This is a genomic window from Thiomonas intermedia, from assembly GCF_002028405.1.
GTDB lineage: Bacteria > Pseudomonadota > Gammaproteobacteria > Burkholderiales > Burkholderiaceae_C > Thiomonas > Thiomonas intermedia.
Genome location: NZ_CP020046.1, coordinates 854,835 through 909,438, shown reverse-complemented (window position 1 = coordinate 909,438; position 54,604 = coordinate 854,835). Strand labels below are relative to the sequence as shown.

The 54,604-nt window shown below is 66.5% G+C and carries 58 protein-coding genes (2 of these 58 only partly in view); 33 read left to right on the top strand and 25 right to left on the bottom strand.

Annotated features, from left to right (window positions below):
• The 7 genes from BVH73_RS04255 to BVH73_RS04225 form a co-directional block, all read left to right on the top strand.
• Positions 1–951 carry the 3' portion of an AAA family ATPase gene (locus BVH73_RS04255; RefSeq protein WP_079416388.1) on the top strand. 27 nt of this gene lie to the left of the window's left edge, so the window shows 951 of its 978 coding nt (coding positions 28–978); its start codon lies off the left edge, out of view; it ends in the stop codon at positions 949–951.
• Between the two features lie 16 nt (positions 952–967).
• Complete coding sequence (locus BVH73_RS04250) at positions 968–1,966, top strand: DUF58 domain-containing protein (RefSeq protein ID WP_245800407.1); 999 nt, start codon at positions 968–970, stop codon at positions 1,964–1,966.
• Complete coding sequence (locus BVH73_RS04245) at positions 1,966–2,448, top strand: hypothetical protein (RefSeq protein WP_079416386.1); 483 nt, start codon at positions 1,966–1,968, stop codon at positions 2,446–2,448. Before BVH73_RS04250 ends, BVH73_RS04245 begins: the two co-directional genes overlap by 1 nt.
• Positions 2,445–3,578, top strand: a complete 1,134-nt coding sequence (locus BVH73_RS04240; RefSeq protein WP_079416384.1) for a VWA domain-containing protein — start codon at positions 2,445–2,447, stop codon at positions 3,576–3,578. The genes BVH73_RS04245 and BVH73_RS04240 overlap by 4 nt, the downstream gene beginning before the upstream one ends.
• On the top strand, positions 3,575–5,359 hold the full coding sequence (locus BVH73_RS04235) for a vWA domain-containing protein (RefSeq protein WP_079416382.1): 1,785 nt from the start codon (positions 3,575–3,577) through the stop codon (positions 5,357–5,359). Before BVH73_RS04240 ends, BVH73_RS04235 begins: the two co-directional genes overlap by 4 nt.
• Positions 5,356–6,819, top strand: coding sequence for a BatD family protein (locus BVH73_RS04230; RefSeq protein ID WP_079416380.1), 1,464 nt, complete (start codon positions 5,356–5,358; stop codon positions 6,817–6,819). Before BVH73_RS04235 ends, BVH73_RS04230 begins: the two co-directional genes overlap by 4 nt.
• A 102-nt stretch (positions 6,820–6,921) precedes the next feature.
• Positions 6,922–7,224, top strand: a complete 303-nt coding sequence (locus BVH73_RS04225; RefSeq protein WP_079416378.1) for a hypothetical protein — start codon at positions 6,922–6,924, stop codon at positions 7,222–7,224.
• Between the two features lie 53 nt (positions 7,225–7,277).
• Here the strand turns inward: BVH73_RS04225 and BVH73_RS04220 are convergent, their stop codons facing one another.
• A complete protein-coding gene (locus BVH73_RS04220; RefSeq protein WP_079416376.1) occupies positions 7,278–8,954 on the bottom strand; it encodes a multicopper oxidase family protein in 1,677 nt (558 codons plus the stop codon).
• Positions 8,955–9,006: 52 nt separating this feature from the next.
• A complete protein-coding gene (locus tag BVH73_RS04215) occupies positions 9,007–9,291 on the bottom strand; it encodes a YbeD family protein (protein WP_079416374.1) in 285 nt (94 codons plus the stop codon).
• Here BVH73_RS04215 and BVH73_RS15695 point away from each other — a divergent pair.
• Positions 9,290–9,433: a hypothetical protein gene (locus tag BVH73_RS15695; protein ID WP_154048419.1), complete on the top strand. Its 144-nt coding sequence runs from the start codon at positions 9,290–9,292 to the stop codon at positions 9,431–9,433. The two genes, BVH73_RS04215 and BVH73_RS15695, sit on opposite strands and share 2 nt — an antisense overlap.
• Positions 9,434–9,455: 22 nt before the next feature.
• Here the strand turns inward: BVH73_RS15695 and BVH73_RS04210 are convergent, their stop codons facing one another.
• Complete coding sequence (locus BVH73_RS04210) at positions 9,456–9,683, bottom strand: SlyX family protein (protein WP_079416372.1); 228 nt, start codon at positions 9,681–9,683, stop codon at positions 9,456–9,458.
• A 394-nt stretch (positions 9,684–10,077) separates the two neighbouring features.
• On the opposite strand from BVH73_RS04210, the gene BVH73_RS04205 reads away from it, so the two are divergent.
• On the top strand, positions 10,078–10,500 hold the full coding sequence (locus tag BVH73_RS04205; RefSeq protein ID WP_169836747.1) for a GNAT family N-acetyltransferase: 423 nt from the start codon (positions 10,078–10,080) through the stop codon (positions 10,498–10,500).
• A gap of 76 nt (positions 10,501–10,576) precedes the next feature.
• Positions 10,577–11,035, top strand: a complete 459-nt coding sequence (locus BVH73_RS04200; RefSeq protein WP_079416368.1) for a tetratricopeptide repeat protein — start codon at positions 10,577–10,579, stop codon at positions 11,033–11,035.
• Positions 11,036–11,541: 506 nt separating this feature from the next.
• Here BVH73_RS04200 and BVH73_RS04195 read toward each other — a convergent pair.
• A complete protein-coding gene (locus BVH73_RS04195) occupies positions 11,542–11,937 on the bottom strand; it encodes a DUF1398 domain-containing protein (protein ID WP_079416366.1) in 396 nt (131 codons plus the stop codon).
• Between the two features lie 33 nt (positions 11,938–11,970).
• Positions 11,971–12,435 carry a MarR family winged helix-turn-helix transcriptional regulator gene (locus tag BVH73_RS04190; protein WP_079416364.1) on the bottom strand — a complete coding sequence of 155 codons (465 nt, stop codon included), beginning with the start codon at positions 12,433–12,435 and terminating at the stop codon, positions 11,971–11,973.
• Positions 12,436–12,584: 149 nt separating this feature from the next.
• Between BVH73_RS04190 and rpoH the strand changes: the two genes are divergently transcribed.
• Positions 12,585–13,493: an RNA polymerase sigma factor RpoH gene (gene rpoH, locus BVH73_RS04185; protein ID WP_079416362.1), complete on the top strand. Its 909-nt coding sequence runs from the start codon at positions 12,585–12,587 to the stop codon at positions 13,491–13,493.
• 96 nt (positions 13,494–13,589) lie between these two features.
• Here the strand turns inward: rpoH and BVH73_RS04180 are convergent, their stop codons facing one another.
• The 4 genes from BVH73_RS04180 to BVH73_RS04165 all read right to left on the bottom strand — a co-directional run bounded on the left by BVH73_RS04180 (position 13,590) and on the right by BVH73_RS04165 (position 18,277).
• The gene (locus BVH73_RS04180; RefSeq protein WP_079416360.1) at positions 13,590–13,805 is read right to left on the bottom strand and encodes a hypothetical protein; all 216 of its coding nucleotides are present in this window, start codon (positions 13,803–13,805) and stop codon (positions 13,590–13,592) included.
• Between the two features lie 339 nt (positions 13,806–14,144).
• Positions 14,145–16,223: a transglutaminase TgpA family protein gene (locus BVH73_RS04175; protein WP_079416358.1), complete on the bottom strand. Its 2,079-nt coding sequence runs from the start codon at positions 16,221–16,223 to the stop codon at positions 14,145–14,147.
• Entirely contained in the window at positions 16,220–17,317 is a 1,098-nt protein-coding gene (locus BVH73_RS04170; RefSeq protein ID WP_079416356.1) for a DUF58 domain-containing protein, read from the bottom strand. The genes BVH73_RS04175 and BVH73_RS04170 overlap by 4 nt, the downstream gene beginning before the upstream one ends.
• A 36-nt stretch (positions 17,318–17,353) precedes the next feature.
• Positions 17,354–18,277 carry an AAA family ATPase gene (locus tag BVH73_RS04165; RefSeq protein ID WP_079416354.1) on the bottom strand — a complete coding sequence of 308 codons (924 nt, stop codon included), beginning with the start codon at positions 18,275–18,277 and terminating at the stop codon, positions 17,354–17,356.
• A gap of 91 nt (positions 18,278–18,368) precedes the next feature.
• On the opposite strand from BVH73_RS04165, the gene BVH73_RS04160 reads away from it, so the two are divergent.
• Complete coding sequence (locus tag BVH73_RS04160) at positions 18,369–19,304, top strand: histone deacetylase family protein (protein ID WP_079416352.1); 936 nt, start codon at positions 18,369–18,371, stop codon at positions 19,302–19,304.
• Between the two features lie 24 nt (positions 19,305–19,328).
• Here BVH73_RS04160 and BVH73_RS04155 read toward each other — a convergent pair whose 3' ends face one another.
• The 7 genes from BVH73_RS04155 to BVH73_RS04125 form a co-directional block, all read right to left on the bottom strand.
• Entirely contained in the window at positions 19,329–19,886 is a 558-nt protein-coding gene (locus tag BVH73_RS04155) for a DUF3455 domain-containing protein (RefSeq protein ID WP_079416350.1), read from the bottom strand.
• 189 nt (positions 19,887–20,075) lie between these two features.
• Complete coding sequence (locus BVH73_RS04150) at positions 20,076–21,083, bottom strand: branched-chain amino acid ABC transporter permease (protein WP_079416348.1); 1,008 nt, start codon at positions 21,081–21,083, stop codon at positions 20,076–20,078.
• Positions 21,080–21,967: a branched-chain amino acid ABC transporter permease gene (locus BVH73_RS04145; RefSeq protein WP_079416346.1), complete on the bottom strand. Its 888-nt coding sequence runs from the start codon at positions 21,965–21,967 to the stop codon at positions 21,080–21,082. The genes BVH73_RS04150 and BVH73_RS04145 overlap by 4 nt, the downstream gene beginning before the upstream one ends.
• 75 nt (positions 21,968–22,042) lie before the next feature.
• Complete coding sequence (locus tag BVH73_RS04140) at positions 22,043–23,239, bottom strand: ABC transporter substrate-binding protein (protein WP_079416344.1); 1,197 nt, start codon at positions 23,237–23,239, stop codon at positions 22,043–22,045.
• 36 nt (positions 23,240–23,275) lie between these two features.
• The gene (locus BVH73_RS04135; protein ID WP_169836791.1) at positions 23,276–24,037 is read right to left on the bottom strand and encodes an ABC transporter ATP-binding protein; all 762 of its coding nucleotides are present in this window, start codon (positions 24,035–24,037) and stop codon (positions 23,276–23,278) included.
• A gap of 14 nt (positions 24,038–24,051) precedes the next feature.
• The gene (locus BVH73_RS04130; RefSeq protein ID WP_079420318.1) at positions 24,052–24,819 is read right to left on the bottom strand and encodes an ABC transporter ATP-binding protein; all 768 of its coding nucleotides are present in this window, start codon (positions 24,817–24,819) and stop codon (positions 24,052–24,054) included.
• Between the two features lie 356 nt (positions 24,820–25,175).
• A complete protein-coding gene (locus tag BVH73_RS04125) occupies positions 25,176–26,669 on the bottom strand; it encodes an NAD-dependent succinate-semialdehyde dehydrogenase (protein WP_079416340.1) in 1,494 nt (497 codons plus the stop codon).
• Between the two features lie 157 nt (positions 26,670–26,826).
• Here BVH73_RS04125 and alaS point away from each other — a divergent pair, with 157 nt between their 5' ends.
• The 4 genes from alaS (at position 26,827) to BVH73_RS04105 (ending at position 31,916) form a co-directional block, all read left to right on the top strand.
• Positions 26,827–29,580: an alanine--tRNA ligase gene (alaS, locus tag BVH73_RS04120; protein WP_079416338.1), complete on the top strand. Its 2,754-nt coding sequence runs from the start codon at positions 26,827–26,829 to the stop codon at positions 29,578–29,580.
• Positions 29,581–29,595: 15 nt separating this feature from the next.
• Positions 29,596–30,795 (top strand): bifunctional phosphopantothenoylcysteine decarboxylase/phosphopantothenate--cysteine ligase CoaBC, encoded by a 1,200-nt coding sequence (gene coaBC / locus BVH73_RS04115; RefSeq protein WP_079416336.1) that lies wholly within the window; start codon positions 29,596–29,598, stop codon positions 30,793–30,795.
• Between the two features lie 68 nt (positions 30,796–30,863).
• Positions 30,864–31,319, top strand: coding sequence for a dUTP diphosphatase (gene dut / locus BVH73_RS04110; protein WP_079416334.1), 456 nt, complete (start codon positions 30,864–30,866; stop codon positions 31,317–31,319).
• 12 nt (positions 31,320–31,331) lie between these two features.
• Positions 31,332–31,916, top strand: a complete 585-nt coding sequence (locus BVH73_RS04105; RefSeq protein WP_079416332.1) for a DUF2062 domain-containing protein — start codon at positions 31,332–31,334, stop codon at positions 31,914–31,916.
• Positions 31,917–31,922: 6 nt separating this feature from the next.
• Here the strand turns inward: BVH73_RS04105 and BVH73_RS04100 are convergent, their stop codons facing one another.
• Positions 31,923–32,429: an FKBP-type peptidyl-prolyl cis-trans isomerase gene (locus BVH73_RS04100; RefSeq protein ID WP_079416330.1), complete on the bottom strand. Its 507-nt coding sequence runs from the start codon at positions 32,427–32,429 to the stop codon at positions 31,923–31,925.
• Positions 32,430–32,494: 65 nt separating this feature from the next.
• Between BVH73_RS04100 and BVH73_RS04095 the strand changes: the two genes are divergently transcribed.
• From BVH73_RS04095 to BVH73_RS16035, 3 genes are all read left to right on the top strand, one after another.
• Complete coding sequence (locus tag BVH73_RS04095; RefSeq protein ID WP_245800406.1) at positions 32,495–33,673, top strand: JmjC domain-containing protein; 1,179 nt, start codon at positions 32,495–32,497, stop codon at positions 33,671–33,673.
• 1 nt (position 33,674) lies between these two features.
• Positions 33,675–34,163 (top strand): DUF7931 domain-containing protein, encoded by a 489-nt coding sequence (locus BVH73_RS04090; RefSeq protein ID WP_079416328.1) that lies wholly within the window; start codon positions 33,675–33,677, stop codon positions 34,161–34,163.
• Positions 34,164–34,345: 182 nt separating this feature from the next.
• Entirely contained in the window at positions 34,346–34,573 is a 228-nt protein-coding gene (locus BVH73_RS16035; protein WP_079416326.1) for a hypothetical protein, read from the top strand.
• Between the two features lie 121 nt (positions 34,574–34,694).
• Here the strand turns inward: BVH73_RS16035 and bamC are convergent, their stop codons facing one another.
• Genes bamC through BVH73_RS04070 form a run of 3 tightly spaced genes read right to left on the bottom strand, consistent with a single transcriptional unit; the run spans position 34,695 to position 37,374 of the window.
• Positions 34,695–35,843 carry an outer membrane protein assembly factor BamC gene (gene bamC, locus BVH73_RS04080; protein ID WP_079416324.1) on the bottom strand — a complete coding sequence of 383 codons (1,149 nt, stop codon included), beginning with the start codon at positions 35,841–35,843 and terminating at the stop codon, positions 34,695–34,697.
• A 30-nt stretch (positions 35,844–35,873) separates the two neighbouring features.
• Entirely contained in the window at positions 35,874–36,776 is a 903-nt protein-coding gene (gene dapA, locus BVH73_RS04075) for a 4-hydroxy-tetrahydrodipicolinate synthase (RefSeq protein ID WP_079416322.1), read from the bottom strand.
• 31 nt (positions 36,777–36,807) lie between these two features.
• Positions 36,808–37,374, bottom strand: a complete 567-nt coding sequence (locus BVH73_RS04070) for a class I SAM-dependent methyltransferase (protein ID WP_079416320.1) — start codon at positions 37,372–37,374, stop codon at positions 36,808–36,810.
• Between the two features lie 106 nt (positions 37,375–37,480).
• On the opposite strand from BVH73_RS04070, the gene galE reads away from it, so the two are divergent.
• The 3 genes from galE (at position 37,481) to ubiA (ending at position 40,071) form a co-directional block, all read left to right on the top strand.
• Positions 37,481–38,503, top strand: coding sequence for a UDP-glucose 4-epimerase GalE (galE, locus tag BVH73_RS04065; RefSeq protein ID WP_079416318.1), 1,023 nt, complete (start codon positions 37,481–37,483; stop codon positions 38,501–38,503).
• 110 nt (positions 38,504–38,613) lie between these two features.
• Positions 38,614–39,117, top strand: coding sequence for a Dps family protein (locus BVH73_RS04060; RefSeq protein ID WP_079416316.1), 504 nt, complete (start codon positions 38,614–38,616; stop codon positions 39,115–39,117).
• Positions 39,118–39,219: 102 nt separating this feature from the next.
• A complete protein-coding gene (ubiA, locus tag BVH73_RS04055) occupies positions 39,220–40,071 on the top strand; it encodes a 4-hydroxybenzoate octaprenyltransferase (RefSeq protein ID WP_079416314.1) in 852 nt (283 codons plus the stop codon).
• A 164-nt stretch (positions 40,072–40,235) separates the two neighbouring features.
• Here the strand turns inward: ubiA and BVH73_RS04050 are convergent, their stop codons facing one another.
• From BVH73_RS04050 to trxA, 5 genes are all read right to left on the bottom strand, one after another.
• Positions 40,236–40,850 carry a LysE family translocator gene (locus BVH73_RS04050; protein WP_245800405.1) on the bottom strand — a complete coding sequence of 205 codons (615 nt, stop codon included), beginning with the start codon at positions 40,848–40,850 and terminating at the stop codon, positions 40,236–40,238.
• Positions 40,847–41,515, bottom strand: a complete 669-nt coding sequence (locus tag BVH73_RS04045) for a B3/B4 domain-containing protein (protein ID WP_079416312.1) — start codon at positions 41,513–41,515, stop codon at positions 40,847–40,849. The genes BVH73_RS04050 and BVH73_RS04045 overlap by 4 nt, the downstream gene beginning before the upstream one ends.
• Before the next feature lie 80 nt (positions 41,516–41,595).
• Positions 41,596–42,399 (bottom strand): helix-turn-helix transcriptional regulator, encoded by an 804-nt coding sequence (locus BVH73_RS04040; protein ID WP_079416310.1) that lies wholly within the window; start codon positions 42,397–42,399, stop codon positions 41,596–41,598.
• Positions 42,400–42,427: 28 nt separating this feature from the next.
• On the bottom strand, positions 42,428–43,312 hold the full coding sequence (locus BVH73_RS04035; protein WP_079416308.1) for a phosphoribosylaminoimidazolesuccinocarboxamide synthase: 885 nt from the start codon (positions 43,310–43,312) through the stop codon (positions 42,428–42,430).
• A 53-nt stretch (positions 43,313–43,365) separates the two neighbouring features.
• Positions 43,366–44,262: a thioredoxin gene (gene trxA / locus BVH73_RS04030; RefSeq protein ID WP_079416306.1), complete on the bottom strand. Its 897-nt coding sequence runs from the start codon at positions 44,260–44,262 to the stop codon at positions 43,366–43,368.
• Positions 44,263–44,431: 169 nt separating this feature from the next.
• On the opposite strand from trxA, the gene purE reads away from it, so the two are divergent.
• The 11 genes from purE to BVH73_RS03975 form a co-directional block, all read left to right on the top strand.
• Positions 44,432–44,920 (top strand): 5-(carboxyamino)imidazole ribonucleotide mutase, encoded by a 489-nt coding sequence (gene purE, locus BVH73_RS04025; RefSeq protein ID WP_079416304.1) that lies wholly within the window; start codon positions 44,432–44,434, stop codon positions 44,918–44,920.
• A complete protein-coding gene (locus BVH73_RS04020; protein WP_079416302.1) occupies positions 44,917–46,086 on the top strand; it encodes a 5-(carboxyamino)imidazole ribonucleotide synthase in 1,170 nt (389 codons plus the stop codon). Before purE ends, BVH73_RS04020 begins: the two co-directional genes overlap by 4 nt.
• A 1-nt stretch (position 46,087) precedes the next feature.
• The gene (locus BVH73_RS04015; protein WP_079416300.1) at positions 46,088–47,098 is read left to right on the top strand and encodes an L-threonylcarbamoyladenylate synthase; all 1,011 of its coding nucleotides are present in this window, start codon (positions 46,088–46,090) and stop codon (positions 47,096–47,098) included.
• Between the two features lie 241 nt (positions 47,099–47,339).
• Positions 47,340–48,659 carry an SGNH/GDSL hydrolase family protein gene (locus BVH73_RS04010; protein ID WP_079420314.1) on the top strand — a complete coding sequence of 440 codons (1,320 nt, stop codon included), beginning with the start codon at positions 47,340–47,342 and terminating at the stop codon, positions 48,657–48,659.
• Positions 48,660–48,694: 35 nt separating this feature from the next.
• Positions 48,695–49,426 (top strand): OmpW/AlkL family protein, encoded by a 732-nt coding sequence (locus BVH73_RS04005; protein WP_079416298.1) that lies wholly within the window; start codon positions 48,695–48,697, stop codon positions 49,424–49,426.
• A 149-nt stretch (positions 49,427–49,575) separates the two neighbouring features.
• Entirely contained in the window at positions 49,576–50,637 is a 1,062-nt protein-coding gene (recA, locus tag BVH73_RS04000; RefSeq protein WP_079416296.1) for a recombinase RecA, read from the top strand.
• A gap of 97 nt (positions 50,638–50,734) precedes the next feature.
• A complete protein-coding gene (gene recX / locus BVH73_RS03995; RefSeq protein WP_079416294.1) occupies positions 50,735–51,199 on the top strand; it encodes a recombination regulator RecX in 465 nt (154 codons plus the stop codon).
• A 61-nt stretch (positions 51,200–51,260) separates the two neighbouring features.
• Positions 51,261–51,884, top strand: a complete 624-nt coding sequence (locus BVH73_RS03990) for a DUF2889 domain-containing protein (RefSeq protein ID WP_079416293.1) — start codon at positions 51,261–51,263, stop codon at positions 51,882–51,884.
• Complete coding sequence (gene sucC / locus BVH73_RS03985; RefSeq protein WP_079416291.1) at positions 51,881–53,044, top strand: ADP-forming succinate--CoA ligase subunit beta; 1,164 nt, start codon at positions 51,881–51,883, stop codon at positions 53,042–53,044. The genes BVH73_RS03990 and sucC overlap by 4 nt, the downstream gene beginning before the upstream one ends.
• A gap of 191 nt (positions 53,045–53,235) precedes the next feature.
• A complete protein-coding gene (gene sucD / locus BVH73_RS03980; RefSeq protein ID WP_079416289.1) occupies positions 53,236–54,129 on the top strand; it encodes a succinate--CoA ligase subunit alpha in 894 nt (297 codons plus the stop codon).
• A gap of 141 nt (positions 54,130–54,270) precedes the next feature.
• On the top strand, positions 54,271–54,604 hold the start of the coding sequence (locus BVH73_RS03975) for a TerC family protein (protein WP_079416287.1). Its footprint extends 377 nt past the window's final position; the window shows 334 of its 711 coding nt (coding positions 1–334); it begins with the start codon at positions 54,271–54,273; the stop codon falls past the right edge of the window.

Genomic DNA, 54,604 nt, shown 5'->3' with positions numbered 1-54,604 from the left:
GCCGCCTTGCGGGCTCAGCTCGCCAACGACATCGTCGGTCAGACGGCGCTGCTCGATCGTCTGGTCATCGGCCTGCTCACCGGCGGGCATCTGCTGCTCGAAGGCCTGCCCGGGCTGGCCAAGACCACGGCGGTCAAGGCGCTGAGCAGCCGGGTGCATGCCGGTTTCCAGCGCGTGCAGTTCACCCCTGATCTGCTGCCCGGCGACCTGACAGGCACCGAGGTGTTTCATCCCGCCGAGGGCTCGGTGCGCTTCGCGCGCGGGCCGCTGTTTCACGACATCGTGCTGGCCGACGAGATCAATCGTGCCCCGGCCAAGGTGCAGTCGGCCCTGCTGGAGGCCATGCAGGAGCGCCAGATCACCGTGGGCGGCGTGAGCTACGCGCTGCCGCCGCTGTTCCTGGTGCTGGCCACGCAGAACCCTCTCGAACAGGCCGGCACCTACGCCCTGCCCGAGGCACAGCTCGACCGTTTCCTGCTGCATGTGCGGCTCGACTATCCCGAAGCCGATGAGGAATGGCGCATCCTGCAGATGCATCTGCAGGCCAGCGATCCGGCACGTCAGCTTGCCGCCGGCGACCGCGCTCAGGCGCTGGACGTGGCCGCCGTGCTGGCGGCGAGGCAGGAGGTCTTGCAGGTGCATGTGGCCGAAAGCCTGCAGCGGGCCATCGTCGAACTCGTGCGCTCCACGCGCGCACCCGAGCAGCGGGTGCCGGGGCTGGCCGGCACGGTGGCGGCCGGAGCGTCGCCCCGTGCGGTGCTGGCGCTGGCGCATGCGGCGCGGGGCATGGCCTATCTGCGTGGGCGCGACTTCGTGTTGCCCGACGACGTCATCGCGCTGGCGCCCGACGTGCTTCGCCACCGCATCGTGCTGTCGCTGGAGGCGGGTCTGCGCGACGTCACGGCGGATACGCTGATCGCCGAGCTGCTGGCGGTCATGGTGTGGCCTTGAATTTCCCTGGGAAGGCATGAGCACCATGCCGATGCTGCCCTGGCGTCAGGTCGCAGAAGGCATGCTCCCTGCGGCGCGGCCACGGCCCTTGCTGCAGCCGGACGACGCCGCGCGGCTCATCGCCCTGGCGCGCGGCCTGCGCATGGCGCAGCCGACGCGGCCCGTGCCGCGGCAGACGTCAGGCGAGGCGATGTCAGTCTGGAAGGGCCGTGGACTCGACTATGCCGAGAGCCGCGCCTACCAGCCCGGTGACGATCTGCGCGATCTGCATTGGCGGCTGCTCGCCCGCACCGGGCGGCCCTACGTCAAGTTGCACCATGAGGAACAGGCCACCGCGCTGCATCTGCTGCTCGATCTGCGGCCGGGCATGGCCTTCGGCACGCGCGGCCGTACCAAGGCCGAGCAGGCGGCCCGCATGGCGCTGCTGGCTGCCTCGGCCTACGCGTTGGCCGCGGAAGGCGCCAGTGGCCCGATGACCTTGAGCGTGTGGCGCGACACCGTGCACGACGTTGCCCTCGGCCGCGGCCAGAAGGCTCTGCAGCGCCTGGCGCTGCGGCTGCAGGCCGAGCTTGTCGTGCCGCCGCGCCCGATGGGGCGGCGGCAGCCCGCCGACGGCGGCTTCGAGGCCTGGGCGCAGGTTCTCCTGCGCAGTCTGCCCGAGGGTTCGCGGGTGCTGATGGCCAGCGACGGCGCGGGTTGGGAGTCGCCCGAGTGCGACGCTGCGCTGTGGTCGCTGTGCAGCCGCGCCGAGGTGCTGCTGCTCGAAGTGCGCGATCCGGTCGAGACCGTGCTGCCGCGGCGGGCCGTGCTGGAGGCCGCCGATTTCGTCGATCTGGCCCATCATCAGTCGGGCCGACTGCAGGGCGCCGCCGGGTCGCAGTTCGCCGAACGCGCGGCGCGACACCATGAGGCCCGTCTGGCCCGGTGGCGCTCGCGCGGCTTGCGCTGCGTCGCCGCCGGGGTGAGTGAGTCCGACCACGCGGTGCTGCAGCGGCTGCGCGCGCTGGAGGCGTGATGGACCGCCTTGCGGCACTGGCCGACATTCTTCCGCCGCAGCCCCCGGCGCCCCTGCCGCCGCTGCCGTGGTGGCAGATGCCGTGGGCCGGATGGGCGCTGGCGGCTGCGCTGCTGTTCGTCGCATGGGGCGTGCTGGCCTGGCGTCGCACAAGGGTCTGGACGCGGCTGCAGCGCCAGGCCCACGCGGTGCGAACCGATAGCGCGGCCACCGCAGAAAGCGCGGCCACCGCATCCGCCGCCACCCAGCTTGCGGCCGCCTTGCGTGAGCAGTGGCCCGAAAGCGATTGGCCGCAGACGATGCGCACGCCCCTCGACGATCTGCGCTTTGCGCCCCGGCCCGATGCGGCGCGGCTGCGGCTGATCGCGCTTGGCGTGGAGCGCGCGAGCGCACGCGCGGCGCGCGCGGCCTGGTGGTCGCCCGCCCGGGCGCAGCGCCGTTTCGTGCAGACGCTGCGCGCCGCCGCGCTGGAGGCGCCATGAGCCTGCATCCGGACGCGTCGTTCGTCGCCTGGCTCGGCGAGCTGGTGTGGGCGCAGCCGCTGGCCTTCGTTCTGCTGCCCCTGGCCGCGCTGCCGCTGGTGGCGGCGTGGCGCGGGCGCGTGCAGACCGATCCGGTCGGCCTGCAATGGCTGCATCCCGATCTGCAGGGCCTGCTACAGGCCCGTGCCCCCACTCGGCGTGCGCTGTGGGCGCCGGTGCTGCACGCGCTGGCGATCGTGGCCCTGGTGCTGGCGCTGGCCCAGCCGCAGCGACTGGGGGGCTGGATCGCTGCCGCGCCCGAAGGCCGCGACATCGTGGTGCTGCTCGACACCTCGCTCACCATGGGCCTGCACGATGTGCAGTGGAACGGCAAGCCCGCGAGCCGGCTCGCGGTGGCCCAGCGCGTGTTCGCCGACTTCGCCCAGGCGCGCCGGGGCGACCGCTTCGCCCTCGTGGCTTTCGGCAGCCATGCCGCCACGCTGCTGCCGCCCACCTTCGACGCCCGCGCCGCCGGGCAGATGGCGGGTCTGCTCGCCGTGGGGCAGCTCGGCCCCGATACCGCGCTGGGCGACGCCATCGCCCTGGCCCTGCGCCAGGTGAGCCGGCCACCGGCGGGGCAGGGCGACCTCGCGGAGGCCCGGGCTACCGTGGAGCGCTTGCAGCCCATCATCATCCTCTACACCGATGGCGGCGTGAGCAATGCCGGCCAGATCAGTCCGGCCGACGCCGTCGCGCTGGCGCGGCATCTGGGCGTGCGCATCTACACCGTGGAGGTCGGCACCGCGCCCGATGCGGGCCAGCCCTACACCGTGCCCGCCTACGCCGGTCCGCAGCCCGATCTGCGCCTCATCGCCCAGGCCACGGGCGGACGCTTTTACTTCGCCGCCAGCGCCGGGGCGCAGCAGACGGCGGTGCGCGACATCGGCGCGCTCAATCCCAGGCTGCACCCGCCGCCCACCCGGCGTGCGGTGCAGCCGCTCTACATCGTGCCGCTGCTGCTCGGGGTGGTGCTGCTTCTGCTGGCCGCCATCGGTCCGGGGGCGTTGCGCCGCCTGCACCGCCGCGGCCGCGCGGAGGTCGCGGGCCATGTTGCCGAGGCGGCAGACGCGGCGAGGAGGACCGCGCCGTGACCCTCTGGGATGCCCTGTGGACCCAGCCGTGGTTCTGGTCGCGGCCCTGGGCGCTGCTGCTTCTGCTGGTGCCACTGGGGCTGGCCGTTGGGCGGCTTGGCCGTGCGCGGGCCGCGCGTAACGCCGCGCTGGGCTACGCCGATGCCGAGCTGCTGCCGTTCGCCACCGTGCGGACGCCCTCCCGCACGGTCTGGGTCGGTCTTGCGCGCGACACCTTGCTGTGGGCGCTGCTGGCGCTGGCCGCCGCGGGTCCGCGCCAGCCGCAGGCCGAGGCGACGACCGGGTCTGGCGGGCTGCACCGCATCGCCGTGATGGTGTTGATGGATGCCAGCGCCGCACCCAACGACGCGCCGCTTTCGGCGCTGGAGCAGCAACGGCTGCTGCTGGCCGCGCTCTGGCCCGAGCTGCGCGGCGAGCGTCTGGGGCTCATGGCCTATGGGGCAGCCCGCCCCGGCGCCGCGATGGGGGTGGCGCAGTTGCTACCCCCGACGAACGATGCGGCGCTGTTCGCGCAGGCGGCCGACCAGGCCCGGCCGCAGATGCTGGCGGTGGACGGCGCGGGCGCCTCGCTGTCCGGTCTGCTCGACCTCGCGCGTCAGCGCCTGCGGCAGCAGGGCGAGGGCGAGCCCGGCGCCTTGCTGCTCATGGCGGGCCCGGGCATGGCACTGCCGCCGGACATCGATGTGGCCGTGCTCGGCCGCATGCTGCGCGCCGCGCATCTGCCGCTTTACGGTCTGGCACTGCCTGGCCTGTCCCCTGAGACGACCCGCACGCTGCGCGCCTTGGCCCAGGCCAGCGGCGGCGACTGGGACGCGGTGCAGCCCGGCCAGACCGGCGCGGGCGCCTGGCGCCGCCTGTATGCGCAGGGCCTCGCCCGTCTGCCGGTGAGCCAGAGTGCCGCGCCGATCGTCACCGGCTGGCGCGAGCTCTATGGCCTGTTCCTGTTGCCCGCCCTGATCGTGTTGCTGGTGTCGGTCTGGCCGCGCAGCCGGGGGACGTCCGGGCTGCTGTTCGCGGCGCTGTGCGTCGGCTCGGTGCTGTCGCAGGCGCCCCCTGCTCGCGCCGCCGAGGCGATGTCGCCGCAAAGCATCGGGCAACAAGAAGCGTTGGCCTGGTCGGCCTGGCAGCGCGGGCGCTACGCCGAGGCCCAGCAACGCTACGCCGCCCTGCCGGGCTATGCCGCACGCATGGGCGAGGGCGCGGCCGCCTATCGGCAAAGGCAGTATCAGCTCGCGGCCCGGGCCTTCCATCGCGCCTTGCTGCGGGCCGACACGCCGTCGCAGCGTTTCGCGGCCTTCTACGACCTGGGCAATGCCACGCTGCATCTGCCCGGAAAATCGCGCGAAGCGGTCCAGGCCTTCGAGGCGGCGCTGCGTCTGCGCCCGGATGACGCCCGGGCGCTGCGCAACGCCCGACTCGCCCAGCGCGCCTACGACATCGCCCACCCGCCGAGCTATCTCGTGGGCATCGCCAAGCGCGCACCGGCCCTCCACCATTCCCGCTTCGGGCAGCAGACGTCCGACACGCCGTCCCAGCTTCGGCATCGCCCGCCCGCGCAGGCTTCGGCACCGTTGCAGCAGGGCGAGGCCCTGCCGGCCCAGGGTCGCCTGAGCGCCACGGCCACGGCCGGCGCCGCGGTCGCAAAAGCGGCCTGGCAGCCACCCGAGCTCGACTGGGCGGGTGCCGACAAGCGGGTGCAACTGCTCGACGACGCCCGCGCCGAACTGCTGGCGCAGCGCGCCGCCCTCGATACCCGCGCGGCCGCAGGAGATGCGCCATGACGCGGTGGGTGCGCGCCGCCGTCGGGCTTGCGCTGTCGGCCTTCGCCGCATGGGCGGCGGCGCAGGGCACGCTGCAATGCCGGGTGGACAGCGCCACGCCCGTGCTCGGACGCCCGCTGACCTGGACGCTTACCGCGCGCGACACGGCGCAGCCCCTGCCCGATTTCAGCGCCGCCAGTCTGCGCCCGGAATGGCTGCTCACCGAGCAGCAGGGCGCCAGCGGCAGCGACGCCGCGGGGCATCGCGAGCAGAGCGCCGCGTTGACCCTCATTGCCTTGCGCAGCGGGCGCTTGACCCTGCCCGAGGTGCGGGCCGGCAGCGCCCGCTGCCCGGCGCAGAGCCTGGACGTGGCGCCCGCCGCGGCGGGCGAGGCGCCGCTGCAATGGCGCACCCAGATGCGACCGGTCCATCCCTACGCGCTGCAACCGCTGCGGGTCGAGCTTTGGGTCATCGGCGCGGGCAATCTGGCGTGGACCACGCCGCCTGCGCGCAGCGCCCAGGCGCGGCTGGTGCCGCTGGACGAGAGCACGCGCACCGAAGTCATCGACGGCACCGCCCAGCTCGTGCAGGTCTTCGCCTGGCAGGTGCTGCCCCTGCAGGCCGGGGCGGTGACGGTGGATTTCGGTCTGGTGCGCGCACGCGCCTTCGGCCAACTGCGGGTGTACGCCCCGCCGCCGCTGCAGTTCGACGCGTGGGCGCTGCCGCTATGGTGGCCGGCCGATGGCCTGATCGGGGCGCCGCATGTGCAGGTTCTGCAAGCCTCGACGGCGCTGCGTCTGGGCCAGACCGGCGTGTGGCGGCTGCGGCTGTCGTCGCCCGGTCTCGACCGCGCCCAGGCCTTGCGCCTGGTGAACGCCTGGACCGCCGCGCTGCCGCCCGCCTTCGGCATGGCAGGTGCGCAAGTGCGCCGCGCCAACGACACCCCCGCCAGCGACGGCGATGGCTGGGACATCGACCTCTATCTGCGGCCGCAGTCGGCCGGGCGGCTGCAGGCCCCGGCGCTGCGTCTGGACTATTTCGACCCGCGCACCGAGTTGCCCGCCACCGCCCGCTGGCAGCCCCCCGCGATGCAGGTGGACGATCTGCGCATGCGTCATCTGGCCCTCGGCCTGCTCGGTGCGGCTGGCGTGCTCGGTCTGCTCTTCGGATTGCGCGCAGCCGTTTGCCAGGCGTGTCGTCGCCGGGCGCGCCGTGCCGCCTGGCGCGCCGTGGCGCGGGCCGACACGCCCACGGCCCTGCTGCGCGCCTGGCTCAAGGTGCCGACCCGCGCTGCGGCGCCCGCCGCGGCCACCCTGCAGGACTGGCTGCAAGCCGCCGACGTGCCCGAAACGCACGCCCTGCGCCGCCATGCCGAACGTCTGCAGCACATGCTCTACCTCGCTCCGCCTGGGAATGTCTCCCACTCCGACCTTGCCGCACTGGCCGCAGCCGTGCATGAGGCGCTGCGCCAACGCCGCTGAGGCGAATGCCGCCGCGCGGCCGAGACCCCTCAATTGGTGGGGAGGCCGGGCAGGGGCATGGTTCACAATCCACCAGGCGTCATCCAACACGGAGGAGCCGCCATGAAACCCTGGACATTCACGCTGGCCGCTGCCAGCCTTTGCGTGGCCGCTCTGGCCATGCCATCCGCGCAGGCGCAGAGCGCCTCCAGCCGTGCCGAAGACGCGATGGACCAGATTCTGTTCGACTTCGATGCGAGCGACTACGTGAGCTACCGGGTGGTGAACTTCGGCTATCTCGAAATCACCTTCCCCAACAACACCCCGCGCGACGTGGCACAGCGCATTCTCGATGCCGCCAAACACAGCCCCGACATCAGCGGCGTGCGCGAGAACTTCCGCGGCGCGTCCTGTTCGCGGTTCTAGAGTCGGCTGCAATCTTTCCTGCGGTGGCGGGCGCAGGCAGCGGCCGCGCCGCTTCACACCACCGTGAACTGGCCCATCATGCCGTTGTCCTCGTGTTCGAGGATGTGGCAGTGATACATGTAGGGATGATGGACGCCTGCCGGTTGGCCGAAGTGCATGATCAGGCGCACCGTCTCGTTTCGGCGCAGCAGCACCACGTCTTTCCAGCCGCGTTCATGTTCGGGCGGGGGCGCCCCGTTGCGCGCGAGGATCTGGAACGAGGTGCCGTGCACATGGAAGGGATGCGCCATCTCGGCGTCGTTGCTGACCTCCCAGATCTCGGTGTCGCCACGGCGGATCTGCTGATTGATCACCGCCATGTCCATGTATTGATGGTTGATGGAAAACATGCGCTCGCCGCCGGTTCCCAGGCTCATGCCGCCAGGGCCGGCCAGCGCGGCGGCGCCACCCATGCCACCCATGCCACCCATGCCGTTCATCGAGCCCGACATGCCCTGAAGACTGAACGGGCGCGGCTGCGGGCGGGTCGGCTTCAGGGTGTCCACCGCGGCGAGCTGCGCGGGCAGACGGCCCGGGCGCGCGTTGGGCGCGGTCACGCGGATCTGCAGCAGGTCGAAGCCGCTGTGGTCGAACGCGTCCGAATCCCCCATGGAGCTGCCCAGATCGGGCACGACCGGCGCGGAGTTGCTGCGCAGCACCAGCGTCTTGCCCTGCATGCCGCGCAGGTCGAGCACGATCTCGGCGCGCTCGGCCGGCGCCAGCAGCAGCGCGCGCATCTCCACGGGCCGGGGCAGCAGCCCGGCGTCGCTGGCAATCATGTGGAACGGGCGCTGGTCGGACCGCTCCATGTTGTAGACGCGGGCGTTCGAGGCATTGAGCAGCCGCAGCCGCACGCGCTGCGCGGGCAGGGCGGCGAAGGGCTGCTCCCGGCCGTTGACCAGAAAGCGGTCGCCCTTCATGCCCATCATGTCGCTCATGCCCTCGGTCATGTAGACCAGCCGTCCCTGGGCGTCGAGGCGACGGTCCTGCAGGATGAGGGGAATGTCGTCAACGCCCCAGACATGCGGCAGACCCAGCCGGGCGTCGAGCCCGTCGTCCACCAGCAGCAGTCCGGCCATGCCCGCCCAGACATGGGCGCCCGTGCGCATGTCGGGATGCGGGTGATACCAGAGCGTGGCCGCGGGCTGGTCCAGCGTGAACGCCGAACGCTGGCTGGCGCCCGGGGCGGTGGGGGCGTGGGGGCCGCCGTCCATCGCGCCCGGCACATGCGCGCCGTGCCAGTGGGTGGTGCTGGTCTGATCCAGCCCGTTGGCCACGGTGAGCGCCACAGGCCGTCCGCGCGGAATCCGCAGGGCAGGTCCGAGAAAGCCGCCGTTGTAACCCCAGGTCGGCGTGTTCACCGAGGCGACCAGCTGGCTCTGCCCGGCCTGCATGCGCAGCGCGTAGGCCCTCACCCCATCGGCCTGCAACTCGCCACGCAGCTCCGGCGGAATGGCCAGGGGCCGCTTGAACGCGCCTGGCCGGGTGGCCGACGCTGGCTTCGGTGCGGCTGGCGCAGGGTGCATGTCGTGCATCGATCCCATGTCCATGCCGGGCATGGTCTGGGCGCCTGCGGTGGCCGCCATCGCGGCCGAGACACCGGCCAGCCCTGCGCCCAGGAAGGCGCGGCGCGTGGTCTTGATCGGCGCGGCTGAAACGGAGGTGTCAGGGCTTTGGGTGGCGCGTTTCATGAGGGTTCTGTCAAAGGATGGGGCGGGCCAGAGCCCGGCGATACGGCCTGCGTCAGAGCACCACTTTCACCATCGGATGGCTGGTGAGCGCGCGGTAGAGGTCGTCGAGCTGGGCGCGGCTGGTGGCGCGGATGGTGCAGGTACAGCTCAGGTAGTTGCGACCGCTGGAGGGGCGCAGTTCCATGGTGGCTGGGTCGAAGTCGGGCGCGTGTTGCAGCACCACGGCGGCCATCGCGTCGGCGAAACCGTCGACATTGGCGCCCATGATCTTGATGGGGAAGTCGCTTGGATAGACGATCAGGCTTTCATCGCCGGGCGGCATGGAGATCGGATTCATGGCAGGAAAAAGAGAAGAGGACCGAGTTGGCATTATCCGGTCGGGCGCGCGCGACCAGCTGGTGTGGCCCGATGTCGATCTGCAACTGCTCGACGTGGGCGGCAAGCGCGTGTTCGGTCACCGCGACGGCCGCCTGTACTGACCCACGCCCCGTCCTGTGGCGCTCAGTAATGCGGCGGCAACTCGTCCCAAAGACTGGGCGGATGGGCCGATGGCTCCTCCGCGCGTTGCCGCTGCAACTGCACCACCTCGCGCATCAAGTGCGCAATCTGCTCCTGCTGCCTGGCCACCAGGGCGTTGAGGGTGTCGAGCAGGTCTTCCGCAAAGCCGAACTTTTCCTCCAGGCGAATCAGGCGGGCATCCAGTTCGGGATCAATCGGGGCAGGGCTCATGGCGATTCAAGGGTTGGGAAGGCGTTGGGGCATTGGAGCAAAGTTCTGCAAGCAACTGTCGAGTCCTGGCCAACTCCAGCATGCCATCAACCGGAGCCAACAGACTGTGCTTCGGCGGCTTTCACCTCTTTACACATTTATGGTGCTGGCGTCTTTGCTGCAGCAGTTCCTTCCACTACGCTAAATCTGGTTATCAGCCAGAAAGAACTAGTCCCCGAGATTCGGCCGCTTGGGAATCGAAGCTGAGGAGTTCCAGATGTTCAAGCATCAAGTCGCCGCGCGTGAGTGAGCGCTAATGTTTCAACACCAGGCAAGCCGTTTGGCTCAACCCGAGGACGCTGAGTCGATTGGTCGGGTGCGGGTCTATGCATGGAAAACTGCGTATGTAGGTTTCATGCCAGACATCTTTCTTGACGCGCTTGACCCCAATACCGGGCTTTCACAACTTCGGGCACAGTTGGCTGCTGCTACGCCGTGTCAAGTGACGAGAGTTATCGATTCTGAGGGCGATGTTGTGGCTTTCTCGCTTCTTGGATTGCCGCGATACGAGGCCCCTAGCGAAACGGTCGAGCTTTGGGCCGTCAATGTCATGCCAGCCTATTGGCGCCGTGGGTATGGCGCAGCACTTGTCGAGGTCGCCTTCCAGGATGCAAGAGCAAAACGCGGCAGGTGCCTTGAACTCTGGTGTATCGAGGGGAATAACCGTGCGCGCAGCCTCTACAAGCGTTTTGGCTTTGCTGAAACGGGTACGTCCCGCATCAACACGAAGCTAACTGGTCATCCCCTGCACGAAATTCAATTACGCGTCGCGCTCTGAGACGATATGGCGTCAGGTCTAGTATCTAGTCATACGGTAGAAAACCCATCTGTTCATCAGCCTTCCCTTTCCTTCCATGTCAACCGTCCCATCAAAGTTTCTCGCCGCCCTGTTCGTGACCTTCGCGCTGAGCTTGAGCGCCGCGCAGGCCGCGACGCTCGATCAGGCGACTGCCTTGTTGGATGCGGGCCATCTGACGCAGGCCGATCACGTCATGGCGCAGGTGCTGGCGGATCAGCCCCATTCGGCGCGGGCGCATTATCTGGAGGCGCGTCTGCTGGCTGCAGAGGGCAAGTGGCCCCTCGCCGAACAGGAGCTGGAGCTGGCGCGGCGTCTCGATCCCACCTTGAGCTTCGCGCCCGAGGCGCAGTCGCAGGCGCTGGCCAACGAGGTGCTGCAACACCGGTGGAAAAACCCCGCCGGGTTTGCGGGCTACGGGCAGGCCGCGCTGGCGGCGCTGTTCGTGCTGATTTCGGGCTATCTGGTCTTCGGGGTGATGCGCAACCGGCGGCGACTGCCCAGCGAAGAAAAATAAGGGGCTTGGTCTTTTTGGCACGCGAAGAGGCCCTATTGATCCGGGATGGAGCAGTCTGAACGGGTCATGGGCGAGGCCAGGCAAGGGCCTTTCCCCCTACCAACCTCCCCCACGTCGTGGGGGAGGCGTGTTGGCTCCCTCTCCACTTGTGAGGAGTGGTCGGGGTGGGCGTCCTTCCGCTCCCAACCTCCCCCGCGTCGTGGGGGAGGCGTGTTCTCTCCCTCTCCACTTGTGGGGAGGGTCGGGGTGGGCGTCCTTCCGCTCCCAACCTCCCCCGCGTCGTGGGGGAGGCGTGTTCTCTCCCTCTCCACTTGTGGGGAGGGTCGGGGTGGGCGTCCTTCCGCTCCCAACCTCCCCCGCGTCGTGGGGGAGGCGTGTTCTCTCCCTCTCCACTTGTGGGGAGGGTCGGGGTGGGGCGCTGTTTCAACTTCAATGTGCCGGATCAATCGACATCGAGCAGTGCGCAGCGGCATGGCTGCCTGTCTTCCGAATTCAATCCATCCAGCTCAATCGGGAAAGCGCTCGATATGCGTTTCGCCCTTGCGTCCGTAGTAGGTGACCTGTCGGCCTGCGAGCCAGACCGTATAGCCGATGCAACCCGCGGCCTGTGAGAGGCGCTTGAATTCGGGATACATCACCTTGCCTTGCTGGGCTGCCAGAATGGTGTTCCGTAGGGCGTCGCCGTCGAGAGCTGGCGCAATGGGGCGGGCAGGTCGTTCAAAGGCCAGGTCCAGCGGGTCGCCTTCCGGCAGGACATAGGTGGCGCGCCCGGCGCGGTAGTCGACGTGATACGACTCGACCTCTACGCCCGTGAGCTGTCGGATCACCTCGCCGAAGGCGATCGTTCCCTGGTTGGAAGCGTCGAAGGTAGCTTGGATGACTGTGCGGGCCTGTTCGTTCATGGTGATTCCTTTCTGTTCGTGGGGTGTGGGCGGTCAGTTCGTCGGCACTGCCTTGAGCTGGTGGTGTCTGACCAGGGCCTGCATGGCATCCATCAGGGCCTGACGTTCTTCTGGCAGGAGGTGGGCGAAGAAATGTCGGTCGTTGGCATCGGCCAGGTCGGCCAGGTGGGGCACTAGAGCCCGGCCCTTGGCGGTGAGGCTCAGCAATTGCTCGCGAACGCGCCCGCTGGCCCATGGCCTCTCAACCAGGCCCTTGGCTTCGAGACGGCTGATGACTTTGGAGGCGGCGCCTTTGGTCATGCCGAGTGCCTGGATCAAGGCGGCGTGGCGGGTCTGTGTCTCATCCCAAAGGGTGCGCAGGGCCACCCATTCGGTGACCTTGAGGCCTTCGGCCTCCAAAAGCTGTTGAAACCGCAGGGAGACATGATTGGATACGAAGCGAAGCCAGAAGCCCAGATGGGCTTCGAGCGGCGTGGGCATGGAAGGGGTGGCGGTCATGTGAGTTTCCCTGGAAACGCAGGCAGGATAGTTTCCAAGGAAACCTGTGTCAAGCGGCACGGCATTCGCGCCGTGAAGAGGGAACTTTCCGGCCTTAGCACTCTCTACCTGTGAGTGCTAATATCAGCAACCACAGGAGGATTCCATCCATGACCCATACCCAGTCAGCCGCACTTGCCCTGCGCCCGGCCCAGGTCGATGGCGCGTTTCCGCTCGCCTTGCCCAGTCTGGGCAATCTGGACGCCTACATCAGCGCCGTCAACCGTCTGCCCATGCTCAGCGCGGAAGAAGAGGCGCGTCTGGCGCGGACCTGGCGCGAGCAGGGCGACAAGGACGCTGCGGGCAAGCTGGTGCTGTCGCACCTGCGGCTGGTGGTGTCCACGGCGCGGCAATATCTGGGCTACGGCCTGCCGCATGCCGACCTCATTCAAGAGGGCAATATCGGCCTGATGAAGGCGGTCAAGCGTTTCGATCCTGAACACGGGGTGCGGCTGGTGAGCTACGCCCTGCACTGGATCAAGGCCGAGATTCACGAGTACATCCTGCGCAACTGGCGGCTGGTGAAGGTGGCCACGACCAAGGCGCAGCGCAAGCTGTTCTTCAACCTGCGCTCGATGAAGACGGCCAACGCCGGCATGAACGAGGCGCAGATCGACGAGATGGCGCAGGCGCTGTCGGTCAAGCGCGAAGACGTGATCGAGATGGAAAGCCGCATGGGCGGCGCCGACATCGCGCTCGATCCCACGGTGGAAGACGGCGAAGAGAGCTACGCGCCCATTGCCTACCTGGCCGATACCACCCGGGAGCCGGTGGCCGTGCTCGAGGCGCGCAGCCACGACCGGCTGCAGATCGAAGGGCTCGAAAGCGCACTCGAGCAGCTCGATGCGCGCAGCCGCGCCATCGTCGAGCAGCGCTGGCTGCAAGTGGCCGACGACGGCAGCGGCGGCAAGACGCTGCACGAACTGGCCGCCGAATATGGGGTGTCGGCCGAGCGGATCCGCCAGATCGAAGTGGCGGCCATGAAGAAGATGCGCAAATCGCTGGCGGCGTTTGCCTGATCCTCAGGCAGGCCCAAAAAAGCCCGTCGCAAGACGGGCTTTTTTTCTGGGGCAAGACCACTCGGGACGGCGCGAGGTCTCGCCCAGGTTCAGGCTTTAGCCGCCGTGCATGCACTGATCGACGAAGGCCTTTTCCTTCTCGCCAGACAGGCCCTGAGCCTTGGCTTCCTTTTCGCACATGGCCTTGGAAGGCGCAGGCTGGGCCGCCTGCTCGGCCGCGTAGGCGCTGGTCATGCCGGCAGAGGCCACGAGCAGGGCGGCGGCCAGGGTTTGAGCGATCTTGCGGGAGGAAAGGGGGGCAGTTGAATGCATATCAAACTCCTTGTTTCAGTGACTCGGGCTTGGTGCCCGCAGGTCTCTTACAGCAATCGATGTGCCAAGGTGTAAAAAATCCATCAAATCAACAATCTACCGCCATCCAGGGGAGGCATCAGGAGCGTTGTGGGGCTTGATGCGGGATTGAGCGGCCTGAGACTGTCTGCCCCGGGCGACGGTTGTGCGCGAGATGGCCAGAGTCCTTGATTTACCAGTCTCTTTTTTGTCTCCGATCGCCGACAAAGAGGTGGGCAGGGCCAGCGGCGGCACCCCTGTCCGCAGGCGGCAGACCTGTCGCCCATCCACGACAGGGCCAGGCCGGACAGGAGTCAGGAGTCAGGCCCGCCAGCGGCGCACGGCGTGCCGCAGCGTGGCCCATTGCGTTTTGCGCTCTCCGGCATCGCGGGGCGGGGCGTAGCGCCAGAGTTCGAGCTGGAGCAGCAGGGTGATGGCCGATTGCAGGGCCTGCAGCGACACGGTGTCGCCACTGGTCTGCACGCGCCTGAGCCGCGCGGCCAGGGTGCGGGGCGGCGTGGAGGCTTCGCTGTCGATGCCGGATTGCTGCAGCTTGGCGCGCAGCAGAGCGTAGGTCTGGCTCCACGGGTCCTGCCTGCGGCGTTCAAGCGCCAGAATCGCCCCGCCCGCGGCCGTGGCCACGAGCAAGGCGGCAATGGCCAGCGCGGCCAGAGTGGCCATGTCGGGCTGCTGCAGGCCGAGCTTGCGCAGCAGATCCTGCTGACGGTTGCTGCCGTAGTGGAGTACCCACTGGTTCCAGGCATTGTTGAGGGCGTCCCAGCGGTTGCGCAGTTGCAGCAGAAGTGCGGCATCGCGCGGACCCAGCGCGGCCATGCCCAGCAGCGGCTCGCGCGAGGCGAGGGTGGCGCCGCTGCGGTCGATGCGCGCGGGGTCGACCGCGGCGGTGGGGTCGGCGCGCACCCAGCCGCGTTCGGGCAGCCAGTATTCGGCCCAGGCGTGGGCGTCGCTCTGGCGCACCACCCAGGTGTCGTCCACCGGGTTGAAGCGCCCGCCCTGGTAGCCGGTGACGATGCGTGCGGGAATGCCGGCGGCGCGCATCACCACCACGAAGGCCTGCGCATAGTGCTCGCAAAAGCCGGCGCGGCGGTCGAAGAGAAATTCGTCCACGCCGTCGCGCAGGCCGTAGGTGCCAGGGTTGAGGGTGTAGCGGAAGGGCTGGTTGCGAAACCGGCTCAGCAGCGCCTGGGCGACGAAACCGCCGCCGCGCCCGGCCGCCCTGGCCTGCGCGGCCAGTTGCTCGCCCAGGGCCACGCTGCGCGGATCGAAGTCCGCGGGCAAGGCTTCGTCGGCGCGCAGGGCGGGGGTGAGCCGGGTCGGCCCGTAGCGGAACTGCGGCGACGATTCGACGGTATAGCGTGCAAGATGGTCGAGCGGCCGCCCGGTGATGAGTTGCAGATCGGGCAGCCATTGCACCTGCTGCCCTTCGATGCGGGGCGCGGCGACGGGGGCGTCCAGAGCGAAGACGAAGGGCTGCTGCGTGGGCTGCAGGGTGACGGTGTAGCGCACAGGCCGTCCGGTGAATTGCAGATCGGCAGGCGGCGCGAGCGCGGCGCGGGCGCGCTGCCCAGGGCTGGGCAGCCACACGCCGTTGTCGAATGTGCTCAGCACCGGCCCGCGCCAGTACAGCTCGCGGTCGGGCGGGCGGGGGCCGTCGAACACCACGCGGAAGGCGACCGAGTCGTCGCGCGCCAGCTCGGCGATCTGGCCTGGCGACAGGCTGGCCGACAGCCCGGTGATGGCCTGGGCGCCGCTTTGCGGCAAGGCCCACAGCGGCGCGCTCAGGCGCGGAAACACCATGAACAGCACGACCATCGCGGGCGCGCCCAGCGCCATCATGCGCAGCGCGCTCATCAGGATCTGGCGCAGCGGCGGCCGTCCGGCGGGCAGGTTGGCGTTGACCAGTGCCGCCAGCATGCCCCAGGTGGCCAGCACCATGACCAGGGCCGTGCCCAGCGATTGCGAGAACAGGAAATTGGCCGCGATGGTGAAAAAGCCAAGGAAGAACAACACATGGGCATCGCGCCGCGAGCGCATCTCCAGCGTCTTCAACCCGAGCAGCACGCACAGCAGGGCAACGCCGGCATCGCGGCCGAGCAGCGTGTGAAACTCCCAGAGCGTGAGGGCGACGGCCAACAGCAGAATGAGCACGATCAGCGCGCGTCGGGGCAGTGGCGCGCCGCGCCAGGCCAACGCGGCGCGCCAGGCCAGAAGACCGAGCACCAGCGCGCTCGTCCACCCCGGCAGGTGGATGAACAGAGGCAGCATCAGCAGCAGCGACACGGCGAGCAGGAACAGCGTGTCGCGCGCGTCGCGGGGCAGCGCTTGCGTACGCTGGGTCCAGCGGGCGAGCCGGGAGGGCTGCGCAGCGTCGGGGCTCATGGCACGACGCCAGATCGGCTTTGCCGCAACGGCCCGGGATGCAGCGCCAGCAGCCGCAGGCAGGCGGCACGGTGCGCCGCGCCGGTGGCGGGTGCGAGATGTTGCGCTCCCAGTCGCAGACCGTAGGGCGTGCCCGCGCGATCGGCGGCGAGCACCCAGGCGCACAGCCGCGACAGCCGGGCTTCGGTGTCGAGCGAGGCGGGCAGGGCGGCGAAGTCCAGCCACAGTTCGGCGCGGGCCTGCGGCTGGGCGGTGTCGCGGCTGACGAGATCGTCGCTGCGGGCGAACTTCTTCCACAGCACCTGTCGCAGCGAGTCTCCGGCGCGCCAGGGGCGCACACCCTCGGTCTCGCTGCCACCGCGCGACACGGTGGGGCCGTTGCCGGGCGTGGGCCGGGCGGGCGGCAGCGGGGGGGCGGGGTGCTCCACGGCGGGCAGAACGAGCAACTCGCCTTGCGGCTGCCAGCGGCTCCAGGCCGTCCAGACGCCCAGCGGGTACTGGCTCTCGACGGTGAGCAGCGGCCAGGTCAGCAGGCCGCGGTGCAGCGGCGTCCAGCTCAGTGTCACGGGGGTTTCGGCCTCCCGGCCGCAGTCGACATAAGTCCAGGGGTAGGGCGGTGCCGGGGCCCTGGCGCGGCGCTTGGCGGGGGCTTGGGCCATGGTCGGCGGGGCGCCCGCCGGGCGCAGCGCCAGACCCCAGCGATCGCGTGCGCCGCCTTGTAGCATCAGGCCCAGGCGGGCGCTCTGGCCCTGGTGCAGCAGGCCTTCGGGCGCGCGCGCGGCGAGCTGCAGGCCCCGCAGATTGTTGTGCGTGACATGCATGGCCATCATCGCGCTGCCGGCGAGCAGGAAGGTGAGCAGATAGCCGAGATTGAGCTGGTAGTTGATGCTCAGCACCAGCAGCACCAGCAGCAAGACGCCGAAGAACGCGCCCGTGCGGGTGGGCAGGATGTAGACGTTGCGATGCGTCAGCCGGGTGCTGCCGCCGGCTGGATGACGCGCCAGCGCCCAGCGGTCGAAGCGCTGCGCCAGACGGCCGCGCGGGCCGGGCTGCGCCGTAGGCGAGGGCAGGGCGGAATCGACGGAGGACGACATGGCCGCGACCGGGGGCAAGGGCACAACGGGCCGGGCTTACACCGCGACCTGTTCGATGAGCGCGCGCACCGCCTGCAGCGAGGCGACGCGGTTGACCGCGGGGCTGTCGGGCGTGCGCAGGCGGTGCCCCGCCACGGCGGGCAGCACCTGCTGCACATCGTCGGGGATGAGATAGTCGCGCCCCTGCAGCAGGGCCCAGGCGCGCGCCGCGCGCAGCAGGCCCAGGCCCGCGCGCGGACTCAGGCCTTCGACGAACCAGCGCCCGTTGCGGGTCTGCGTGAGCAGCTCCTGTACATAGTCGAGCAGAGCCGGGGCGGCATGCACGGCCTGCACCTGGCGTTGCAGTTCGGTCAGCATCGCCGGCGTGAGCACCGGCTGCAGTGCGGCGATGAGTTCGCGCCGGTCGCGCCCTTCGAGCAGGGCCCGCTCGGCGGCGCGGCTGGGGTAGCCCAGGGAGATGCACAGCAGAAAGCGGTCGAGCTGCGACTCGGGCAGGGCGTAGGTGCCGAGCTGGTCGAACGGGTTTTGGGTGGCGATGACGAAAAACGGCTCGGGCAGGCGGCGCGTCTGTCCGTCCACGCTGACCTGGCGCTCCTCCATGGCTTCGAGCAGGGCGCTTTGCACCTTGGGGCCGGCGCGGTTGATCTCGTCGGCCAGCAGCACCTGCGAAAACACCGGGCCCGGATGGAAGATGAACTCGCTGCGGTTGCGGTCGAACACCGAGATGCCCAGCAGATCGCCGGGCATGAGATCGGCCGTGAACTGCGCGCGGACGTATTGCAGGCCCAGCGTGGCGGCCAGGGCGTGGGCCAGCGTGGTCTTGCCCACGCCGGGCAGGTCCTCGATGAGCAGATGGCCGCTGGCCAGCAGGCAGCACACGGCGAGCTCGATCTGCGGGCGTTTGCCTTTGATGATGGTGTCGAGCTGGTCAAGCAAGGGCGTCAGGGCGTGGGTTTTCACGGGCAGCGAGGCAGTGGGGATACAGCGCACTATGCTACGAGCGCGGCGCCCGCACGCAGGTTTCGGGGGCAAGCCGCAGGAGACAAACACCATGACGACTGGCTTCTACACCCATGCCGACTGCACCCTGCACGAGATGGGGGCGGATCACCCCGAGTGCCCGCAGCGCCTGGCCGCCATCGAGGACAGGCTGATCGCCGCGCAGATCGCGCCCTGGCTGGAGCGCCACGACGACGCGCCGCCCGCCAGCCTCGAGGCGCTGGAGCGCGCCCATTCGGCGCTGTACGTCGCCGACCTGAAGCAGCGCGGTGATTTCGAGCAGGGCCATGAGTGGATCGATGCTGACACCCTGATGAACCCGTACACCTGGCAGGCCGCGCTGCGCGCCGCCGGAGCGGCCATCAGCGCCACCGATGCGGTGATCGACGGGCATCTGCACAACGCGTTCTGCGCCATTCGCCCGCCCGGTCACCACGCCACCCGCGACCAGGCCATGGGCTTCTGCTTTTTCGGCAACGTCGCCATTGCCGCGCGTCACGCCCTCGACGTGCGCGGGCTGGAGCGCGTGGCCATCGTCGATTTCGACGTGCATCACGGCAACGGCACCCAGGACATCTTTCGCGGCGATGCGCGGGCCTTGATGGTGAGTTTTTTCCAGCACCCGTTCTACCCGTACTCCGGGGCTGAAGGAAGCCTGCCCAATATGCTCAACGTGCCGGTGCCGGCCTACACCCGGGGCGACGCGGTGCGCCGCATCGTCACCGAGCAGTGGCTGCCGCGTCTGCGGGCCTTCGCGCCGCAGATGTTGTTCATCAGCGCCGGTTTCGATGCTCATCGCGAGGACGACATGGGGCAGATGGGCCTGGTGGAAGCCGACTATGCCTGGGTCACCCGGCAGCTCGCGGACTTTGCCGAGGCCCAGTGCGAAGGGCGCATCGTCTCCTGCCTCGAAGGCGGCTACAACCTGGACGCGCTCGGCCGCAGCGTGGCCGAGCACATCCGGGTTCTCGCCGGTCTGGACGGCTGACGAGCCGCCCAGACCGCGCCGCGCTCACACGCTGCGATAGAACAGGTAGTCGGCCTGGTACTGCACCTGCGTCTTCTGGCCCAGGTTGTCGGCGGTGCAGGCCTGCGCCGGCGCCACGCCGCCCTGGGTGGCCATGCGCTGGATGTAGCTCACCTCGCTCATCGCGCCCTTGCCCATGGCCGGGTTGGTTTTGACCAGTTGCAGCGGAATATTGCCGGCGCCCGCAGGGGCGGTGGCGAGCTGGGTGCCCGTCACCTTGGAGCCATCGGCATGTTCCCAGGTGGCGGGCGGGCCGAAGTAGCGCCCGACGCTCTTGCCGCCCCGATCGGTCAAGACGGCATCCGGACCCAGAAAGCCCCACTCGAACTGACCCGCGGCGTCCTTCTTGGCGCGGCATTCGTAGGTGATCAGGCCGCGGCCGACGGTTTCGAGCATGAGCTGTTGACCGGCCGGAACCTGCACGCCCTCGGCGCCAGCGCCCGCTGGCGTGGCCATCGCCGCCTGGGGCAGCGCGACCGCGACGAGGAAGGAAGCGAGGGCGGCCTTGCGCAGCCGACGGGCCATTGAGTGTTGCTTCATCATGTTCTCCAGATCAGTTGAGGGAAGGTCAGCCCATGGCGATGGGCTGATGAGGTCTACGCAGCGCCCCAACTATCGGATTCATTTATATAAAAACATTACAAATAGTTACATATGAAGTGCGCAACTCCCGCAAGGTCGGCGCCCCCGCCGCGCCAAGTGGCCGCTCGGGGGCGCTCGCTCAACGTGGCCTTAAGGCGAGATCTTGTTGAGCAGCAGCCGGGCGCGGATTTCGCCCACGATGCCGCGGCGGAACAGCAGCACGCAGAGCACGAAGATGGCGCCGATCACCATGCTCACCGAATCGTTGAGCTGGTGAAACCAGTCGATCCCGGTCACCTTCACCAGGACATGCGAGATCGTGCCCATCTTTTCTTCGAGCACGGTGATGAGGACGGCGCCGAGAATGGGGCCGAGATCCGTGCCCAGGCCGCCCACCAGGGTCATCAGAATGACCAGCCCCGAAGTGCTCCAGTGCACGTCCGTGAGCGTCTCGAAGCCCATGACCACGGCCTTCATCGCGCCTGCCAGACCGGCGAAACCGGCCGAAATCAGAAACACGCCGAGCTTGTAGCGGTTGACGCGGTAGCCCAGGGAAATGGCCCGCGGCTCATTCTCCCGCACGGCCTGCAGCACCTGCCCGAAGGGCGAATTCACCACCCGGCGAAGAAACCACCAGCTCGCGACGAACACCACCAGCACCAGGTAATACATCACCCGGTCGGATTGCAGCGGCAGCCCGAACAGCGTGCCGCGCGGAATGCCCTGCAAGCCGTCTTCACCGCCGGTGAAATTGGCCTGCAACGCGTAGAAATAGACGATCTGCGCCAGCGCCAGGGTGATCATCGAAAAGTAGATCCCCGAGCGCCGCACGGCGAGCAGCCCCATCACCAGGCCGATCAGCAGCGCGGTGGCCACCCCGGCGACGATGCCCAGCGGCGTGGGCCAGCCCCAGGTGGTGAGCGCCATGCCGGTGAGATAGCCGGCGCCGCCGAACAGCGCGGCATGGCCGAACGAGATCAGGCCGGCGTAGCCCGCCAGCAGATTGAAGGCGCAGGCAAACAGCGCAAAGCACATCATGCGCATGCCCAGCACCGGATAGAGGCCGATCCAGGGCGCGATCAGCGCGAGCGCTAGCAAGGCCCACAGCAGGCCGCTGGACAGCCTGTTCGACAGACGGGTGCGTGCGAGCATGTTCATTTCTCCTTGCCGAACAGGCCCGCGGGCCGCAGGGTCAGCACCAGCGCCATCAGAATGAAGACCACGGTGCTGGAGATGGGCGAATAGAACACCTTGGCCAGCCCCTCGATCAAGCCCAGCGCCAGACCTGAGACGATGGCGCCCAGCACCGAGCCCATGCCGCCGATGACCACGATGGCGAACACCACGATGATGAGGTTGGAACCCATCAGCGGCGAGACCTGGATGACGGGCGCCGCCAGCACGCCGGCCAATCCCGCCAGGGCCGAGCCGAAACCGAAGGTCAGCATGACCATGCGCGGGAAGTTCACGCCGAAGGCCTGGATCAGCGCCGGGTTCTCGGTGCCCGCGCGCAGATAGGCGCCCAGCTTGGTGCGGTCGATCAGCAGCCAGGTGCCGATGCTCACCAGCAGGCTGGCCGCCACCGCGAAGAGGTAGTACGCGGGCAGGAACATGAAGCCCAGATTCAGCGTGGCGCTGAGCAGTTCAGGCGGGTTGTAGGGAGCGCCGGCCACGCCGAAGAACGAGCGGAACACGCCTTCGATCAGCAGGGTGAGGCCGAAGGTCAGCAGCAGACCGTAGATCGGATCGATGCCGCGCAGCCGCCGTAGCGCGACGCGCTCCACACCGATGCCGAACAGGCCGACGAGCAGGGGCGCGAACAGCAGCATCCACCAGAAATTGAGATGCAGGTATTGGCCGCCCATCCAGGTGAACATCGCGCCCATCATGAAAAACGCGCCATGGGCGAAATTGACCACGTCCATCAGGCCGAAGATCACGGCCAGCCCGAGCGAGAGCATGGCGTAGAAGGCGCCATTCACCAGGCCCAGCATGAGTTGCCCAAGCAGCAGGGGCAGGGGGAAACCGAACAATTCAGTCAAGCGTAACCTCGCACATCAGACCACGGATGAAGCCGTCTGCGCCTCGCCGCGCGCGACGCAGACGGGCATCGCCTTTTACTTGTCCAGCGGGCAGCCGTAGGCGGACGCCGGGCCGAAGGCGTCATTGCCGGGGATGGTCTGCACCAGCTTGTAATAGTCCCAGGGCTCTTTCGATTCCGCCGGGGTCTTGACCTGCTCCAGGTACATGTCGTGGATCATCAGGCCGCTCGCGCGCAGGGTGCCGTCCTTCATGTACATGTCGTTGACCTTGGTCTTGTGCAGCTCGGCCATGACCTTGGCGCCATCGGTCGTGCCCGCGGCCTTCACGGCCTTCAGATAGGTCATCGTCGCGGAATAGTCGCCAGCCTGCAGGAAGGTCGGCATGGCGTGCATTTCCTTGAAGTAGCGTTCGGCCCAGGCGCGCGACTGGGCGTTCTGGTTCCAGTACCACGGCGTGGTCAGGTACAGGCCCTGCGCGGCCGGCAGGCCGACGCTGTGGATGTCGGTGATGAACAGCAGCAGTCCGGCGAGCTTCATGGTCTTGGTCACGCCGAACTGGTTGGCCTGCTTGATCGCGTTGTCGGAGTCGCCGCCGGCGTTGGCCAGCCCGAGCACCTGGGCCTTGGACGCCTGGGCCTGCAGCAGGTAGGACGAGAAGTCCGACGCGCCCAGCGGCGCGAGCACCTGGCCGACCACGGTGCCGCCATCGGCCTTCACGACCTTGGCGCCTTCGTCTTCAAGCGACTTGCCGAAGGCATAGTCGGCGGTGAGGAAGTACCAGCTCTTGCCACCATTCTTGATCACCGCGCTGGCGGTGCCGCGCGCCAGCGCGGTGGTGTTGTAGGCGTACATGACGGTGTAGGGCGTGCACTGCTTGCCGACGATGCTCGACGCGCCCGCGCCGACCACGAAGAACGGGGTCTTGTATTGCGCGGCAATGGGTTCCATGGCCAGCGCGGTGCCGCTGTTGGTGCCGCCGATGAGCATGTTCACGCCGTCTTGCGACAGGTACTCCTTGGCCTTGCCCGCGGCCAGATCGGCCTTGTTCTGGTGATCGAAGCTCACCAGCTCGATCTTGCGGCCCAGCACGCTGCCGCCGAAGTCGGCGATGGCCATCTTGATGGCGGCCACGCCGCCGGGGCCGTCCACGGCGGAGTAAACGCCCGACAGATCGGTGATGAAGCCGATCTTGACGGGAGGCTCGGCGGCGCTGGCCGAGGTCAGCGTGCCCAGGGCCAGAGTGAGGGCAGAGGCGAGAGTCTTGAGTTTCATGGGAGTCTCCTAAAGAGTTTGCGCTGTCGAGCGCGCTTAGACGCCGAGCAGGTTTTGCAGTGCCGTTCTGTTTTTCTGCAAATCCGCACGGTTGATTTCCAGGACGATCTGACCGCGCTCCATCACATAAAAGCGGTCGGCGAGATGGGCGGAAAACCGGAAGTTCTGCTCGACCAGCAGAACAGAGAAGCCTTTGTGTTTGAGGGCCGTGATCGCCCGCCCCATGGCCTGCACGATGACCGGGGCCAGCCCTTCGGAAATCTCGTCGAGCAGCAGCAGGCGCGCGCCGGTGCGCAGAATGCGCGCCACCGCCAGCATCTGCTGCTCGCCGCCCGACAGCCGGGTGCCCGGGCTGTGGGCCCGCTCCTTGAGGTTGGGGAACAGGGCGTAGATCTCGTCGGTGCTCAGACCGGAAAAGCCCGTCTTCAGGCTGGGCGGCAGAAACAGGTTCTCCCGCGCCGACAGACTGGCGAAGATGCCGCGTTCCTCGGGGCAATAGCCCACGCCCAGTGGCGCCACGCGGTGGCGGGGCAGTCCGATGGCTTCCGTGCCCGCCACGCGGATGCTGCCGGTGCGCCTTCCGGTGAGCCCCATGATGGCGCGCAGCGTGCTGGTGCGCCCCGCGCCGTTGCGGCCGAGCAGGCACACCGTCTCGCCCGGCGCCACGGTGAGATTCACACCGTGCAGCACGTGCGACTCGCCGTACCAGGCATGCAGGTTCTCGATGGACAGTGCGGGCGCCGGGCTGCCGTGGGGGGGCTGTGGCACTGCGGCCGCCGCTTCGATCGCGGCAGGCATGTCGGCGACGCTGCTCATGTGGCCACCTCCTCTTCGGCCTCGCCCATATAGGCGGCGATCACCTCGGGATTGCGCGAAACCTCGTCGTAACTGCCTTCGGCCAGAACCTGGCCGCGCTGCATGACCGTCACGCGGTCGCAGATGCTGGAGATGACCGACATATTGTGTTCGACCATCAGGACGGTGCGCCCCTGCGCGACGCGGCGAATGAGCTCGGTCACCTGCTGCACGTCCTCGTGGCCCAGGCCCTGGGTCGGCTCGTCGAGCAGCAGCAGCTTGGGGTTCATGGCCAGCGTGGTGGCGAGTTCCAGCGCCCGTTTATGGCCGTAGGGCAGGCTGGCGGCCGCGCGGCGGGCCTGGCTGGCGAGCCCGACCAGTTCGAGAAACTGCATCGCCTCGTCATTCAGGCGATCCAGCGCCCGGGTCGAGCGCCAGAACTGGGTGGACAGCCCGGCCTGCCGCTGCAGGCCGACTCGCACGTTTTCGAGCAGGGTCATCTGAGAAAAAGTGGCGCTGATCTGAAAGGAGCGCACCATGCCGAGCCGGGCAATATCCGCCGGCTGCAGATGGGTAATGGGCTGATTCTGAAAATACACCTCGCCTGAAGTGGGTGTAATGAATTTGCTGAGCAAATTGAAGCAGGTGGTTTTGCCGGCGCCATTGGGACCGACGAGCGCGTGGATGGCGCCCTCGTTCACCTGCAGATTGACATTCTGAACTGCGGCAAATCCGGAAAACTGTTTGCTCAGTCCCTCTGCGCGCAATATGGCCGTGTTCGGCATGAGCTTGTTCCCCTTGAAGGCGTGCATTTTGCTGCAACGCACCCAGAGCGCTCAAGTGTCAAATCCCGGTGGAAACCCTGATGATCGGCACGACTTGGTAACAAAATACGCGATTCTGTATTGAAACATACAAACAGTTACATTCAATACTGTGGTGAGTAAATCACGCATTGGTGCGCTTCATTTCGTCTGCCCGGCACGAAAAAAAGCCCGCGCCGAAAATCATCGGCGCGGGCCCCTGGAGAGGGCGCTCAAAACCCCATGAGCGCATCGCATCCTGGCTTTTGGGCCGCCAGCATCCAACGTATTCTGAGTGTCCTTCCAGTCTGCCTGGATTGTAGAAAGGCAAAACCCGATTATTTGTTCAGATCGCCGAGGCAGAGATATTTCATTTCGACATATTCGTCGATGCCGTGATGTGAGCCTTCGCGGCCCAGGCCGGACTGTTTCACGCCGCCGAAAGGCGCGACTTCGTTGGACATCAGGCCGGTGTTGATGCCCACCATGCCGTATTCGAGTTCCTCGGCCACGCGGAAGATGCGGCCGATGTCGCGGCTGAAGAAGTAGGCGGCCAGACCGAACTCGGTCGCATTGGCCGCGGCGATGGCTTCGGCTTCGGTCTTGAAGCGGAACACCGGCGCCACCGGGCCGAAGGTTTCCTCGCGGGCGCAGAGCATGTCGGCCGTGACATCGGCCAGCACCGTGGCCTGGAAGAACCGGCCGGCGTTGGGGCCGGTCTCCACCCGCTTGCCGCCCACGACCATGCGTGCGCCCTTGGAGGTGGCGTCGCTGATGTGCTTCTCGACCTTGGCCAGCGCCTGATCGTCGATCAGCGGGCCCAGGTTCACGCCTTCATCGAACCCGCTGCCGATCTTCAGGCTGCCCACGGCCTGCGCCAGGCGTTCGACGAAGCGATCGTAGATGCCGTCCTGCACATACAGGCGGTTGGCGCAGACGCAGGTCTGGCCGGCATTGCGGTACTTGCTCGCCATGGCGCCCTCGATGGCCGAGTCGAGGTCGGCATCGTCGAACACGATGAAGGGCGCGTTGCCCCCGAGTTCCAGCGACAGCTTCTTGATGCTGGGCGCCGATTGCGCCATGAGGATGCGGCCGACCTCGGTGGAGCCGGTGAACGAAAGATGACGCACCACCGGCGAGGCGCACAGCAGCCTGCCGATGGCGATCGACCCCTCGCCGTCGGCCGTGAGCACGTTGAGCACGCCGCGCGGAATGCCGGCGCGGTGGGCCAACTCGGCCGCGGCCAGCGCGGTGAGCGGCGTCTGCTCGGCGGGCTTGATGACCACGGGGCAACCAGCGGCCAGTGCCGGCGCGACCTTGCGGGTGATCATGGCCAGCGGGAAATTCCAGGGCGTGATTGCGGCGCAGACGCCGACGGGCTGCTTGAGGACGAGCAGGCGCTTGGTGGCGTCGGGGCTGGGAATGGTCTCTCCGTAAACCCGCTTGGCTTCTTCGGCGAACCATTCCACGAAGCTGGCGCCGTAGAGCACTTCGCCCTTGGCCTCGGCCAGCGGCTTGCCCTGCTCGGCCGTCATCAGGCGCGCCAGGTCGTCGGCGTTGGCCACCAGCAGATCGAACCACTTGCGCAGGATGGCGGCGCGCTGTTTGGCGGGCAGGGCGCGCCAGGCGGGCCAGGCCGCGTCTGCGGCGTCGATGGCGAGCTGCGCGTGCATCGGCTCCAGCGCGGGCACCTGCGCCAGTTCGGCGTTGCTGGCCGGATCGGTGACCGCAAAGCGGCGGGCGGAGTCCACCCAGGCGCCATCGATATAGGCCTGGGTCTTGAACAGCGAGGGGTCTTTGAGCAGGGACAGCGGATTGGCGGGCCGGTTCATGGCAGCTCCGGTAATGAGGAAGGATGGTGAGGCGCGCGCCACATGCTGCAGCGCGGAATCTGCGCGGTCAAGGCGGCAAGACCTAAAATCTAGCCTTTTGCATTGCCACGCGCCAGTGCCAGTTCGGCGCTTGTGCCATCAGCCACTTATCCGCCCCATGAACGTCTCCGACATCCGCGAAAAATTTCTGGCCTATTACGAATCGCAGGGCGCCACCCGCGTGCCGTCGTCCTCGCTCGTGCCGGGCAACGACCCCACGCTGCTGTTCACCAACTCGGGCATGGTGCAGTTCAAGGACGTGTTTCTCGGCCAGGACCAGCGGCCCTACACCCGCGCCACCACGGCGCAGCGTTGCGTGCGCGCCGGCGGCAAGCACAACGATCTGGAGAACGTGGGCTACACCGCGCGGCACCATACCTTCTTCGAGATGCTGGGCAACTTCAGCTTCGGCGACTACTTCAAGCGCGAAGCCATCCGCTACGCCTGGGAGTTGCTCACCACGGTGTACAAGCTTCCGGCCGAGAAGCTGTGGGTCACCGTGTATGCCGAGGATGACGAGGCGCACGACATCTGGGCCAAGGAAGTCGGCGTGCCGGTGGAGCGCATCATCCGCATCGGCGACAACAAGGGCGCCCGCTACGCCTCAGACAACTTCTGGCAGATGGCCGACACCGGCCCCTGCGGCCCCTGCAGCGAGATTTTCTACGACCACGGGCCCGAGGTCTGGGGCGGCCCGCCCGGCTCGCCCGAGGAAGACGGCGACCGCTACATCGAGGTGTGGAACCTGGTGTTCATGCAGTTCGAGCGCTACGCCGCTGGCGAGGAGCGTTTCGAGGCCGAAGAGCAGGCCATCGCACGCAAACAGGCCGTCGAGGCCGAGGGCGGCATCGGCCTGGTGAGCAGGGATGGCGAGAGTTACAAGCTGGCCATCTTCCGCCAGAAGCCGCTGCCCAAGCCCTGCGTGGACACCGGCATGGGCCTGGAGCGCATTGCCGCGGTGCTGCAGCACGTGCACAGCAATTACGAGATCGATCTGTTCCAGGCGCTCATCAAGGCCGCTGCGCGCGAAACCGCCACCACCGACCTCGGCCACGCCTCGCTCAAGGTCATTGCCGACCACATCCGCGCCTGCGCCTTCCTCATCGTCGATGGCGTCATTCCCGGCAACGAGGGGCGCGGCTTCGTGCTGCGCCGCATCGTGCGCCGCGCCATCCGCCACGGCTACAAGCTGGGCGTGCGTCAGCCTTTCTTCTACCGGCTGGTGCCCGATCTGGTCGCTCAGATGGGCGCGGCCTATCCCGAACTGGCGGAGGCCCGCAACCGCGTGGCCGATGTGCTTCAAGCCGAAGAAGGCCGCTTTTTCGAGACCATCGAACACGGCATGGGCATGCTCGACGCCGAACTGGCCGCGCTGCGCGCCGCGGGCGGCAATCTGCTGGCCGGCGAACTGGCCTTCAAACTGCACGACACCTTCGGCTTCCCGCTCGACCTCACGCAGGACGTCTGCCGCGAGCACGGCATGAAGGTCGATGAAGCCGCCTTCGACGCCGCCATGGCCCGCCAGCGCGAGCAGGCCCGCGCCGCAGGCAAGTTCAAGATGCAGGCCGCGCTCGACTACGTTGGCGGCAAGACCCGCTTCGACGGCTACGAGCATCTGCTGGTGAAAGAGGCGCGTGTGGTCGCGCTGTACAAGGACGGCACCTCGGTCGCGGAGTTGCGGGCGGGGGACAACGGCGTGGTGGTGCTCGAACGCACGCCGTTCTACGCCGAGTCCGGCGGGCAGGTGGGCGACAGCGGCGTGCTGTTCGAGGGCGACTCGTGCGATCTGCGCTTCGTCGTGCACGATACGCAAAAAGTCCAGGCCGAGGTGTTCGGCCACCACGGCACGCTCGAATCGGGCAGTCTCAAGGTCGGCGAGGTGGTGGCCGCGCAGGTGGACGGCGAGCGTCGTCTTGCGGTCATGCGCAACCACAGCGTGACTCACTTGATGCACAAGGCCCTGCGCCTGGTGCTGGGCGATCATGTGCAGCAGAAGGGCTCGCTGGTCGATGCCGACAAGACCCGCTTCGACTTCGCCCACGACGCGCCGATGAGTGACGACGAAATCGCCCGCGTGGAGCGCATGGTGAACGAGGAGATTCTGGCCAACGCCGCAACGCTTGCCCGCGTGATGCCCATCGACGAGGCCAAGGGCCTGGGCGCGATGATGCTGTTCGGCGAGAAGTACGGCGATGCCGTGCGGGTGCTCGACATCGGCACCTCGCGCGAGCTGTGCGGCGGTACCCATGTGGCGCACACGGGCGACATCGGGCTGTTCAAGATCGTGCTCGAAGGCGGCGTGGCCGCGGGTATCCGCCGCGTGGAAGCCATCACCGGCATGAATGCGCTGGCCTTCGTGCAGAAGCAGAACGCGCTGGTCGCCCGCCTGTCGCGCACCCTCAAGGCGCCGGCCGAGGAATCGGTGGACAAGGTGGAGCAACTGCTCGACCAGCAGCGCCAGCTCGAAAAAGACCTGACCCAGCTCAAGGCGCAGCAGGCCGCTGCCCAGGGCGACGCCCTGGTGTCGCAGGCCATCACCATCGGCGACACCCCGGTACTGCTGGCGCGCATGGACGGGCTGGACGCCAAGGGCCTGCGCGAAGCGGTGGACCGCATCAAGTCCAAGCTCAAGACTGGCGTGGTGCTGCTGGCCAGCAGCGACGGTGAGAAGGTGCAGCTCGCCGCTGGCGTGAGTGCCGACCGTATCGGCCAGATCAAGGCAGGTGACCTGGTCAGCACCGCGGCGCAAGCCGTGGGTGGCAAGGGCGGCGGCCGGCCGGATTTCGCCATGGCCGGCGGCACCCAGCCCGCGCAGATCGAGGTGGCGCTGGCTCAGGCCAAGGGCCTGCTGCAGCAGCGCCTGGGCGCCTGACCGCACGGAGCGTCGATGAACCTGCAGGGCAAGCACATCGTTCTCGCCGTCACCGGCGGGGTCGCGGCCTACAAGGCTGCGGAGCTGACGCGACTACTGATCAAGGATGGGGCGACGGTGCAGGTCGTGCTGACGGCCGCGGGCGCGCGCTTTGTGGGTGCCGCGACCTTTCAGGCGCTCACGGGCCGGCCGGTGTTCGATGATCTGTGGGACGCCCGCGTGGGCAACGGCATGGCCCATATCGAGCTGACGCGAGCGGCCGATCTCGTCGTCGTCGCGCCAGCCACGGCGAATGTGCTCGCGCAGGCCGCCAACGGCTTGTCGGACGATCTTCTGTCCACGCTGCTGCTGGCCTCCAACAAGCCCGCCTTGTTCGCCCCGGCGATGAACCGGGAGATGTGGGGCCATCCGGCCACGCAGCGCAACGTGGCCCGGCTGCGCGAAGACGGCGCGCTCATCAGCGGTCCTGCTGCGGGCGAGCAGGCCTGCGGCGAGATCGGCGAGGGCCGCATGGTCGAACCCGAAGATCTGTTGCAGGACATCGTGGCCGCGTTTCAGCCCAGACTGCTGGCCGGCCGCACCGTGCTGGTCACGGCCGGGCCGACCTTCGAGGCCATCGACCCGGTGCGAGGTCTCACCAACCGATCCAGCGGCAAGATGGGCTACGCCGTTGCCCGGGCGGCCCGCGAGGCCGGGGCGTGCGTGGTGCTGGTCAGTGGCCCCACCGCACTGCCCGCGCCGCATGGCGTGCAGCGCCTGGAGGTGAGCAGCGCGCAGGAGATGTTCGATGCGGTGATGGCCCAGGTCGGCACCGCGCAGGTGTTCGTCGCCACCGCCGCCGTGGCCGACTGGCGGCCTGTGCACGTCCACGCGCAGAAACAGAAAAAACAGGAAGGCGAGGGCGCGCCGGCCATCGCCTTGCAGGCCAATCCGGACATTCTCGCCACGGTGGCCGCTCTGCCGCAGCCGCCCTTCTGCGTGGGTTTTGCCGCCGAGAGCGAAAACCTGGCGGAACACGCGGCGGCCAAGCGGCTGCGCAAGAATGTGCCGCTGCTGGTGGGCAACCTCGGCCCGGACACTTTCGGCCGCGACGACAACCGGCTGGAACTGTTCGACGCCGCCGGTCACCATCCCCTGGGCAGCGGCGACAAGCTCGTGCTCGCGCGCAAGCTGGTGGCCGAGATTGCCGACCGGCTGACGCGTTCAGGGCGCTGAGGCTCCCTGCCGCGCCCCGCCGTGTTCAACCCTTCCGATTCAACCCCTTCCCCCTCCAAGGATTCGTCTTGTCTCAGCCCCGTATCGCCGTCCGCCTTCTCGATGACCGCCTGCGCGAGCAGCTTCCCGCCTATGCCAGCCCGGGCAGCGCCGGCATGGATCTGCGCGCCTGCATCGACGAGCCGCTGACCCTGCAACCGGGACAGGCCGAGCTCATCCCCACCGGGCTGGCCATGCATATCGGCGATCCGCGCCTGTGCGCCATGCTGCTGCCGCGTTCGGGCCTTGGGCACAAGCACGGCGTGGTGCTGGGCAATCTCGTCGGGCTGATCGATTCCGACTACCAGGGGCCGCTGATGGTGAGCTGCTGGAACCGCGGCAGCACGGCCTACACCGTGCAACCTCTGGAGCGCATCGCGCAGATGGTCATCGTGCCGGTGGTGCAGGCGCAGTGGGAGGTGGTGGACAGCTTCGACGCCACCGCCCGCGGCACCGGGGGCTTCGGCTCCACGGGCGCGCACTGAGCGTAGACGCAAATGGCACGCCGTTGGGCGAAAGCGCTGGTGCGCAAATTCGAAGCCATGCAGGACAGCCGGTGGCTGCGTCCGTTCGCGCGCTACATCGCGCATCCGTCGCTGTGGAGTCTGAATCGCCGCAGCGTGGCGCTGGCCGTGGCCGCCGGCATGATCGGCGGCCTGATTCCGGGGCCGTTCCAGATGATCACCGCCGGTCTGATCGCCATGGTGGCGCGCTGCAATTTCCCGATTGCGCTGGTGGTCACGCTCTACAGCAATCCGCTGACCATCGTGCCGCTCTATCTCGTGGCCTACAAGCTGGGCAGCGTGGTGTCATCCGCGCACGCCGCCCAGACGCTCGTGGCCCCGCCGCACTTCGACTGGATGCATGTGTGGGATTCCACCGCCGCGCTGGCGCATTGGGCGTGGAATCTGGGCACCCCTTTGTTTGTCGGCGTACCTCTGCTCGCGCTCATTCTGGCTGTGGTGGGTTACGCCCTCACCCGCCTGGGCTGGAGCCTGCACCTCAGGCTGGAATGGCGGGCGCGCAAGGAAGCGCGCCGACTGCGTGAGGCGGAGCAGATGGGCAAGGGCGCTTCCGACTGAGCCGCTTTATTGCTCACCGGGCATGAACAGCCCGGCATCGGCCGAGTCGAGCAGGGCGCTCTTGGCCTCGATCTCGTCCGGATCGGCGGCGCGCACCTCGAGCACCGTGTATTCGATCCGCAGCGCCAGACCCGCCAGGGGATGATTTCCGTCGAGCAGGATCTTGTCGTCGTGAATCTCGGTGATGGTGTAAAAGACCCCTTCGGCACCGTCCGAGCAGCCCTCGGGCAGTTGCTCGAACATCATGCCCTCTTCGAGTTCGGCGGGAAACAGCTTGCGATCCTCCACCAGCAGCAGGTCGGCGTCGTAGTCGCCGAACGCGTCTTCGGGCTGCAGGTAGATGTCGCCCTTGTCACCCACGCCCTTGCCCATCATCTGCTCGGCCATGCGAGGCAGCAGATCGTCGCCGCCCACATAGAAGTCATCGCCTTCGGTGTTTTCGTCGATCAACTCGCCTTGCGAGTCCGTCATGCGCCAGGACAGGGTGGCGACAAGGCCTTCGGTGATTTTCATGGGTATGCTCGCAGGAGTTTTTGAATGGAAACGGGGGACGAAGAAAAGTTCGCCCGCATTGGAACATGACCAAGATGTCAACCGCGACGCTGCACTGGGGGGGCTGCACGGAAGCCCGCTTTCTGCGCGATTTCTGGCAGCGCAAGCCCTTGCTGCTGCGTCAGGCCTTCCCGGGCTTTCAGCCGCTGCTCAGCCGCACGCAACTGTTCGCCCTGGCCGCCAGCGAGGATGTCGAGTCGCGCCTGCTGCAGCGCGAAGGCCGGCGCTGGCAGCTCGACCACGGGCCGTTCGCCCGCAAGCAGCTTCCCGCGGTCGAACAGCCCAACTGGACCTTGCTCGTCCAGGGCGTGAATCTTCATGTCGATGCGGCAGGCGAACTGCTGCGCCAGTTTCGTTTCATTCCCGACGCGCGGCTGGATGATCTGATGATCTCCTGGGCGAGCAAGGGCGGGGGCGTCGGGCCGCATCAGGACGCCTACGACGTGTTTCTGCTGCAAGCCTCCGGACGGCGGCGCTGGCGTATCGGACCGGTGCATGACGCTGCGCTCCAGCCCGGCAAACCCGTCAAGCTGCTGGCCCGATTCACGCCCGAGGAAGACCTGGTGCTCGAACCCGGCGACATGCTCTATCTGCCTCCCGGTTGGGGCCATGACGGCATTGCGGCCAGCGGTGACTGCATGACCTATTCCATCGGATTTCGGGCCCCGCCGCAGGGCGAACTGCTCAAGGAAGTGCTGTGGCAGATGGCCGAGGCGCAGCACGGCGGTGACCTCTACCGCGATCCGCCTCTTCGGCCACAGGCCACGCCCGCGCAGTTGCCCCCCGCGATGGTCAAGTTCGCACGAGACGCCTTCGCCCGGCTCAAGCCGGACGCGGCATGGTTCGAGAACATGCTCGGGCTCTACCTCACGACGCCCAAGCCGCAGGTCTGGTTCGAGGGAGCCGAAGCCGCCGCGTCGGCGCTGCGCCGCGCATGTCGCCAGTCGGGCTGCCGACTCGATCGCCGCAGCAAGATGCTCTACACGGCGACCTCGGTCTTCATCAACGGCGAGGCCGTGGAGGCGGCGCTGGCCTCCTCGGCGCTGTTGCGCGCCCTGGCTGACCAGCAGGCGCTCGACGCAGCCCAGGTGCAGAGCGCCCAGCCGGCCGAAGTCGCCTTGCTGGCGGATTGGTGCGCGCTCGGCTGGCTGCAAGTTGGCGACGACGCGTTGACGCCTGCGGCCCGCAAGCCTGCGCAGGCATGACATGCGCGCAGACGGACCGGACGCTTCGTTCGATACGCGCGCCCAAGCACACGCGGCGCTGAGCGCCGTTGTGGCAGATCAAGGCACGAGTCTCTGCTGTTTCAGTGCCGACTTCCGCGCCTGGCCCCTCGATCAGTCTGCGTTCATTAGCCTGATGCAAGCTTGGGCGCTGCGCGACGCCAAGCGTCCCGATGTCATGCGTTTTCTCGCGCTGGACTGGAGTCAGGTCAGAACGCGCTTCCCGCGTTTCGCCACCTTTCGCCGCGACTTTGCCCATCAGGTGGCCTGTCGACAGATTGCCGAGACTCGCGCACGCGGGCTGGCGGAAATGGCGGCGTCGGCGCGCTGCGTCGTCTATGCGCACACGGCCACATGGATGTCGGGCGAATGGGTGCAGACCGCCTCGCGCATGCACGCCCTGAACCTCCGTTTTGAGGAAGCGTGGGAGCAGGCCGTGCCTGCATTTCCCTCGGCGATTCTAGGTTTGTGACAAATTCGCAACATCTGGTTTTCGAGCCTTGAAATTGCAACACGGGGATAACCCGAAGTCCCACTATACTTATGCGCTGAGCTTGATGTGCATACCGGTTCTGGTTGCAATTAGGTTCAATCAGGACGGTTACGAATTTATCGGGCTTCCGCCCATTTTTGACTGACGCTTAGAGGAAAGTAATGAAAAAGTCCATTCTGCTGGCATCCATGATCGCCGCTCTCGCCCTGGCCGCTTGCGGTAAGAAAGAAGAAGCCGCTCCCGCTGCTTCGGCTCCTGCTGCTGCTTCGGCTCCCGCCGCTTCGGCTCCTGCTGCTGCTTCGGCGCCCGCTTCGGCTCCTGCTGCCGCTTCGGCCCCTGCCGCTTCGGCTCCGGCTGCCGCTGCTTCTGGCGCCAGCGCTGCCAAGTAATAATCGACTGGCAGTCGCAAAAAAGCCGGCGAAAGCCGGCTTTTTTGTTGTCTTCTTCGGTCGTGATGCCCAACCGAATCGCCGTGGTCGCCCTGCCGGGCCAGCCACGGCTTTCCAAGTTTTACTGAATCTGCTGTTGCAGGATCTGCAGAATCTTGCGGGCATCGTCCGTTTGCAGCGGCTTTCCATCGAGGGTCTGCACCGTCACCACGGTTTGCGTCCCGGCGTTCTGCAGCGCAATGCGGTAATCGGCCGGTTTCGGCTCGCTTTCTTTTTTGCCAAACAGCTTGCCGAAGAAGCCAGTGCTGTCCTGTGAGGCCTTGAGAGCCTCTTCGGCGCTGATGTAGCGCACATCGAACCGGCCCTCGCCACGATTGCGCTCGATCACGGTAAAGCCGGCGGTATTGATGGCCAGGCTGACCTTGCGCCAGGCCGTCTCGAAACCATCTTGCAGCTGCAGCGCCAGGCCGTTGTCAACAAGCTGCGCGGAGATTGGCTGCGCGATCGGCGTCGGGTTTTCGAGGCGCTGTTTTGCTGCGTCCTCGCTGAGCCCCAGGGTGACCATGAGTTTGCGCAGGAAGATGGTGTTCAGACCAGGGTCCGGCGTGGCGGGTTCCCAGGCGGTGGTGGATTTGTCGTTCGAGTTGTAGACCTCTTTCATCGACTGGTGGGTGATGTAGATCTGCGTGCCCTTGCCGTCCGGCGTGCGCTCGAACGCGGTGCGGAAGCGGTCGCGCGTGCCGGTGTCGTAAAGGCTGTCGAACACTTTGCCCAGATACTTCCGGATGAAGTCCTGCGGCAGCTTGGCGCGGTTCTCGGCCCAGTCGGTTTCCATCACGCCGGTCGTGGCGTCGGCCTGGGTGAGGTAGAAGCCGTTCTCCTGCCAGAAACCCTTGACCTTTTCCCAGAGCTGATCCGGCGTTGAATCGACCACCAGCCAGCGTTGGCTGCCAGCCTGATCAATGCGCATTCCGGGATACTGTGGCAGCACGGCGTTCGTTTTGGCGACTTGCTCGGCGGTCTGCACACCCTTGTCGTAGGCCAGGGCGCTCACCGGGGCATTGGGATTGCCCGGAACCACATAGCGCTCCTGTTTGGCCAGCTGGGTCAGATCGGGCGGCACTTCCAGGGTGCTGCCCTGCTTGGCGCTTTCGTAGTCCACGCCTTTGCCCTGAACGACGGTGTTCAGGGAGGAGCAGCCGCTCAGAAGGACGCCGGCGCCCAGCGCGATGGACAGGGCGCTCAGTCGCCAGGTTTGGGATAGGTTCATACGCAATGGGATCTCGAAAATGCAGGGAAGTCAGTGAACGAGGGGCAGGTCCAGCGCCTGCAGCGCAGTACGCAACGGCGGATGAAACGCGCTTTGCAGCGGGGTCAAAGGCAGCCGCAGACCCGCACCGACGCGGCCCATGAGGCGCAGGGCTTCCTTGACCGGAATCGGGTTGGGTTCGCAGAACAGCTGTTGATTGAGGTCGACCAGCTCGAAATGCAATTTGCTGGCGAGCGCGGCATTGCCGGCCATGGCGGCCACACACAACTCATGCATGCGGCGCGGGACGACGTTGGCGGACACGCTGATGTTGCCGTGTCCGCCCAGCAACATCAGGGCCACGGCCGTCGGATCGTCGCCGGAGTAGATGGAGAACGACGACGGCGCACGGCGAATGAGCTGCGCGGCGCGGTCGATATTGCCCGAGGCCTCCTTGATGCCGATGATGCCCGGAACCTGCGCCAGACGCAGTGCGGTCTCCACGCTCATATCGGCCACGGTGCGCCCAGGCACGTTGTAGAGCACCACGGGAATATCGACCGCCTCGGCAATGGTGGTGAAGTGCGCCGCCATGCCCGCCTGAGTGGGCCGGTTGTAGTAGGGCACGACACTGAGCACGCAATCGGCGCCCACGTCTTTGCAGCGGCGCGTCAGCTCGACGGCCTCGCGCGTGGAGTTGGCGCCGGCGCCCGCCATCACGGGCACGCGGCCCGCGACCTGCTCGACGACCGTGCGCACGATCTCGATGTGCTCTTCCACGGGCAGGGTGGGCGATTCACCGGTGGTGCCGCAGGGGCTGATGCAGTCGGTGCCTTGTTCGATATGCCAATCGACCAGTTTGCGCAGCGCGGCGAAGTCCACGCTGCCATCGGAGTGCATGGGGGTCACCAGAGCAACGATGCTGCCGCGGATGACCGGAGGTTGGGAGGACATTGTTCTGCGTGCGCTGCGAGCCAGCTGCTTGTCAAATGGGAAGATTGTATCGGTCTGCCGCCTGGGCGTTGGCCGTCTCCCGCACGGCGGCGATGCGCTGCACATAGGCCGGGTGCGGGGCCTCGACGAAGCCGTCTTCGAACGCCAGCACCCGCAGCGCCGGGCGCACCGCGTCGAGCAATTCGCCGGGGCGCAGCAGAAACTCGGGATTGGACGGTTTGCCCAGGCTGGCCTGCCCGAGCGCGAAGGTTTCGTAGAGCAGAAAACCGCCCGGCGCGACGGCCTGCACGATCCGGGGGAGCAGAGGGCGCCACAGGTAATGCGTCACGACGACCGCGTCGAAGGTCTGATCCCGGTACGGCCAGGGTCCGGCTTCGAGGTCGGCGATCCGCACGTCGGCAAGAGCCTGCAGCCCCGAGAGGGCGTCGGCATTGCGGTCCACGGCGAACACTTTGTACCCACGCTGGTGCAGCCAGCGGACATGACACCCGCCGCCACAGGCGACGTCGAGGACGGTGGCACCAGCCCGGAGCACCGAGGCGTGACGCACGATCCAGGCAGAAGGAGGAGGCAGGGCGGAGGCGTTTTCGGTAGCCATGGAGAAGCATCGTAACGGTGCCGAGCGGGCCGCGATGCGTGCGCATCATTCTTGCAAGGCAGAATAGGCAGCATCGTCACTTACCCTTCAGCGAACACACGATCTTATGACCTCAGCCACCATTCTCGTGACCGGCGGTGCCGGGTATATCGGCTCGCATACCTGCGTGGCCCTGATCGAAGCGGGCTACACCCCCGTGGTGTATGACAATCTGTGCAACAGCAGCGCCGAGTCGTTGGCGAGGGTGGAACGCATCACCGGCCAACGCCCCGCCTTCGTGCAGGCCGACATCCGCGATGCTGGCCGTCTCGACGCCGTTTTCACGCAGCACAAGATCGATGCCGTGATCCACTTCGCCGGCCTGAAGGCCGTGGGTGATTCGGTGGAAAAGCCGCTCATGTACTACGACAACAACGTCGGCGGCACGGTGGTTCTGCTCGAGGCGATGCAGCGCGCCAGGGTGCACAAGCTCATTTTTTCGTCGTCGGCCACGGTCTATGGCGATCCGGCTTCGGTGCCCATCCGTGAAGACTTTCCGCTCAGCGCGACCAACGCCTACGGCCGCAGCAAGCTGATGATCGAAGAGATTCTGGGCGATCTGCACCGTGCCGAACCGCATTGGCGCATCGCCCGCCTGCGCTACTTCAACCCGGTGGGGGCGCACGAAAGCGGGCTCATCGGCGAAGACCCGCGCGGCATTCCCAACAACCTCATGCCCTTCGTTACGCAGGTGGCCGTGGGGCGTCTGCAAAAGCTGCGCGTGTTCGGGGGCGACTGGCCGACCGTGGACGGCAGCGGCGTGCGCGATTACATCCACGTCATGGATCTGGCCGAGGGTCACGTCGCCGCCTTGCGCCATCTGTTGGGACATGAGGGCCTGTTCACGGTCAACCTTGGCACGGGGCAGGGCTACTCGGTGCTGCAGATGGTGCAGGCCTTCGGCAAGAGCATCGGCCGCGAGCTGCCGTATGAGATCGTGGCGCGCCGTCCGGGCGACATCGCCGAATGCTGGGCCGACCCGGGCGCGGCCCGCGAATTGCTGGGCTGGAGCGCCCGGCGGGGACTGGACACCATCTGTGCCGACGCCTGGCGTTGGCAGCAGGGCAATCCGGAAGGCTATGGCGCCTGAGCCCGCCGCCTGGCTGGCCCGAAGCCGCGGCTTGCTGAGGCCCCGCGCTTGCATCGGTTTGCGGCCGGGCGCTATGGTTGACCCTGAATCAACAGACTGAAAGGACCATCATGAGCAAGACCACGCTGCATGCCTCGCCCGCGCCGATTCACATCGGCATCTCCGACACCGATCGGGCCAAGGTGGCCGAGCATCTCTCGCATCTGCTGGCCGATACCTACACGCTCTATCTCACGACGCACAACTTCCACTGGAACGTGACCGGGCCGATGTTCAACAGTCTGCACCAGATGTTCATGGATCAGTACACCGAGCTGTGGAACGCCGTCGATCCGATTGCCGAGCGCATTCGCGCCCTGGGCTTCGCGGTGCCGGGCTCCTATCACGGCTTCAGCTCGCGCTCCAGCCTGGCCGACGTGCCGGCGCTGCCGCCCAAGGCGCAGGAGATGATCGGCATTCTGGTCAAAGGCCACGAAGCCGTGGCCAAGACCGCGCGCGCGGTGTTCTCCGTGGCGGACGATGTCAACGATCAGCCGACCGCCGATCTGATGACCCAGCGTCTGGACGTCCACGAAAAGACGGCCTGGATGTTGCGCTCGCTGCTCGAAGGCTGAAGCGGCGTGAACGCAGCCGTCTTGGCTGCGTCTCGTGCCGGATTCGCACAGACCTTCTGATGCGCGTTCCATCGACGTTCCCTGCGTGGCGATAATTCACGCATGGAACGTCTGCGCTTATGGCTGGCCTTGATCCGTTGGGACAAGCCGGTCGGTTCTCTCCTCTTGCTGTGGCCGAGCCTGTCGGCCTTGTGGATCGCCAGCGATGGCCGACCGAGCGTGTGGCTGGTCGTCGTCTTCATCGCCGGTACCTTCCTCATGCGCTCTGCCGGTTGCGCCGTGAACGACGTGGCCGATCAGGACTTCGACCGCGCCGTGCGCCGCACCGCGCAGCGCCCGGTGACGTCCGGCAAGGTATCCAGCCGCGAGGCCTTGCTGGTTGGCGCCGCGCTCGCGCTCGCCGCCTTCGGTCTGGTACTTACCACCAATGCGCTGACCATCCAGATGTCGGTCGCAGCCTTGCTGATCGCCATCGCCTACCCCTACACCAAACGCTGGCTGGCGCTGCCGCAGGCTTATCTCGGTGTGGCGTTCAGCTTCGGCATTCCGATGGCCTTCGCCGCCGCGCGCGGCGAAGTGCCGGTGGTGGCCTGGGTGCTGCTGCTGGGCAATCTGTTCTGGGTGCTGGCCTACGACACCGAATACGCCATGGTCGATCGGGAAGACGATCTCAAGGTGGGCATCAAGACCTCGGCCATCACCTTCGGCCGCGCCGATGTGGCAGCGGTGATGGCGAGCTACGCGGCCTATCTCGCGCTGTGGGCCGCGGCGGGCTGGGCGCTGCAACTCGGTTGGCCCTACTTCCTGGGCATTGCGGCGGCCGCAGCCCAGGCCGCGCATCACTACACCCTCATCCGCGGGCGTAACCCGGCGCAGTGCTTCCGCGCCTTCCGGCTCAACCACTATCTGGGTTTGGCGATTTTTGCCGGGGTGGTGCTGGCTTACCTCAAATGAGTTGAAGTCTCAGAGGCTGTGAATGAACCCGGCGCGGCATGAGCGGGGGGGCGGATTTGTTCGCAGCCTCTTGGGTTCGGAGCGCGAGTGTATGGCGTCCCACGCACCCAGATTGGCGCGCCTGCGCTTCGTGCCTGTCCTCGCCGAGGGTGATCTTCATCGGTTCAACGGTGTTCGAGCGCAAGCTTGAAAGCAAGGCCGACGAAGGCTGCTGCAAAACACCGGCGCATCCAGGTCAGGACTGCGGGCCGGGAGAGGATGTGCGTGCGCGCTTTGGCAGCGAATAGGCCGTAGAGCACGAACACAGCCAAAGTCAACGCCATAAAGGTGGCTGACAGTTCCAGCATGGTGACCGTTGGATGGAGATCGCCAGTCTGGATGAACTGCGGCAGGAAAGCGACGAAAAAGATCGACAGTTTGGGGTTGAGAACATTGACAAACGCGGCGTGCCGGATCACCTGCATGTCGGAGCGAGAGGGCGCCTCCGCGCTGATCGTCAATGCGCCCCGTTCGCGCCACGTCATCCATGCCAGGTAGAGCAGGTAGCACACGCCCGCGATCTTCAACAGTTCGAACGCCAGACTGCTGGCATGCAACACCGTGGCCAGTCCGGTGACGGCCACCAGCATCTGCGGCAGGATGCCGAGCGTGCAGCCCAGAGCTGCGACGACAGCGCCGCGCATGCCATGCGACAGACCTGCAGCCAGGGTTAGGAGCACGCCTGTTCCCGGAGATGCGATGACCAGGAGCGAGGTGACGAGAAATTCGAGCCCCATCATGCTGACACCTCCCGCACCAACGCTGTCGGCCACAGCATCAGGATCGTTTGATGGAGCGAAGTGATCAATTGGCCGACGTCCAGCGCGGCCGTGCCGTGCATGGCCTCGGCGACGACCAGGACATGGTGGGTTTCACAGCTCACCGCCGAATAGCTGCTCTGCCGATGGGTCCAGCGGCGTGCATGGGCACGACATTGGGCATCGGCAAAGATGATCTCGCCGGGTTCCGGACGTTCCACCTCGCCCGAAAAACTATCGTAGCGCTCCGTGCCGGTAGCGCGGCGTACCACGAGGCCCTCGGCGATCCGGTCCAGGTCGAATGCCGCAACCGGAATGGCGAAGGCGGCCGAGACGGCGTTGCAGAGATCCACGAAGGGATGCACCGATGGCAGGCCGCCTTCTTTGCGCAGCCGACGCAGCAGGGCCTCCGGGGCGCAGCGATATTGCGTTGGTTTGCAGCCCATGCGGCTGAAGACGCGACGCCAGGCTTGAATCTCCGGCAGGTCGGCCTCGGTGCCGGAGGTGAGACGTTGGGCCGCCAGCCGAGTGAACCGGGCGACGCTTTCGGTCACATCTGCTGTGGTACGGATGCCCTGCACATGAAGCAATCCGGTGGATCGTTCAGGGAACTCGTCGTGCAACGATGGTGAATAGCAAAACAACATGATCGGGCCTCGGATTTGGACTGCGAGGCATCCATCATCCAGGCCTGTTGTCTTCCGGTCTTGAACAAAATTGCAGCTTCTCAGCGCATGGCTCTGGCGTAGGTGCCCGGCGTGAGTCCGTAAGTGCGCACGAACAATCGCGTCAAGTGGCTCTGGTCGGCAAAACCGCATGTCACGGCGACTTCGGCGGGGGCCATGCCCCGGCGAATCAACTGGCGGGCCAGACGCAAGCGGCGCTGCACCAGATAGGTATGGGGGGTCAAGCCGGTCTGCCGGGCAAATGCCCGAAGGAACTGATAGCGGCTGAGACCGGCTTCCTGTGCCAACACCGCCAGCGACACCGCCGATGCCGGGTCTTCGTCCATCATCGAGCGCGCTTTGTAGATTGCCGTTGGAATGCCGGTGAGCCGGTGAGGAATGGACTGCAGCAGCGGACCGAGCGCAGACAACAGCGCTTCGTCCAGTTGCAGCGGACACTGCGCCGCGCCGGTCGCTGCATTGAACAGGTGATGAACCGCGAAGGCGACCCGCCTGTCCTGAACAACCGGACTGACGAACTCGCTATGCCGACACGTTTTCTCGGCGATGTCGCCGGCGGCCTCGGCGACGATGGCGGGGTCCAAATAGAGCATGAACCAGGAACGCCCTTTCGGGCCGATCGGCGCACCATCATGCACTTCACCCGGATTGACGGTGATGACATCGCCCGGCCCTGCCTCGACCGTGCCGCGTCCGCTCGCAGATCGGTGTCCGCCGCGCGTCATCAGGCCGAGTCCAAACTGTTCGTGGGTGTGTCGGCCAAAGGTGATGGCCGAGTCGGCAACAGTGGCCTCGATGCCGCGCAGCTTGCACGGCAGCATCCGGAAGTCTTGGCCTTTGATCATGTGCCCAGGATCGAGGCGGCAGGTCTGTTCAGCCCGTCAGCCGTTGCAGCGCTTCGCGGTAGCGGGCCACGGTGTGTTCGATGACCTCGGCGGGCAGGGTGGGCGGTGGAGGTTGTTTGCTCCAGCCGGGCACGCCTTCGAGCCAGTCGCGCAGGAACTGTTTGTCGAAGCTGGGCGGGGAGATGCCTTCAGCCCAGGTGTTGGCGGGCCAGAAGCGCGAGGAATCGGGCGTGAGCACTTCGTCCATCAGCGTGAGGGTGCCGTGTTCGTCGAGGCCGAACTCGAACTTGGTGTCGGCGATCAGGATGCCGCGGGCCGCGGCGTAGTCGGCGGCGCGCTGGTAGAGCGTGATGCTGACGTCGCGCACCTGGGCGGCGAGTCCGGCGCCGACGGTTTGTTCCATCTGGGCGAAGGTGATGTTCTCGTCATGCTCGCCCAGCTCGGCCTTGGTGGCGGGGGTGAAGATGGGCGCGGGCAGCTTGCTCGCCAGCGTCAGCCCGGCGGGCAGGGCCACGCCACACACCGCGCCGCTGGCCTGATAGTCCTTCCAACCTGACCCGGCGAGGTAGCCGCGAACCACGGCTTCCACCGGCAGGGGTTTGAGGCGCTTGACCACCATGGCGCGGCCGCGCACCTGTTCGCGCTCGTCCGCCGCCACCACGCTCTCGGGATCGACCTCGAGCAGATGGTTGGGCACCACATCGTGCAGCAGGCCGAACCAGAAGCGGGCCATGCGGGTGAGGATTTCGCCTTTGCCCGGAATGGGCTCGGCCATGATGACGTCGAAGGCCGAGATGCGGTCGGTGGCCACCATCAGCAGCCGGTCCGTGCCCACGGCGTAGTTTTCGCGCACCTTGCCGCGGGACAGCAGGGGCAGGGAATGTAGGGAGGATTGCAGCAGCGCAGAGGTCATGGGAGGGCTTTCGTCGCGGAATGGCGGAGATTGTAGAAATCCCCGTCAGGTCATCAGCTCAGCACCGTCATGCTCAGGCGGCGGCGGTAGCTTTCCACCGTGGGGTCGGTGACGGGGGGCTGGCCCGCGGCGGGCTTGGGCGCATGGGCTGGCGTCATCAGTTCGAGGATGTTGACAAAGGTCTTGCGCGCCCGGTCTTCGCTCCAGCTCTTGTCGCGCATGAGGATGTCGAGCAGTTCGTCGAGCGCGGCCGTCCACTGCTGCGACGCCATGTGCTGCTGCGCCAGGGCGTAGCGGGCGTCGAAGTCGCGCTTGTTGGTGGCGATGCTGGCCTGCAGCGCCGCCATCGTCGGCAGGCCGGGCGCGGCCTGCGCGGCTGCGAGCCAGTCGCCCAGGGCCTGGATGCGCGCGTCGGCCAGGGCTTTGCCGGTCATGGGCTCGAAGGCCATCGCGGCCTCGGCGGTGCGCCCGTCTTTCAGCAGCAGTTCGACATAGTCCTTGCGCGCCACGTCGTTGGCGGGGTTGGTGGCCAGATCCTGCTGCAACTTCTCCAGCGGCGACACGTCGGGCCCTGATGGCGGCTCGGCGTCAGAGGGCTCGGCATCGTCGGCCGGGTCTGGCGCGGCGTCGGGAACGTGCTTGTCGAGGAACTCGCGGATCTGGCCCTCGGGCAACGCGCCCACGAAACCGTCCACCGGCTGGCCGTCCTTGAGCAGCATCACCATGGGAATGCTGCGCACGCCGAATGCGGCCGCCAGTTCCTGCTCCTCCTCGGTGTTGATCTTCACCAGTTTGAATCGGCCCTCGTAAGCCACCTCCAGCTTTTCGAGGATGGGGCCGAGCGCACGGCACGGGCCGCACCAGGGCGCCCACAGATCCACCAGCACGGGGACGGTGTTCGAGGCTTCGACGACTTCGGTTTCAAAATTGGCAACGGTGGCATCAATCATGTTCGACTCCTGAAAGCAGGGCAGATGGGGGCGTTCGCCGTCATACCAAGAGGGGTATGGCGGCGCAGGTGGCGCCGTTGGCCGGAAGCATAGCGGGGCGCGGTTTTCGGGGCGTCTGCCGCGGATTCTTAAAATCAGCGGTTTTCAGATCTTGCACAGGAGCAGGCAGATGGCCGTGATCGGCGTGGTGATGGGTTCGCAAAGCGACTGGGAGGTGATGCGCCATGCGGCCGATCTTCTCGCCCGCTTCGGTGTGGCGCACGAATGCCAGGTGGTTTCGGCCCACCGCATGCCCGACGATCTGTTCGCCTATGCCGAAAGCGCGCAGCCGCGCGGCCTGCGGGCCATCATCGCCGGTGCCGGCGGCGCGGCGCATCTGCCCGGCATGCTGGCGGCCAAGACCGCGGTGCCGGTGCTCGGCGTGCCGGTGCCGAGCAAGTATCTGCGGGGCGAGGACTCGCTGCTGTCCATCGTGCAGATGCCAAAGGGCATTCCCGTGGCGACCTTTGCCATCGGCGAGGCCGGGGCGGCGAATGCCGCCCTGTTTGCCGTGGCGATGCTGGCGGCGCATGACACCGATTTGCGCGACCGGCTCGACGCCTTCCGCGCCGAACAGGCGGCGGCGGCGCGCGCCATGCGCGTGGGAACGCAGGCATGAGTGCCGGCGCGGCATTCATTCCCCCCGGAGCGACGCTGGGCGTGCTCGGTGGCGGGCAATTGGGCCGCATGTTCGCCCAGGCGGCGCAAAGCGCGGGATACGGGGTGGTCGTGCTCGAAGCCGACGAGGCGGCCCCTGCGGCGCAGGTCACAGGACGCCACCTCGCCGCGCGCTACGACGATCCCCTGGCCCTCGATCAGCTTGCCCGCGACTGTGCCGCGGTGACGGTCGAATTCGAGAACATTCCCGCGGCATCCATGCAGTGGCTGGACGCCCGCGTGCCCCTGGCGCCCGCTCCGGGCGCTCTGGCGCTCTGCCAGGACCGGGCGCAGGAAAAGGCCTTGTTCAAGCGGCTGGGCGTGCCCTGCGCCCCCCATGCCGTGCTGACGGCGGGGGTCGATCCGCACGCCGTCAGTGCCGATCTCTTTCCCGGCATCCTCAAGACCACACGCCTGGGCTACGACGGCAAGGGCCAGATGTCGGTGGCCTGCGCCGCCGATCTGCCCGCCGCCTGGGCCACGCTCGGCGGGGTGGACTGCGTGCTGGAGAAGAAGCTCGATCTGGCCTATGAACTCTCGGTGGTGATGGCGCGCGGGCGAGACGGCTGCGCCGTGCTGTACGAGCCGCAGCAGAACCTGCACCGCGACGGCATTCTGTTCGCCAGCTTTTCGCCCGGCCCCTCCATCACCCCCGACCTCGCCGAGGCGGCGCAGAACGCCGCGGGCACGGTAGCGCAGGGGCTCGACTATGTCGGCGTGCTCTGCGTGGAATTTTTCGTGCTGCGCGACGGTCGCCTGCTGGCCAACGAAATTGCCCCGCGTCCGCACAACTCCGGCCATCACACCCTCGATTCCTGCGATGTGTCGCAGTTCGAACTGCAGTGGCGCACCCTGGTGAACGCACCGCTGTTGGCGCCCAGGCAACACAGCGCCACCGTCATGCTCAACCTGCTCGGCGATCTCTGGTTCGACGCCGCGGGCCAGCAGCGCGAGCCCGACTGGGCCACCGTGCTGGCGCAGTCGGGCGTGCATCTGCACCTCTACGGCAAACACGCCCCGCGCAAGAGCCGCAAGATGGGCCATCTCACCTGCACGGCCGCCAACCCGACCGAGGCGCGGCAAAACGCGCTGCACGTCTGCACCGTGCTCGGCCTGGAACCGTTCTGACGTGAGCGCGGTGAATACCGACGCCCAGGTGCGTCCGCGCGAGATCGTCGAAGCCGTGCGGCGTCTGGAGGCTGGCGAGCTGGTCGGCCTGCCCACCGAAACCGTCTACGGCCTCGCGGCAGACGCCGAGAATCCCGAGGCCGTCGCCAAGATCTACGCCGCCAAGGGGAGGCCTGCGGACCACCCGGTGATCGTGCACGTGCACCGCCTCGCCGATCTGGGGCATTGGGCGGCCGAGGTGCCCGAAACGGCGCGCCAGCTTGCCGCCGCCTTCTGGCCCGGACCGCTGACGCTGATTCTGCCGCGCAAGCCCGGCGTGGCCCAGGCCTGCGCCGGCGGACAAGACACGATCGGGCTGCGCTGCCCGTCCCATCCCGTCGCCCAGGCCGTGCTGGCGATTTTCAAGGGCGGGCAGGGCGGGTTGGCGGCGCCTTCGGCCAACCGCTTCGGCCGCATCAGCCCCACGACGGCAGCCCATGTGCAGGCCGAACTCGGCCACGACCTGCTGGTGCTCGACGGTGGCGCTTGCGCCGTCGGCATCGAGAGCACCATCGTCGATTGCACCGTGCAGCCGCCGCGCATTCTGCGTCCGGGGCTGCTGCAGGCGGCCGATCTGGCCGCGGTACTTGGCGTCTCGGCAGAGGCCTTGCAGCGCCCGGCCGATGACGCCCCCCGCGTTGCCGGTGCGCTGCCCGCACATTACGCGCCACGCACCGCCTTGCTGTTGCGCACCCGCGAACAGATCCACGCCGACCTGGCGCAGGCGAACGACACGCGGCGCATCGGCGTCCTCGCGCGGCATGCACTCGAGGACGGCATCAGCGCGACTTGGATGCAACTGCCCGACGACCCGGCTGGCTACGCACAACGGCTCTATGCGGCGCTGCGCGAGCTCGACCAGGCCGGACTCGATCAGATCTGGGTCGAAGCCCTCCCGCCCACGCAGCCCTGGCTGGCCCTGCGCGACCGCCTGAGCCGTGCAGCCCGGGGTTCGGGCGCTCCGGGGAACTGAGGCCGCACCGTCTGCAGCCCCCCGCCGAGCATTGCGACGAAGGGGCTTGTGACTGCGGCGGCGCAGACGTTGCCCACCCCGTATGTATCAAAATGTTGCGAAAGTGCAAACCTATGCGAAATGTGGAAAACCTCCCTTGCGACGCCATTTTCCCTAGGCTATGCTGAATCGAACGGTCGTTCTATTTTGACCCGCCCGCCTGCAGGACAGCAGGCCTACAACAATGTTTGAGGAGATATTCATGCGGAATCGCGTCTGGATTGCGCTGGCCTTGGCCAGTGCCTTGGGCTTGGCAGGTTGCGGCGGCGGCGGAGGCAACCCCTCGGCGCCCACGCTGTCGACCGTGGCCAGTGTGAACGCGGCCAGCACGGCGCCGACATCAGCGCCTAGTGGGGGATTCAAGGCGGTGGTGTCGTTCGGAGACAGCCTCTCTGATGTCGGAACCTATACCTTGGCGGCATACAGCACTTACGCCAATCCAGCCTCGCCCTTATACAACTCTAGTATTCCGGCTTGGGCCCCTCCCGCCGCCTATGCCGGGGGCGGCCAATTCACCGTCAATGGTCTTGCAACTGGGAATTGGGTGAGTGACCTCGCAACTTCACTTGGGTTGCCAATCACGCCCAATGTGATCGGCTATGCAGGCCAGTATTTCAATCCGCAGAATCCGACGACACCCAGTACTACGCCTATTTACTGCCCCTTTACGGTGCAGGCAAACTGCTATGGATTTGCGCAAGGCGGATCAATGATCAGTACGGCGGCGGGGATCGGAAACAGTACTGGAGCGCTGACATATCCCTTAACTCAGCAGGTGCAAAATTATCTGACTCAATTTGGGGCCTTCAACAGCAATCAGCTGATCACCGTGCTTGCGGGCAACAATGATATTTTCACGGCGCTCTCGAATGTGAGCACGCAGGTCACGGCAGCGGTGACTCAAGCGGCCACACAAGCAGCGCAGGCGGGGACACCCCTGACTGCTGATCAACTGGCTACAGTGAAATCGCAGGCGACCTCGCAAGCCGCTGCAGTTGCTCAGGCCACGGTTGCCGCTGCAGCCGACCAGCTTGCGGGGCAGGTTCAATTGATGCTGAAGAACAATGCCAAGTACGTTCTTGTTTACACCTTGCCCGATTCGTCGTTAACACCATTTGGTCAGTCACTCTCTGGCGGCACCACATGTGACAACACCGACATCCACACACCTTGTTATTTGCTGTCTAACTTGGTCCAGGTTTTTAATCAACGTCTGTTGAACGATCTTCAAGGGCAGCCTGTAAAAATGATGGATGGCTTCGCATTGCTGAACAAAGAGATTGCCAGTCCTGCGCAATTTGGTTTGACGAATGTCGCCGCGCCGGTCTGCGACATTAACGGACCAGTGCTTTCCCAACTGGGCAATTCATCGCTCTTCTGCAATACCACCACCCTGGTGAGCGGGCTTGATCCGAATACATCCCTTTTTGCGGATGCCGTCCATCCCACACCTGCCGGCTATCAAATCATTGCGAAAAATACGATGGATGCGATGACCAGTTTTGGCTGGATTTCACAGTGAACCCGCAGCACTCATAAAACTTCTGAGGAGAACTCATGATGCGTCAATCGCGATTCAATGTTCTGCGCGGTGCTTTGATGGCTGCGGGCTTGGTGGCGGGGGCGGTGTTTGCCCCGGCAGCCATGGCGGACGACACCGGGCCGCAAAACACGGTGTTCGTGGGCCTGGCTTATCTGCAGAATCACTCCAAATCGGCCAATCTGAGCGGGTACAACACGCCGCCCAATCTGAATCTGGATGTGGGGGATGCTTCCACGCTGGGGCTGGTATATGTGCGCAATCTGCCCGGACCCTTCAGCTTCGAGCTGGTGTTGGGCTATCCGCCGCGTGTGCGTACCGATGCCGCCGGGTCGGGATGGGGGGCGTTGCGGGGAGCCGGCGTGACGGATGTGGATGTCTACTCTCCAACGGCCTTCATCAACTACCACTTCTTCGGTGATCACGCCAAGTGGGATCCGTTTGTCGGTGTCGGTCTGAACTACACCAAGTTCACCAATACCAAGGCGCTGCCGCCGTTGACCGGCCTGCAAGGGCCGACGCAGATCAGTCTCTCGGATTCTTGGGGGGCTGCCGCGCACGTCGGCCTGATCTACCGCTTCAATTCGAAGTGGTCGGTCGTCGGCACGGTGGCCATGGCAGACGTGCAGAGCGATCTGACCTCCACGTCCTATTCGCCCGTCAATCCTTCGGTCATCACCTCGCAGGCAAAGACGCGCATCAATTTCCATCCCATCATCTACACCTTGGCGGTGGGCTATAGTTTTTGAACCGCTGCGCCAGTTGGGCGTTGTGAAGAAAAGGGGGCTTCGGCTCCCTTTTTTTGGGGCGCGAATCAAAAAGTCGATCTGTCTTTATATACAGTTGTGCTACATTGCGCAGCAGTGCCGTTTGGACGGGAAGACATGAGGAACATGCCATGGAACAGGGGAAGTCTGCAGTGAATCCAGAAAAAGCCAAGGCGCTAGCCGCCGCGTTGTCGCAAATCGAAAAGCAGTTCGGCAAGGGCACCATCATGCGCATGGCCGACGGCGAGGCGCAGCATGACATTCAGGTGGTGTCCACGGGCTCCCTGGGGCTGGACATTGCGCTGGGCGTGGGCGGCTTGCCGCGCGGCCGCGTGGTCGAAATCTACGGGCCCGAGTCTTCGGGCAAGACCACCCTCACGCTGCAGGTCATCGCCGAAATGCAGAAGATCGGCGGCACCTGCGCCTTCATCGATGCCGAGCATGCGCTTGATGTGCAATATGCCTCGAAGCTCGGAGTGCAACTGCCCGATCTGCTGATTTCCCAGCCCGACACGGGCGAGCAGGCGCTGGAAATCGTCGATGCGCTGGTGCGCTCCGGTTCGGTGGACATGATCGTGATCGATTCGGTGGCCGCGCTCACGCCCAAGGCCGAGATCGAGGGCGAGATGGGCGATTCGCTGCCAGGTCTGCAGGCACGTCTGATGAGCCAGGCGCTGCGCAAACTCACGGCCAATATCAAGCGCACCAACTGCCTGGTCATTTTTATCAATCAGATCCGCATGAAGATCGGCGTGATGTTCGGCAACCCCGAAACGACGACCGGCGGTAACGCCCTCAAGTTCTACTCGTCGGTGCGTCTGGACATCCGCCGCATCGGGGCCATCAAGAAGGGCGAAGACGTCATCGGCTCCGAAACACGGGTCAAGGTCGTGAAGAACAAGGTGGCGCCGCCGTTCAAACAGGCGGAGTTCGACATTCTGTATGGCGAAGGCGTGTCGCGCGAGGGCGAGATCGTCGACTTGGGCGTACTGGCCAAACTGGTCGAAAAATCGGGCTCCTGGTATGCCTACAACGGCGAGAAAATCGGCCAGGGCAAGGACAATGCTCGGGAGTTCCTCAAAGCCAATCCGGATGTCGCTCGCGAGATCGAGAACAAGATTCGCGTCAGTCTGGGCGTGCCTGAAGCCAATGCGCTGATGAACGCGGACATGACCGAGGAAGATCAGGACTGAGTGCGGCTCGCGTGGGCGTCGTTGATGCAAGCTCCGATCGGCTGCAGCCGAGGCGAAGCCGCCGCAGCTTCATCGGTCTAGTCTGCGCCGTCGTGCCATGACGCCGCCTCGCGCCCAACCCTCCCTGCGTGCGCGTGCCGTGCGCTACCTGTCGCAGCGCGAACACAGCCCGCTGGAACTGCGCCGCAAACTGCTTCGCTATTGTGAGGAGGCCGACGAGGTCGATGCCTTGCTCGCCAGCCTGGAGCAGGCTGGCCTGCTCAGTAGCGAGCGTTTTGCCCAGTCGCTGATCCACCGGCGGCAGCAACGCTACGGCAATTTGCGCATCGCACAAGAGCTCGAGGCGCATGGTCTGCCGGGCGATGCCACCGCGGCGCTGCGGCAATCGCTCAAGGACAGCGAGCTGGCGCGTGCCCACGCCGCCTGGTCGCGCAAGTTCCCGACGCTGCCTCAAGATGCCCCGGAGCGTGCCCGACAGGCCCGCTTCCTGACCCAGCGCGGTTTCAGCAGTGACACGGTGCGTGCCGTGCTGCGGGGCGAGACGCCGGAGGCTTCCGACTGACTTGCTGCGACGCAGCAGGCTGCTACACTGATTATTGCGCTTCATCAAAAATAGATCAGCCATGCGCGACTCTCCTGCCGCCCCTTCTTCACCCTACCGCCGTCTGGTTCACCGCCGCAGTCTCAGTGTCGAGGTGTATTCGCGCGACGACGGCCTCTGGGATCTGCAGGCTGAATTGCGGGACGTGAAGACGCGCGATCTGACCCTGTCCGAGCGCACCCGCCCTGCGGGCGTGCCCGTGCACGACATGTTGCTCATCGTCACCCTCAACGATGCGCTCGATATTGTCGATGCCGGGTCGCACACCCTGTTCAGCCCTTACGACACCTGCGGCGATCATGCCCAGGCCTACAAGCGGCTGATTGGTCTCAATCTGCTGCGCGGCTTTCGGGCCGCCGTGCGCGAGCGGCTCGGCGGTGTGCTGGGCTGTACCCATCTGACCGAATTGACGCAGATACTGCCCACCGCAGCGATTCAGGGTTTGGCCGGGCTGACCCAAATCGCCTTGCCTGTCACCGAAACCGAGCGCCCCGCCGACATGCCCTTTCAGCTCAACCGCTGTCACGCCCTGCGGCTGGACGGGCCTGCGGTGGCCGAGTTCTATCCCCGTTGGGCGCAGCCTGCTGCGCCGCAACGTGCCAAAGGCACAATGCCTACACCACAAGTCGAGGACGAGACACCATGAAAATTCATGAATATCAGGCCAAGGAACTACTAAGGGACCATGGGGTGCCGGTTCCACGCGGCAAGCCCGCGTTTTCCGTCGATGAAGCTGCCGCCGCGGCACAGGAATTGGGCGGTCCGGTCTGGGTGGTGAAGGCGCAGATTCATGCGGGCGGGCGAGGCAAGGGCGGCGGCGTCAAACTGGCCCGCAGCATGGACGAAGTCAGGCAGCTTGCGTCGCAGATTCTGGGCATGCAGCTCATCACGCATCAAACCGGGCCCGGGGGGCAGAAAGTGCGGCGTCTGCTGATCGAGGAGGGCGCCGACATCCGCAAGGAGTATTACGTCGCCGTGCTCACCGACCGCGCCACGCAGAAAGTAGCCGTCATGGCGTCGAGCGAAGGCGGCATGGACATCGAGGAAGTGGCCGCCAAGACGCCGGAGAAAATCCTCAAGGTCTTTGTCGATCCGCTTGCGGGCTTGCAGGACGCTCAGGGCCTGGAACTGGCCGCCGGCATCGGCATTCCGCTGGCCTCGCAGGCCCAGGCGGTCGATGTGCTCAAGAAGCTCTACCAGTGCTATATGGATACCGATGCCTCGCTGGTGGAGATCAACCCGCTGATTCTCGAAGGCAACGGCCACATCAAGGCGCTCGATGCCAAGTTCAACATCGACGACAACGCCTTGTTCCGCCACCCCGAGATCGTGGCGCTGCGCGATCTCGATGAGGAAGATCCCGCCGAGATCGAGGCGAGCAAGTTCGACCTCGCTTACATCCAGCTCGACGGCAATATCGGCTGTCTGGTCAACGGCGCCGGGCTGGCCATGGCCACGATGGACACCATCAAACTGTTCGGCGGCTCGCCCGCCAATTTCCTGGACGTGGGCGGCGGCGCCACCACCGAGAAAGTGACCGAGGCGTTCAAGATCATGCTGCACAACCCGCATGTCAAGGCGATCCTGGTCAATATCTTCGGCGGCATCATGCGCTGCGACACCATTGCCGAGGGCGTGATCGCTGCCTCGCGTACCGTGGGGCTGAGCGTGCCGCTGGTGGTGCGCATGAAGGGCACCAACGAGGAGATCGGCCGCAAGATGCTGGCCGATTCCGGCCTGCCCATCATCAGCGCCAACACCATGGGCGAGGCCGCGCAGGCTGCCGTCCATGCCGCGCAGGCCTGAGAGGCTGAGAACTTTTCATCCATGCCCACCTTGCACGCCAAGACGCCCCCGCCCGTCGTTGCAAATGCTCGCCATAGCTTGGGCTATGGCTGCGCGTTGCGCCTCGATCGGAGACGTTTTGACGCCCCTTTCGGCCAGGGCCGAAAAATCCTCTGCCTCTGAGCCGAGCCCATCCAGCACACGAGAACACCATGGCTATCCTGATCAATAAAGACACCAAGGTCATCACCCAGGGCATCACCGGCAAGACCGGCCAGTTTCATACCCGCATGTGCCGCGACTACGCCAACGGCAAGAACTGCTTCGTCGCCGGCGTCAACCCCAAGAAGGCCGGCGAGGATTTCGAGGGCATCCCCATCCACGGCACCGTGGCCGACGCCAAGGCGGCGACGGGAGCCACGGTTTCGGTCATCTACGTGCCCCCGGCCGGCGCGGCTGCGGCCATCTGGGAAGCGGTGGAAGCCGATCTCGATCTGGCGATCTGCATTACTGAGGGCATTCCCGTGAAGGACATGCTGGTGGTGCGCAACCGCATGAAGGCCAAGGAGGCCGCAGGCGGCAAGAAGACCCTGCTGCTCGGGCCGAACTGCCCCGGTCTCATCACGCCCGATGAAATCAAGATCGGCATCATGCCCGGGCATATTCACCGCAAGGGCCGCATCGGCATCGTGTCGCGGTCGGGCACGCTCACCTACGAGGCGGTGGCGCAGGTCACCGAACTGGGGCTGGGCCAGAGCAGCGCGGTGGGCATCGGCGGCGACCCGATCAACGGTCTCAAGCACATCGACATCATGCGCGCCTTCAATGACGATCCCGATACCGATGCCGTCATCATGATCGGCGAGATCGGCGGTTCCGATGAAGCCGAGGCCGCGCGCTGGTGCAAGGCCCACATGAAGAAGCCGGTGGTTGGCTTCATTGCGGGGGTCACGGCGCCACCGGGCAAGCGCATGGGTCATGCCGGCGCGCTGATTTCCGGTGGAGCCGATACGGCCGACGCCAAGCTCGCCATCATGGAAGAGTGTGGCTTCAAGGTGACACGCAACCCCTCTGAAATGGGCAAATTGCTTCAACAGGTTCTCTGAGACGGCAGGCCACCCTGCGGCCGCCCGGCGCGCCCAGAGGCCGATCGGTGCAAACGCCGGAGCTGCAAGGAGTGGCAAACGGTATGATGCGTGCGAGGTCCCGATGGGACTGCATTGATATCGCTCGGGGCAGCCATCGGCATGGAACACTATCTCACCGTCGAGTTCTTGACGGCCATCGGTCAGATCGTTCTGATCGACATTCTTTTGGGCGGAGACAACGCCGTGGTCATCGCATTGGCCACGCGCAAACTGCCTCCGCGCCAACGCAAGCTTGGCATTCTCTGGGGTACCGCGGGAGCGATCGGCCTGCGCGTGGTCCTGATTTTTTTCGCGCTGACCCTGCTCAAGCTGCCATTTCTCAAGATCGTCGGCGCGCTGCTGCTTTTCTGGATTGGCATCAAGCTTCTTGCGCCGCAGGACGACGACGGCCACGGTGATGTGCAGGCGGCCGACCGGCTCTGGGCTGCGGTCA

Bases quoted from the DNA above. Each gene is read 5' to 3' on its own strand.
- BVH73_RS03990 (WP_079416293.1), top strand. From the start codon at position 51,261: ATGCGCGACTCTCCTGCCGCCCCTTCTTCACCCTACCGCCGTCTGGTT.
- BVH73_RS15695 (WP_154048419.1), top strand. From the start codon at position 9,290: ATGGCAGGAAAAAGAGAAGAGGACCGAGTTGGCATTATCCGGTCGGGC.
- BVH73_RS04170 (WP_079416356.1), bottom strand. From the start codon at position 17,317: ATGTCGTCCTCCGTCGATTCCGCCCTGCCCTCGCCTACGGCGCAGCCC.
- purE (WP_079416304.1), top strand. From the start codon at position 44,432: ATGGCCGTGATCGGCGTGGTGATGGGTTCGCAAAGCGACTGGGAGGTG.
- BVH73_RS04230 (WP_079416380.1), top strand. From the start codon at position 5,356: ATGACGCGGTGGGTGCGCGCCGCCGTCGGGCTTGCGCTGTCGGCCTTC.
- BVH73_RS04035 (WP_079416308.1), bottom strand. From the start codon at position 43,312: ATGACCTCTGCGCTGCTGCAATCCTCCCTACATTCCCTGCCCCTGCTG.
- BVH73_RS04240 (WP_079416384.1), top strand. From the start codon at position 2,445: ATGAGCCTGCATCCGGACGCGTCGTTCGTCGCCTGGCTCGGCGAGCTG.
- BVH73_RS04050 (WP_245800405.1), bottom strand. From the start codon at position 40,850: ATGATGGGGCTCGAATTTCTCGTCACCTCGCTCCTGGTCATCGCATCT.
- BVH73_RS04130 (WP_079420318.1), bottom strand. From the start codon at position 24,819: ATGCCGAACACGGCCATATTGCGCGCAGAGGGACTGAGCAAACAGTTT.
- BVH73_RS04180 (WP_079416360.1), bottom strand. From the start codon at position 13,805: ATGCATTCAACTGCCCCCCTTTCCTCCCGCAAGATCGCTCAAACCCTG.
- BVH73_RS04125 (WP_079416340.1), bottom strand. From the start codon at position 26,669: ATGAACCGGCCCGCCAATCCGCTGTCCCTGCTCAAAGACCCCTCGCTG.
- BVH73_RS04070 (WP_079416320.1), bottom strand. From the start codon at position 37,374: ATGGCTACCGAAAACGCCTCCGCCCTGCCTCCTCCTTCTGCCTGGATC.
- BVH73_RS04060 (WP_079416316.1), top strand. From the start codon at position 38,614: ATGAGCAAGACCACGCTGCATGCCTCGCCCGCGCCGATTCACATCGGC.
- BVH73_RS04205 (WP_169836747.1), top strand. From the start codon at position 10,078: ATGCCAGACATCTTTCTTGACGCGCTTGACCCCAATACCGGGCTTTCA.
- alaS (WP_079416338.1), top strand. From the start codon at position 26,827: ATGAACGTCTCCGACATCCGCGAAAAATTTCTGGCCTATTACGAATCG.
- BVH73_RS04245 (WP_079416386.1), top strand. From the start codon at position 1,966: ATGGACCGCCTTGCGGCACTGGCCGACATTCTTCCGCCGCAGCCCCCG.
- BVH73_RS04010 (WP_079420314.1), top strand. From the start codon at position 47,340: ATGCGGAATCGCGTCTGGATTGCGCTGGCCTTGGCCAGTGCCTTGGGC.
- BVH73_RS04040 (WP_079416310.1), bottom strand. From the start codon at position 42,399: ATGATCAAAGGCCAAGACTTCCGGATGCTGCCGTGCAAGCTGCGCGGC.
- ubiA (WP_079416314.1), top strand. From the start codon at position 39,220: ATGGAACGTCTGCGCTTATGGCTGGCCTTGATCCGTTGGGACAAGCCG.
- sucD (WP_079416289.1), top strand. From the start codon at position 53,236: ATGGCTATCCTGATCAATAAAGACACCAAGGTCATCACCCAGGGCATC.
- trxA (WP_079416306.1), bottom strand. From the start codon at position 44,262: ATGATTGATGCCACCGTTGCCAATTTTGAAACCGAAGTCGTCGAAGCC.
- BVH73_RS04175 (WP_079416358.1), bottom strand. From the start codon at position 16,223: ATGAGCCCCGACGCTGCGCAGCCCTCCCGGCTCGCCCGCTGGACCCAG.
- BVH73_RS04135 (WP_169836791.1), bottom strand. From the start codon at position 24,037: ATGCCTGCCGCGATCGAAGCGGCGGCCGCAGTGCCACAGCCCCCCCAC.
- dapA (WP_079416322.1), bottom strand. From the start codon at position 36,776: ATGTCCTCCCAACCTCCGGTCATCCGCGGCAGCATCGTTGCTCTGGTG.
- BVH73_RS04160 (WP_079416352.1), top strand. From the start codon at position 18,369: ATGACGACTGGCTTCTACACCCATGCCGACTGCACCCTGCACGAGATG.
- recA (WP_079416296.1), top strand. From the start codon at position 49,576: ATGGAACAGGGGAAGTCTGCAGTGAATCCAGAAAAAGCCAAGGCGCTA.
- BVH73_RS04195 (WP_079416366.1), bottom strand. From the start codon at position 11,937: ATGAACGAACAGGCCCGCACAGTCATCCAAGCTACCTTCGACGCTTCC.
- BVH73_RS04095 (WP_245800406.1), top strand. From the start codon at position 32,495: ATGACCAAGATGTCAACCGCGACGCTGCACTGGGGGGGCTGCACGGAA.
- BVH73_RS04220 (WP_079416376.1), bottom strand. From the start codon at position 8,954: ATGAAACGCGCCACCCAAAGCCCTGACACCTCCGTTTCAGCCGCGCCG.
- BVH73_RS04210 (WP_079416372.1), bottom strand. From the start codon at position 9,683: ATGAGCCCTGCCCCGATTGATCCCGAACTGGATGCCCGCCTGATTCGC.
- BVH73_RS04155 (WP_079416350.1), bottom strand. From the start codon at position 19,886: ATGATGAAGCAACACTCAATGGCCCGTCGGCTGCGCAAGGCCGCCCTC.
- BVH73_RS04005 (WP_079416298.1), top strand. From the start codon at position 48,695: ATGATGCGTCAATCGCGATTCAATGTTCTGCGCGGTGCTTTGATGGCT.
- coaBC (WP_079416336.1), top strand. From the start codon at position 29,596: ATGAACCTGCAGGGCAAGCACATCGTTCTCGCCGTCACCGGCGGGGTC.
- BVH73_RS04250 (WP_245800407.1), top strand. From the start codon at position 968: ATGAGCACCATGCCGATGCTGCCCTGGCGTCAGGTCGCAGAAGGCATG.
- BVH73_RS04090 (WP_079416328.1), top strand. From the start codon at position 33,675: ATGCGCGCAGACGGACCGGACGCTTCGTTCGATACGCGCGCCCAAGCA.
- BVH73_RS04045 (WP_079416312.1), bottom strand. From the start codon at position 41,515: ATGTTGTTTTGCTATTCACCATCGTTGCACGACGAGTTCCCTGAACGA.
- BVH73_RS04190 (WP_079416364.1), bottom strand. From the start codon at position 12,435: ATGACCGCCACCCCTTCCATGCCCACGCCGCTCGAAGCCCATCTGGGC.
- bamC (WP_079416324.1), bottom strand. From the start codon at position 35,843: ATGAACCTATCCCAAACCTGGCGACTGAGCGCCCTGTCCATCGCGCTG.
- BVH73_RS04225 (WP_079416378.1), top strand. From the start codon at position 6,922: ATGAAACCCTGGACATTCACGCTGGCCGCTGCCAGCCTTTGCGTGGCC.
- BVH73_RS04215 (WP_079416374.1), bottom strand. From the start codon at position 9,291: ATGAATCCGATCTCCATGCCGCCCGGCGATGAAAGCCTGATCGTCTAT.
- galE (WP_079416318.1), top strand. From the start codon at position 37,481: ATGACCTCAGCCACCATTCTCGTGACCGGCGGTGCCGGGTATATCGGC.
- recX (WP_079416294.1), top strand. From the start codon at position 50,735: ATGACGCCGCCTCGCGCCCAACCCTCCCTGCGTGCGCGTGCCGTGCGC.
- BVH73_RS04105 (WP_079416332.1), top strand. From the start codon at position 31,332: ATGGCACGCCGTTGGGCGAAAGCGCTGGTGCGCAAATTCGAAGCCATG.
- BVH73_RS04150 (WP_079416348.1), bottom strand. From the start codon at position 21,083: ATGAACATGCTCGCACGCACCCGTCTGTCGAACAGGCTGTCCAGCGGC.
- rpoH (WP_079416362.1), top strand. From the start codon at position 12,585: ATGACCCATACCCAGTCAGCCGCACTTGCCCTGCGCCCGGCCCAGGTC.
- BVH73_RS04020 (WP_079416302.1), top strand. From the start codon at position 44,917: ATGAGTGCCGGCGCGGCATTCATTCCCCCCGGAGCGACGCTGGGCGTG.
- sucC (WP_079416291.1), top strand. From the start codon at position 51,881: ATGAAAATTCATGAATATCAGGCCAAGGAACTACTAAGGGACCATGGG.
- BVH73_RS16035 (WP_079416326.1), top strand. From the start codon at position 34,346: ATGAAAAAGTCCATTCTGCTGGCATCCATGATCGCCGCTCTCGCCCTG.
- BVH73_RS04200 (WP_079416368.1), top strand. From the start codon at position 10,577: ATGTCAACCGTCCCATCAAAGTTTCTCGCCGCCCTGTTCGTGACCTTC.
- BVH73_RS04100 (WP_079416330.1), bottom strand. From the start codon at position 32,429: ATGAAAATCACCGAAGGCCTTGTCGCCACCCTGTCCTGGCGCATGACG.
- BVH73_RS04140 (WP_079416344.1), bottom strand. From the start codon at position 23,239: ATGAAACTCAAGACTCTCGCCTCTGCCCTCACTCTGGCCCTGGGCACG.